Source organism: Amycolatopsis sp. NPDC043889 (assembly GCF_056435645.1).
On record NZ_JBWKEC010000003.1, the window covers coordinates 339354 to 394573 of the forward strand.

The window sequence follows — 55220 nt, forward strand, 5'->3', positions numbered from 1 at the left end:
TGAAGTTGCCGGTGCCGTAGGTGTTCTTCGCTTCACCCGGCGAGAGGCACGCCTGCCCGAAGGTCGCCGCCTGCTGGTCGCCCAGGATGCCCGAGATCGGAACTCCGGCCAGCGCCCCCTTCTCCCGGACCTTGCCGTAGGTCTCCGACGACGACCGGATCTCCGGCAGCATCGACAGCGGGATCGTCATCTCTTCGGCGATCTCGGCGTCCCAGGTCAGCGTGTCGAGGTCCATCAGCATGGTCCGCGACGCGTTGGTCGGATCGGTGACATGGACGCCGCCGTCGACCCCGCCGGTCATGTTCCACAGCACCCAGGTGTCCATGTTGCCGAAGATCAAGTCGCCGGCTTCGGCCTTCGCGCGGGCGCCGTCAACGTTGTCGAGGATCCACTTGATCTTCGGGCCGGAGAAGTAGGTCGCCAGCGGCAGGCCCACCTTCGCGCGGTAACGCTCCTGCCCGCCGCCGAGCGCGCCCAGGTCGCTGACGATCTTGTCGGTGCGGGTGTCCTGCCACACGATCGCGTTGTACACCGGCTTGCCGGTGGTGCGGTCCCAGACCAGCGTGGTCTCGCGCTGGTTGGTGATGCCGACCGCGACGATGTCGCTCGCGACCAGGTCCCCCTTGGCCAGCGCGCCCGCGGCGACGGCCCGCGTGTTCTCCCAGATCTCTTCGGCGTTGTGCTCGACCCAGCCCGCCTTCGGGAAGATCTGCTCGTGTTCCCGCTGGTCGACGGCGACCACCCGGCCGGAGTGGTCGAAGATCATGCAGCGGGTCGACGTGGTGCCCTGGTCGATCGCGGCTACGTACGAAGTCATCGAAAACTCCAGTCTCAGGTGAGGTTGTGGACGGCGAGGAAGAGCAGGGCGGCCAGGGCACCGCCGACCAGCGGGCCGGCGACCGGGACCCAGGAGTAGCCCCAGTTCGGGTTGGCCTTGTTCTTGATGGGCAGCAGGAACGCGTACGCGATGCGGGGGCCGAGGTCTCGGGCCGGGTTGATGGCGTAACCGGTCGGACCACCGAGGGACTGGCCGATGACCAGCACGACGAACGCTACACCCGCGTAGCCGAGCGCGGAGTTGCCGAAGTTCGGCGTGCCGCCCTCAGCCGTGGCGTTGGCGTAGACCGGGCTGAGCAGGATCCACGCGACCAGCACGAAGGTGCCGATGATCTCGGTGACGAGGTTCCACACCTTGTTCGGGATCTGCGGCGCGGTCGAGAAGATGCCGAGCGTCTCGTCGCGCTGCGGGTGGTCGTCGAACTGCAGCTTGTAGGCGGCCCAGCAGAGCACGGCGCCGAGGATCGCGCCGACCAGCTGCCCGGCGAAGTAGATCGGGACGTCCGCCCACTTCGTCTTGTCCGCGATGGCGAGGCCCAGTGTCACCGCGGGGTTCAGGTGCGCGCCGCTCGGCGCGGCGATGCTGGCACCGGCGAAGACCGCGAACGCCCACCCGAAGGTGATCATCACGACGCCACCGTTGTGGCCGTTGTTCTTCCGCAACACGTGGTTGGCGACCACGCCGTTACCCAACAGGATCAGGACCGCCGTTCCCAGCAGTTCCCAGACGAATATGGCTCCTGCACTCACCGCTTGACCTCCACTTTGGACATTCCGCGCAGGGTCGAACACGGTGTGCTACGGCGCCCTTGCCGACCCACGTCCGTGGCACGTTACCGTCGCGTATTTGTTCCTTCCAGGCGTCGCGGGAACCAATCCTTCCAAGATCGACGAGGGTTACGCCACACGTGTCACCCGCATAACGGACCGGTCGCGGCCGATCGTGCGATGCTGGAGCCACAGCGGCACCAAGGAGGAATGTCACGTGGCAAGCTCTCAGCGCGAAGCCGAAAACAGCCCCGCCAGGCTGGGACCGCTCAAGCGGGAAGAGTCTTGGCAGCGGCTGGGTGAGGACAAGTTCGACCTCGTCGTCATCGGCGGCGGAGTGGTCGGGGCGGGCACGGCGCTCGACGCCGCGACACGCGGCCTGCGGGTCGCCCTCGTCGAAGCGCGCGACCTCGCCTCGGGCACGTCGAGCCGCTCCAGCAAGCTCTTCCACGGCGGGCTCCGTTACCTCGAACAGCTGGAATTCGGTCTGGTGCGGGAAGCTCTGCGGGAACGCGAGCTGATGCTGACCACGATCGCCCCGCATCTGGTGAAGCCGGTCAGCTTCCTGTACCCACTGACCCACCGGGTCTGGGAGCGTCCGTACACCGCGGCCGGTCTGCTGATGTACGACACGATGGGCGGTGCGCGGTCGGTCCCCGGCCAGAAACACCTGAGCCGCGCGGGCGCGCTGCGGATGGTCCCGGCGCTGAAGCGGTCCGCGTTGATCGGCGGGATCCGTTACTACGACGCGCAAGCCGACGACGCGCGCCACACGATGACCGTCGCCCGCACCGCCGCGCACTACGGCGCCGTGGTGCGCACCTCCACCCAGGTGGTCGGTTTCCTCCGCGAGGCGGACCGCATTTCCGGGGTTCGCGTGCGCGACGTCGAGGACGGCCGCGAGACCGAGATCCACGCCTCCGCGGTGGTCAACTGCACCGGCGTGTGGACCGACGAGCTGCAGCGCCTTTCCGGTGGCCGCGGCCGGTTCCGGGTGCGGGCGAGCAAGGGTGTGCACATCGTCGTCCCGCGCGACCGGATCGTCTCGGAATCGGGCATGATCCTGCGCACCGAGAAATCCGTGCTGTTCGTCATCCCGTGGCGCAACCACTGGATCGTCGGGACCACCGACACCGACTGGAACCTCGACCTCGCGCATCCCGCCGCGACGAAGCACGACATCGACTACCTCCTGGAACACGTCAACACCGTGCTCGCGACACCGCTGACGCACGACGACATCGAAGGCGTTTACGCGGGGCTGCGGCCTTTGCTCGCAGGGGAAAGCGAAGAGACGTCGAAGCTTTCGCGTGAGCACGCGGTCGCGCGTGTCGCGCCGGGGCTGGTCGCGATCGCGGGCGGCAAGTACACGACGTACCGGGTGATGGCGGCCGACGCCGTCGACGCCGCGGCCGTCGATCTTCCCGGCAGGCCGCAGTCGTCCATCACGGACAAGGTGCCGCTGCTGGGCGCGGACGGGTACCACGCGCTGGTGAACCAGGCCGACCACCTGGCCGGCGAGCACGGGCTGCACCCGTACCGCGTGCGTCATCTGCTCGACCGGTACGGCTCGATGGTGCACGAGGTCCTCGCACTCGGCGAAGGACGTCCGGAACTGCTGAAGCCGCTGGAGCACGCTCCGGACTACCTCGGTGTCGAGGTCGTCTACGCGGCCAGCCACGAGGGCGCGCTTCACCTGGAAGACGTGCTCGCGCGCCGGACGCGGATCTCGATCGAGTACGCGCACCGCGGCGTCGACTGCGCCGCGCAGGTCGCCACGCTGGTGGGCGAAGTGCTCGGCTGGTCGAAGGACGAGGAGAAACGCGAAGTCGAGGTGTACAAGGCGCGGGTCGACGCGGAACGGAAGTCCCAGTCGCAGCCGAGCGACGAGGCCGCCGACGCGTTGCGCTCGGCCGCGCCGGAAGCGCGCTCGGGGATCATCGAACCGGTGAGTTGATCGTCCCTGCCGCGTGGTGTGCCACGCGCGCAGAGATCGTTGCCTGATCCGGTGAATCTGGCATAGCGTCGGCCGTCCCAGCCCGCGCGGCCGAAGGCCCCGCTATCGCGGTGGCAGGGCCCTTGTCCGCGAACGGGAAAAGTTTGATCAGCGCCCTGCCGACGTCGATCGCGGCCGAGGGCTCTTTGATCAGGCACAGAGACGGAAGGCGGCCTTGTGGTGTTTCTCGACTCGTCGACGTGGACGGACCGGATCTTCGCCGGCGGTGCCTGGGTGCCCGGCACCGGCGGCACCCGGAAGGTCACGGAGCCCGCGACCGGAGCGGTGCTGGGAAGCATTGGGATCGCCACGGCCGAAGACGCCGCGAAGGCGGCGGAAACGGCGGCCGAGGCGCAGCGGGCTTGGGCGGCGACACCGCACGTCCAGCGGGCCGCCGTCCTGCGCAAGGCCGCCCGGCTGTGGTCGGAGTACGCCGACGAGATCCGCTGGTGGAACGTCCGCGAGGTCGGCGCCGTGCCGGGAGTCGCGGGCTTTTCGCTGCACGTCGCAGAGCAGGAGTGCTACGAAGCGGCGGCTCTGCCCGGACGCCCGTACGGCGAACTCCTGCCGAGCGAAGAGCCGCGCCTCTCGATGGCGCGCCGCGTGCCGGCCGGTGTGGTCACGGTGATCTCGCCGTTCAACATGCCGATCATCCTCGGCATCCGCTCGGTCGCACCGGCGCTCGCGCTGGGGAACGCGGTCATCCTGAAGCCGGATCCGCGTACCGCCGTCACCGGTGGCGTGGTCCTCGCGCGGATCTTCGAGGAAGCCGGCCTGCCGCCGGGGGTGCTCCAGATGCTGCCGGGCGGCGCGGACGTCGGCGAGACGCTGGTGACGCATCCGGCCGTCCGGGTCATCTCGTTCACCGGGTCGACCGGCGCCGGGCGCAAGGTCGGCGAACTCGCCGGGAAGCACCTGAAGCGGGCACATCTGGAGCTGGGCGGGAACTCCGCGCTCATCGTGCTCGACGACGCGGACGTCGACGAGGCCGCCGGGGTCGCCGCGTTCGGCTCGTTCTTCCACCAGGGCCAGATCTGCATGACCACCGGACGGCACCTGGTGCACGAGCGGCTCTACGACGACTTCGTCGAGCGGCTGGCGGCGAAGGCGGCGGCGTTGCGGGTGGGCGACCCGGCGCGGGACGAGGTCGCGCTCGGGCCGATCATCGACGCCGGGCAGCGGGACAAGATCCACGAGCTGGTCACGGCCAGCGTCGCGGCGGGGGCGCGGGTCGCCGCCGGCGCCGAGTACGACCGGCTGTTCTACGCCGCGACGGTGCTCGCCGACGTGCCGTCGACGGCGCCCGCGGTCGCCGAGGAGATCTTCGGCCCGGTCGCGCCGGTCGTGCGGTTCTCCGACGCGGAGGAGGCCGTCCGTCTCGCGACGGCGAGCGAGTACGGGCTGTCGCTGGGGATCGTCACGCGCGATGTCCTCAAAGGACTGGAGCTGGCCGACCGCGTCCCGACCGGGATCGTGCACATCAACGACCAGACGGTCAGCGACGAGGCGAACAGCCCCTTCGGCGGCGTCGCCGCTTCGGGCACCGGAAGCCGCTTCGGCGGCGCGGCGGCGAACATCGAGGCGTTCACCGAGACGCGGTGGGTCACCGTCCGGAACCCGCCGCCCACCTACCCCTTCTGACCCGCCCGCATTCAGTCCTCGGGATGCGGTAGTTCGGATTGCCAACGACCGCATTTCGTCCTCTGAATGCGGTAGTTCGTGTCGCGTACTGCCGCATTCAGAGGACGAAATGCGGGGAGGCTCAGGCGGTGCGGCGCCAGCGGATGAGGCGTTCCCCGGTCGGGGCCGGCTCGAGTTCGGGCCCGACCAGGGTGAACCCGCATTTGCGGGCGACCGAAGCGGACACCTCGTTGGTCTCTTCGTAGCGGTAGCTGACCTCGCGCAGGCCGAGCCCGCCGAAGCCGAAGCGCAGGGCCGCGTTGAGCGCGGTGCTCGCGACCCCCTTGCCCCGCGACGCCGCGCGCACCCAGACCGACGCCTCCGCGTACCCGGCGTCGAGATCCAGGTCCCGCAGGCCGACCTCGCCCAGCAGATCCCCGGTCGTCGGCTCGGCCACCGCCCACGAACAGCGCTCGTCACCCGCCCACTGGGCGGCGCGCAGCGCGACGTACTCGGTCGCCTCGTCGAGGTCCCGCAAGCGATAGTTCAGGACGTACTTACGGTGCGTCGGATCGGCGAAGGCCGCGACCAGCGCCGGACGGTCGTCGAGGGCCTTGTCCGCCCGCAGCTGCCGCAGGTAGTACTCGCCCGCGTTGATCTCCACCGGTTCCACCCTTCGAGGGTAGCCAGACCGGGGTGGCCCGCATACGGACCACCCCGGCCGGAGATCACCGCACGTAGCGCCAGACCACCGGCGTGCCGCCCTCGTCCAGCGGCTTGTTCGACGTGATTCCCGCGATCGTCCCGTCGTCCGAGACGACCCGGCTCTGCGCCCGTCCGAAACCCGCCGGGGTCGGCAACGCCCCGGACCGCTCGGTGCCCTGCCAGGTCACCGAGCGGTTCATGATCGGCTCGGGGGCAGGCTCCAGCCCGGTCGTGAGCCCGTGCGAGTTGAGATCGACGCCGTACACGCCACCGGGCAGCGCCTCGGCGGTGGTCGGCATGCTCCACACGAACGCCTGCGAATCCTGGATCGCCGGGTCGTAGGCGCTACCGGCGATCCGGCCGTCCTCGATGGCCCTCACGGTCACGGAATCGTATCCGGCGGGAGCGGTGACCTCGGTGAGGTCGCCGTTCTTCCACACGAATCCGCCGTTGTAGAGACGGCTCAGCAGGACCGTGCCGTCGTCGTCGATGTCGGTCGCCAGCAGGCCGGCCGGGAGCAGTTCGGGACCGGACGAGGTGGCGGTGGCCCGCCACAGCACCGCGCGGGTGCCGTCCGGATCGTCCTTCTTGTGGGCGTTGCCGACCACGTCACCCTGGTCGTTGACGGCCACGCCGTAGACGTAGGAGAACCCCGCCGGGACCGGGAGGACCCGGAACCCGTTCGCGTCGAGGACGAACGGCCTGGTCTCCCCGGTGTCGTAGTCGGATGCGTCGCCCACCACCGTGCCGGACCCGTTCTGGTCCCAGGCCATCGCCCATTCGTATCCGGCCGGTACCCCGTGGACGGTCGGCGCGCCGTTCTTCCAGGTGACGATCTGCGAGGTCCCGCCGATGGGGAAGGCGCCCGCGTAGCCACCGTGCCCGTCCGCTCCGGTGACGAAGCCCCGCGAAAGTTCGCTGCCCGCGGGCAATGTCAGGAAGGTGGCCTCCCAGTGCCCTTCCGCCGCGTTCGCGGGCACGGCGCCCAACGCGGTCATCCCGATGGTGGTGGCGGCGAGAAGGACCCCCGCGCGCATTCTGGACTTGACGATCATGTTCGTCCCCATTTCCCCAGATCTGTACCGAGGGAACGCGCGAACCGGGCTTTCGGTTGCCTAGCGGCGACGGCTCATGATCAGCGCGACCGCCAGCGGCAGCAGGAAGACGAGGAACGTCCCGCGGGTGAAGAAGAACAGCGCGATCGCGACCGCCGCGGCTATCGGTACCGCGCTGGCCGTCAGCCATTTGGACGGCTGGACCTCGTTCTTCGCGGACGCCTGCGCGACACCGGGCATCGGGGGCAGGGGGAGCAGCGCGCTGGGGCGGGGCGAGGGCAGGTCGGTGAACAGCGGTTCGAGCTCGCTGGCCATCCTCGCCGCGCTGATCTTCGCCGACCGCGTCCCGAACTCGTCGAGGTCGAGTCTGCCGGTGCGGACATGCTCCTCCAGCGCTTCGAGCGCGTCTTGGCGTTCGGCGTCGCTCAGCCGCATGTCCGGTCTCTCGGCACTCACGTCCCGAGTCTACGGGCGGATCAGCCGTCCAGCTCCCGTCGGCGCTGCTTGCCGAGCTTCTTGTGGGAGTTCTCCCAGCCTTTGCCCCAGATGCTCTCGCCGACGGCGCTGATCCCGATCGGGACGAGGATGAACCACCAGGTGAGGTCGGTGGTGACGATGAGCACGATGGTGGCGATGAACAGGATCGGCAGGAGCGCGCTCATGACGCGCTGCACCGGGGAGATGCCCGCCCACGGCGACGCCGGTTTCTCCGGTTCGCTCACGGCGGTCCTGGGCGTGTCGTAGCGCGGATGCGGTTCCGGCAGGTCGGCGAAGACCTCGGCCAGGTCGCCGCGTGTCTTGGCGGCGGTGATCCGGGCGGACCGCTCGCCGAACTCGTCGATGTCGATCCTGCCGGCGCTCATGTGCTCGCCGAGCGCGGTCAGCGCGGACTCGCGATCCTGATCACTGATCCGCAGCCGCGGAGACGGAACCTCGCTCACCCCTCCGATGGTAGGCCGGGCGAGGCCTCGTCAACCACGACATCCGTCAGTCTTTTCGCACTGGCGCAAAGGTGTTGTAGCGGTCGTGCCGTGCCCTTCACCCTGGTCACGCGTCCGGGAATCGGGCGTGATCGAGAGAGGGGGGACCTCATGCGGAAGTTCATCACCAAGGTCGCGCTGGTGGCCGGGATCGCGGTCGCCGCGCTGCCGGTCGGCGTGGCGTCGGCAAGCGCCACGAACTCGCCGGGGGGCGATGCCGAGGTGCGCGGCGGCTGCTTGGGCAAGATCTGCGGCACGGTGCTCAACAAGTCCGGCCACGACATCTGGGCGATCCGCACGTTCGACTCGAACGGGCCGAAGCCCGGCACCGAGTGGCGGCGGCTCAAGCCCGGCCAGAAGACCCCGAAGAACCAGGACTGGGACGGCGTCTACGTCGAGTGCAAGGCCAAGGGCACGCTGTCCACCTGGACCTTCCCCGGATTCTGGTGGGACGAGGACTGGAAGGGCAAGGCGGGCTGGTGGTACAAGATCAGTACCGACCAGGACATCCACGTGGAGAAGCAGTACTGCTGATCCGCCGGTCCCGGTGAGTCCACAGTGGACTCACCGGGAACGCGGTCAGTCCTTCAGTTCGAACAGCTGGGTGCCCTGCGTCACCGCGGCGCCGACCTCGACCGCGAGGCCGGTGACCGTGCCCGCCTTGTGCGCGGTGACCGGGTTCTCCATCTTCATCGCTTCGAGCACGACGACCAGCTCGCCCGCTTCGACGTGCTGGCCCTCTTCGACGGCGACCTTGACGATGGTGCCCTGCATCGGCGCGGTGACCGCGTCGCCGCTCACCGCCGCCTTGGTGCCGCCCGCGCGCTTGCGCGGCTTGGCCTTCACGGCCGTCCCGCCGCCACCGGCGTCGAGCGAGAAACCGCCGGGGAGCGACACTTCGAGACGGCGGCCGCCGACCTCGACGACGACGTTCTGACGCGGCGGCTCTTCCTCGGCCTCGGCCGCTTCCGGCGCCACGAACGGCTCGATGGTGTTCTCGAACTCGGTCTCGATCCAGCGGGTGTGCACGCTGAACCCGTTCTCGTCGCCGACGAAGGCCGGGTCGTTCACGATCACGCGGTGGAACGGCAGGACCGTCGCCATCCCGTCGGCGACCATCTCGGCCAGCGCGCGGCGGCTGCGCTCGAGCGCGTTCTGCCGGTCCGAGCCGGTGACGATCAGCTTCGCGAGCATCGAGTCGAACTGGCCGCCGATCACGCTGCCGGACTCGACACCCGAGTCGACACGGACGCCGGGGCCGCTCGGTGCGACGAACTTCGTCACAGTGCCGGGCGCCGGCAGGAAACCGCGGCCGGCGTCCTCACCGTTGATGCGGAACTCGATCGAGTGGCCGCGCGGTTCCGGGTCCTCGGTGATGCGCAGCTTCTCGCCGCGCGCGATACGGAACATCTCGCGCACGAGGTCGAGGCCCGTGGTCTCCTCGGACACCGGGTGCTCGACCTGCAGCCGTGTGTTGACCTCGAGGAACGAAATCGTGCCGTCGACGGCGACGAGGTACTCGACGGTCCCGGCGCCGTAGTAGCCGGCTTCCTTGCAGATCGCCTTCGCGGATTCGTGGATGCGCTTGCGCTGTTCGTCGGTCAGGTACGGCGCGGGTGCCTCCTCGACCAGCTTCTGGTGGCGGCGCTGCAGCGAACAGTCGCGGGTGCCGACGACGATGGCGTTGCCGTGCTGGTCGGCGAGGACCTGCGCCTCGACGTGGCGCGGCTTGTCCAGGTAGCGCTCGACGAAGCATTCGCCGCGGCCGAAGGCGGAGATCGCCTCGCGCGTCGCGGATTCGAAGAGCTCCGGGATCTCCTCGCGGGTGCGGGCGACCTTCAGGCCGCGGCCGCCGCCGCCGAACGCGGCCTTGATCGCGACCGGCAGGCCGTGCTCGTCGGCGAAGGCGACGATCTCGTCGGCGTTCGCGACGGGGTCCTTCGTACCGGGCACGAGCGGAGCCCCGGCGCGCAGCGCGATATGGCGTGCGGTGACCTTGTCGCCGAGGTCGCGAATGGACTGCGGGCTCGGCCCGATCCAGGTGAGCCCGGCGTCGATCACGGCTTGGGCGAAGTCCGCGTTCTCGGAAAGGAACCCGTAGCCGGGGTGGACCGAGTCCGCGCCCGACCTCTTGGCGGCGTCGAGCAGCTTGTCGAAGACGAGGTAGCTCTCGGCCGCGGTGGTGCCGCCGAGGGCGAAGGCCTCGTCCGCGAGACGGACGTGGGGTGCGTCGCGGTCCGGGTCGGCGTAGACGGCCACGCTGGTCAGCCCGGCGTCCTTCGCCGCCCTGATCACCCGTACCGCGATCTCCCCGCGGTTCGCGATCAGGATCTTGGTCACCGGACCACCTGTGCCGGCCTGCTCGGTCACGCCGTACCTCCTGCGTTCGCACGTCGGGCCGCCCCGATGCGGCTCCGCAGCAGTTTACGGAAGTTCCCGCCCCGATTAGTGAGAGCAAGGCCACCCAGTGACCTTCGTTTATACCAGCGCGGGGCGGTGCCGCAGTTCTTCTGGAAGGTCGGAATCGAGCATGATCAGGTCGTACGGCTGGGCCTGGTGGACCCGGCCGAGGTGCTCGGATTTGACCAGTGCCCACGGCTGGTGCGGACCGCAGCACTCGACCAGTCGCTGCACGGAACTGAAGGCGATCAGCGCCATCCGGCCGTCCTTGGTCGGGCGGAGTTCGATCTCCGCGCTCGTGTAGTCCTTCGGCTTTTTCGCCGTGGGGAGGAACAGTGCGGTGGGCAGTCCGGGGTTCGTCACAGGAACAACATAGACGTGCACTCTGCGCTAGATCACTTACGCTCTCGGATATGCGGACTCAGGAAGCACGGGCGCCGCGATCCGTGCTGCTCACCGCGCTGCTGGCGGTGGTGGTGACGGCAGGCGTGATCGTGGCCGTGATCCTGCTCCGCCCCGCCGCTCCCGTGCCCACCGGTGACCCCGGCGTGCCTCCGGTGTCCGATGCCGCCCCGAGCGCGCCCGGCGTCAACTGCGGCGACGCCGCCTGCCGGGAGATCAGCGCGATGACCGTCGGCGGGCTGCCCGTCGTACTGCTGGCCGACGACGCGGGGAAGCAGGGTGTGGTCCGGGTCGGGTCGGACACCGTGTACCCGCTGATCGTCAACGACATGGGGGTCACCCTGAAGAGCGATTCTCTGCGCTGTGTCGACGGCACGACGCCGGTGTGCCTGGTGCGTGGCGAAGTGGGCGGTGGCTCGGCGGGCGAGTTGTTCGTCGCGCGCGGCGAGATCTGGCGGGACACCGGGAAGCCTTATTTCTCCGACGCCGGGACGGTCGCCCTGCACGATGTGACCGCCGACGGGATCGCGGACGTCATCGTCGTGCGGCACGAATGCCCCGGCGCGCAGTCCGGCTCGGCGCGGTGCCAGGCGGCGCCGGTGCTCGCGGAGGTCTACGACGTCGCTCGCGGCTCGGTGGGCTGCACGCGCCGGTACACCGCGCCGTCGGAGCTGAGGGGATGGCCGGATGTGCGGCTGACGAAGGCGGATCTGAGGGCCTGCCCCTGAGGGGGAGCAAGGGACCTTTGCTACCACTTCTCTTGACGTTGAGAGAAGTGGTAGCAAAGGTCCCTTGCTCACTTTTCGCAGGTGGCTGCCGGTCCTCGGAGCATGAAGTCCGTGAAGGCCTCCTTCACTACCGTGAGGGTAGGGAAGGAGGCCTTCACGGACTTAAAGAACCTCAAGCACCCGCGGCAGCAGGCTCCTTCGCGGTGGTAGTAGCCGCTTCGCCGTCGGGGGTGGGCGAAGGGTCCGTCGGCGAGTTGAGCACGTCGTCGTCCAGCAGGCCTTCGCCGCGCGCGACGACCACCGGCACGACGATCTGGCCCGCGACGTTGGTCGCGGTCCGCATCATGTCCATGATCGGGTTCACCGAGTAGATCAGCGCGATCCCGAGCGCCACCTGCTGCGCGTCGAGCCCGATGAACGCGGTGGTCAGGGTCAGCGCGGTCAGCCAACCGGTGGTGCCCGCGGTGGCCAGCGCGCCGAGCACGGCGACCACGACGATCCCGACGTACTGCCAGATGTTCAGCGAGACACCGGAGAGGTTCGCGATGAAGATGGCGCCGATCGCGGGGAACACCGCGGCGCAGCCGTCCATCTTCGTGGCGCTGCCCAGCGGAGTCGCGAAGGCGGCGTACGCGGGCTGGACGCCCAGGTTCACCGCGGACTGCCGGGTGAGGGGCAGCGTCGCCGCCGAAGACTGCGAAGCGAACGCGAACTGGATCGCCGTGCCTGCCTTGGAGAAGAACGTCAGCGGGCTGACCTTCGCCACGAACTGCAGCAGGATCGGGTAGACCACCAGCAGCACCAGCAAGCAGCCGACGTACACCGCGAGAGTGGTGGACAGCAGCGGCCGGAACAGGGCGTCACCGTAGTTCGAGACGGCGGCGCCGATCAGGCCGATGATGCCGATCGGGGCAAGCCGGACAACCCAGCCGAGGTAGCGCTGGATGATCTCGAAGACGCTGGTGGTGAAGTCGACGAACGGCTTGGCCTTGTCGCCGAGGCTGTAGGCGGCCGCGCCGATGATCACGGCGAGGAACAGCACCTGAAGTGTCGAGCCCTCGGTGAAGGCCGCGAAGAAGTTCTTCGGCAGGAAGCCTTCGATGAAGGCACTCCAGGAGCCCCAGTTGTCGACGCTCTTGGTGGCCTTGTCCGCGTTCTTCGCCGTCGCGGCGACGCCTTCGCCGAGGCCGCCGCTGCCGGGGTTGAACAGTTTCGCGACCGCGATGCCGATCAGCGACGCGATGAACGAGGTGATCGCGAACCACAGGACGGTCTTGCCGCCCAGCCGCGCGGCCTTCTTGCCGCCGCCGAGATTGCGCAGGCTGTTGATGCCGACCACGATCGCCGTGAAGACCAGCGGGATCACCGCGATCTGCAGCAGCGTCGTGAAGATCGTGCCGATCTGGTCGAGCAGGTCGGTCAGCCAGCTCGCCTCGGTCGTCCTGGCGAGCACGCCGAGCAGGGCGCCCACGACGAGCGAGCCGAGGACCGCCGCCGCGAAGACCTTTGGCCTTTTGTAGGTCCGAATGAAAGACACGGGGCGACTCCGGTGCGTGAAGGTTTCCTGATTTCCCGAACGTGAAGAACGTTCGGCGAAGCAGGACTCTTCCGGATCACCCGATCGTGTGGGAGTCGTCTCAGGATGCGGGACGCGTCCACAGCTCGATGACGCTCACGCCGACCTCGGCCAGCAAACGCCGGGTCAGCGGCAGGCTGATCCCGATGACGCTCGAGAAATCGCCGTCGATTCCCTCGATGAACCAGCCGCCGAGCCCGTCGAGCGTGAAGCCGCCGGCCACCTGAAGCGGCTCACCGGAAGCGATGTACGCCTCGATCTCTTCTTGTGAAGGTGTACCGAAGCGAACAGTGGTGCCTTCGGTTCCAGACGCTTCTTTCGTCTTCACGCCGTTTTCGACGCGAATGATCGCGTGGCCGGTCAGGAGTTCGCCGGTTTTGCCCGCCATTGACGCCCAGCGCTCGCGCGCGGCTTCCGGCGTGATCGGTTTCCCGACCATCTCACCGTTGATCGACAGCATCGAGTCGCAACCCACGATGACCATGTCGCCGTGCCCGCCGAGCGTCTCGAAAACCGTTTCGGCTTTCGCGGCGGCGAGCGCGCGGACCAGCTCCTCGGGAGCCGGATCGGTCAGGGACGCGGCGACGGCGTCCTCGTCGACGCCGGACACGACGACGCTCGGGTCGAAGCCGGCGGAACGCAGGACACCGAGGCGGGCGGGGGACTGGGAAGCGAGGACGAAACGCACTTGAGGAAGGTACTCGACGGCCCGCCGTTGCCTGATTGTGACCTGGGACACCCGAACGTGGAGCTAGTTTGTTGTGGCGCGCAACATATGGATTGTTCGAGCTACGGAGGAACCAATGTCGTCCCGCCTCCGCGTCAGAAGATCACTTCGCACGACGCAAACCACAGTGCTCGCAGTACTGCTCCTGGCTGGCTCGGCCCTGTCGCCGGTGGCGTCCGCCGCCCCGGGGCCGGTCTACAAGAATCCCCACGCATCGACGTCCGCGCGGGTGAACGACCTGCTCAAGCGGATGAGCCTCGACGACAAGATCGGCCAGATGACCCAGGCCGAACGCGGCGCGGTCACCCCCGAACAGGCCGCCGCGCTCAAACTGGGGTCCCTGCTCTCCGGCGGCGGCTCGGTACCCGCCAGCAACACACCGAACGGGTGGGCCGACATGGTCGACTCGTACCAGAAGGCGGCGATTTCGACGCCGCTCGGCATCCCCACGCTCTACGGTGTCGACGCCGTGCACGGCCACAACAATGTCTACGGCGCGACGATCTTCCCGCACAACATCGGCCTCGGTGCGGCCAACAATCCGCGCCTGGTCGAGAAGATCGGCCGCGCGACGGCGCTGGAAGTCGCCGGAACCGGCCCGCAGTGGGACTTTTCGCCGTGCCTGTGCGTCGCCCGTGATGATCGCTGGGGCCGGACCTACGAATCCTTCGGCGAATCCCCGCGCGACGCCATCGCGAACGCCTCGGCCATCACCGGTCTCCAAGGGCGCAGACTCGGCGAGAAACCGGGATCGGTGCTCGCGACGGCGAAGCACTACGTCGGCGACGGCGGTACGACGAACGGCGTCGACCAGGGCAATACCGAGATCGGCGAACGCGAACTGCGTCAGATCCACCTGCCGCCGTTTCGGGAGGCGATCGACCGCGGCGTGGGCTCGGTGATGATCTCGTTCTCCAGCTTCCAGGGAGTGCGCATGCACGCCCAGAAGTACCTGATCACCGACGTTCTCAAGCGGGAGCTGCGGTTCTCCGGCCTGGTGATCTCGGACTACAACGCGATCAACCAGATCGACGGCAAGGAAGGCTTCACCCCCGAAGAGGTGCGGCTCTCGGTCAACGCGGGCATCGACATGTTCATGGTCCCGTGGGACGCGCCGCAGTTCATCTCCTATCTCAAGGCCGAAGTCGAAGCGGGCCGCGTCTCCCGCGACCGGATCGACGACGCGAACCGGCGCATCCTGGCGCAGAAGTTCAAGCTCGGCCTGTTCGAGCGCCCGTACACCGACCGTTCGCTCCAGAAGACGTTCGGCAGCAAGGAACACCGTGAACTGGCCCGGCAGGCCGTCCGCGAATCCCAGGTGCTGCTGAAGAACGACGGTGTGCTGCCACTGGCGAAGAAGAACAACAAGATCTTCGTCGCGGGCAAGAACGCGAACGATATTGGAAACCAGGCGGGCGGCTGGACGCTCACCTGGCAAGGCCAGAGCGGCCCGGTGATCCCGGGCACGACCATCCTCGACGGGATCAAGTCGGGGGCGGGGAAGGGAACCACGGTGACCTATGACCGTGCGGGTAACGGAATCGACGGCAGCTACCAGGTCGCCGTCGCCGTGGTGGGCGAAACGCCGTACGCCGAAGGGCAGGGAGATCGTCCGAACGGCTTCGGGCTCGACGCGGAAGACCTCGCCACGATCGCCAAATTGAAGGCTTCCGGGGTCCCGGTCGTCGCGGTGACCGTGTCCGGGCGCCCGCTCGACATCGCTCCGCAACTGCCGCAGTTCGACGGGCTTCTCGCCGCCTGGCTCCCGGGCAGCGAAGGCGTCGGTGTCGCCGATGTCCTGTACGGCGACTACAACCCGACCGGGAAGCTGACGTTCAGCTGGCCGACCAGCGCGGCGCAGGAACCGGTGAACGTCGGTGACGGCAAGAAGGCGCTGTACCCGTACGGCTACGGCCTGCGGTACCGCCGGTAGCTTCCGCCCTCCCGCGGATGAGATGAACGGTCCTTTCCTTGCGAAATTCGCAAGGAAAGGACCGTTCATCGCACTGGCGGCGGGCCCACGAGCCGCATTCAGAGGACTAAATGCGGCAAGGGGTCAGGCGGCGCTGGCGGCGGGTTCGGGGGCAGGGGAGCGAGGCGCCCGCGGAGCCGGACGGCGCATGGTGAGCGCGGCGAGCACGCCCAGCACCAGTACCGCGGCCGGGAGCAGCAGTGTCACCCTTGCCGCATCGGTCAGTCCATTGTGGACGGCGTCGAGCGCGAGCCGCTGGGCCTGCTCGGCGACGCCGGACGGCAGGCCGGGGAACGCCGCCGTCCCGGAGGAACCGAACTCCCCGGTCGATTCCGCGGCCTTCGCGACACCTTCCGCGAACGGGGCCCGGTACTGCTCCGGCAAGGCGCTCGCGGCCACCGCGGCCTCGTCGGCGATCGAAACGCTGATCCGTGCCTGCAGCAGCACGCCGACGGCGGCGCTGCCGAGCACGCCGCCGACCTGGCGCGCGGTGTTGAAGATGCCCGACGCGGTCCCGATGAGCCGCGGCTCGACCGAACTCATCGCCAGGTTGCCCATCGGCGCGAAGATGAACCCGATCCCGAAGCCCGCCACCAGCAACGCCGGGGTGAGCGCCCAGGCGTTCGCGCCCGCCCGTGCGGTCAGCGCCGCCAGTGCCAGCCCCGCGCCCAGCGCGGCCAGCCCGATGATCAGCAGGACCTTGCCGTTCACCTTGTCCGAAGCGCGGCCGACGAACGGGCCGATCAAGCCGCCCAGCAGCGACATCGGCGCGAACAGCAGGCCGGACATCGTCGGCGACTCGCCGAGCACGGCCTGGAGGTAGATCACCAGCGGAAGGAACATGCCGGTCATCGCGAAGCCGACGGTGACCGCGGTCAGCGCTCCGGCCGAGAAGTTACGGTTCGCGAAAACGCCCAGCGGCAACAAGGGTTCCTTGCGGTTGAGCCGCTGCCACACCACGAAAGCGACCAGCAGGGCGACACCGGCGCCGATGATCTCGAACACGGTGATCGGCCCGAAGACGCGGCCCCAGTCGTACTGCTGTCCATTTTGGACACCGTAGACGACGCAGAACAGGCCGGCTCCCGACAGCAGGATGCCGGGGACGTCGAAGGAATGTGAGTGCTTCGGCTGCCAGTCCGGCACCTTGAGCAGTGCCAGCGCGAGCGCGACCACACCGACCGGCAGGTTGACGAAGAAGATCCATTCCCAGCCGAGATGGTCGACGAGCACACCGCCGAGCAGCGGACCGACGATGGCGGCGATCCCGGCGACGCCGCTCCAGAGCCCCATCGCGGGGCCGCGTTTCGACGGCGGGAACAGATGGCTGATGAACGCGAGGGTCTGCGGTGTCATCAAGGCGGCGCCGAGTCCCTGCACCGCGCGGGCCGCGATCAGCATTTCGACCGAACCGGACAGGCCGCACCACAGCGAGGCCAGCGTGAACACCACGAGCCCGGCCAGGTAGACGCGTTTCGGGCCGAAACGGTCGCCGAGCCTGCTGGCGAACAGCATCGGCACCGCGTAGGCGAGCAGGTAGACGCTGATCACCCAGACGATCGCGTTCAGGCCCGCGCCGAGTTCGCGCAGCATCGCGGGAACCGCGGTCGAAACGATCGTGGTGTCCAGCAGGATCATGAAGAAACCCAGGCACAGCGCGGAAAGCGCCGCCCAGGGGTCAGCTTGTCGCGCGTTCATCGCTGTCGTCCTCGGTGACCAGGTTCAGGTGCGGGGTGCAGTGCTCCTGGAACCGGATGCGGCCGGATTCCAGGTCTTCGACCAGCTTCTTGGTCCACTCGAGTTCGAAGGCCCGCCGCGCGGTGGCGTAGGACCAGTCGAGCCAGTAGATCTCGGGAAGCTTGTGCTCGTTGACGAGGTTTTCGAGAACGACCTGGTCGGAGGCGATGGCGGCCTGAAGCCGCAGCACACGGTGCTTGAGGTGGGTGAGCGACATTTCCGGGCCGAGCTCGTCGATGACGGCGAGCGCGCTGAGGTACTCGGGGTACTCCTCGGCGGGGTTGGCCAGCATGTCCTGCGCCCGGTCGACGAACTCGTCTCGACCGGCGTCCGTCATCGCGTACACGGTGCGCTCGGGGCGCTTCCCGTCGCGCTGTGTCTCGACGACCTCGACGAAGCCGTTCTGCACCAGGCGATCCACCGTGTGGTAGAGCGAGCCCGCCTTCACCTTGACGCGCGTGTTGACGAAGCGCTCCCGCATCAGCTGCGCCATCTCGTACGGATGCATGGCCCGTTCGTGAAGGAGTTCCAGCACCGCCATGGCGAGTGGGGTGAGCTTCGAGGCCATGGATGATCCCCTCGGAAGATTCCTTGCTGATTATTCCGAGTGGACTATATGGCAGGACCGGTCCGGGCTCAAGTACGGGGTTCGCGTGCTTGAAGGCGTGACTCGCGTGCTCGGAGGCGGAACTCGCGTGTCAGTTCAGGGGTCTCGGCCCGATTTCGCGTTCGAGGAAGCGGTGGTACTCGATGGCCGCGATGGAGTTCTCCAGCTGTTCGAACGTCGGGGCGGGGAGCGCGCCGTTGAAGACGATGGTGAGGCTCTTGCGCGGGATGTTGATGACGTACGGATCGACGTCGAGTTCTACGCAGTGGCTCCGCAGGACCGCGGTCCAGTGATCGAGGTCCTCGTCCTCGCCGAGGTGCTCCCATCGCGCGACGATCCAGTTGCCGTTGATCAGCTGTCCCGCCATCTCCCGCGGATCGTGGACCATGTACGGCTCGGCGACGTCGTTCATCGCCCGAGGTGCTCGAGGAGCGCGGCGAAGGACTCGGCCGGGAGCACCAGGATCGGCCGGGTCTCGTCCGGCATCGCCCACTGTTTGGTGTCCCGGATGCCGACCAGGCCGGGCGCGGCGCCGACCTCGACGCAGGCGTTCTCTTCCCAGTGCGTGTAGGTCGACTTGTGCCAGCCGGTCATGTTCTCGTGCCAGATGGTCATCGGAGGCCCTTTCCCCAGTGACTGTTTCGGCAAGTAGACGGGTTGCGCGGCAGCAAGGTTGGCGAGATCGGGTGATCTGCGCCAGTTGGTCGGTGAACGGCTTCGGTGATCGCGTTCGGCGCACGAAAGGGGACCTTCACCGACAGCTGCCTTACTCACGATGCACTCTCGGAGTGCATAGTGCAAAGGGTCTTAGGTCACCGAAGTGAATCGGCCGCGAGCTGTCGGTAGTCGGCGGCGATCCGCGTCAGATGCGAGCAGGCGATGTCGCCGTAGGTGGCGTAGTGCTCGACTTCGGTGAAGCTCTTCTCGTAGTCGGCCACTTCGCGTTCGTCCGTGACGAGCGCCGTGGCCGTCTGAGTCCCGAGGAGCACCGCGCGCGAGTCGTAGATGTCGAAACCGTGGAGGACCGGGACCGAAACCGGTGCGGTCCACGGGATCACGCCCAGCCGCACCCGGCCGCGCCGGGACACCTCGATGAGGTGGCCGAGCTGGGCCAGCATCGTCGCCGCACCGCCCATGTTCCAGCGCAGGGCGCCTTCGGTGAGCACGAAGTGGAACTCGCGGTTCGAGTCGAGGATCCGCTGGCGTTCCAGCCTGGCATCGACCGTCTGGTCGCGTTCGTCGGCAGGCAGCGAATCACCGAACAGGGCGGTGATGTAGTCGCGGGTCTGGAGCAGGCCGAACACGATGGTGGGCTGGAAACTCCGGATACGGGCGGACGCCGTCTCGATCTTGCCGATGCGCTGCTGCATCCGCCAGGCACCGCGCTGGAGGACGACGCGGGCGGACGACGCCTCTTCACGGAGGTCCCGGGTGATCGCGACGAGCGCCCGCCGGACCTTCGCGGGCGCGCGGTAGACGCGGCACAGTGCGACGACCTGTTCCTCGGTCGGCATGAACGCGCCGGTTTCGACCCGCGAGACCTTCGACTGACTGAGGCCGGTGAGCCTGGCCGCTTCGGTACCGGACAACCCGGCGGCTTTGCGCAGACGGCGCAATTCGGTGGAGAGGTGGTCCTGGTTCGTCACGCACGGCTTTCTGGGGCGATCGCGGTCGGCGGATCCGTCACGATAACCCGCGAAGCCGCCTTCAGCGAGGAAGCGCCGAAGCCCGCCAGGCTCCCTCGCCGGGCGCGAGCGGGGCTCGCACGAGCGAAGCCTTGTCCGCCCACCACGAATCCCGTTTCGGCGCCGGTTCCGGTGCCCGCGCACTGGCCGCCGCAGCGACGACGGCGGTCAGGGCGGCGAGTTCGGTGTCGTCCGGGTTGCCCCGGACGACACGCAGCAGCGGGGTTTCGGGCGCGGTCACAGCGGGATGTTCCCGTGCTTCTTGGGCGGCAGCGTCTCCCGCTTGCCCTGGAGCAGCGAGAGCGCCTTCGCGATGTGGCCGCGGGTGTGCGCGGGCACGATCACCGAGTCGACGTAGCCGCGCTCGGCCGCCGCGTACGGGTTCAGGAGCGTGTCCTCGTACTCCTGAATCAGCTCGGCGCGCAGCGCGTCGACGTCCTTGCCTTCGGCGGCGGCCGCGGCGAGGGTCTTGCGGTGCACGATGTTCGCCGCGCCCTGCGCGCCCATGACCGCGACCTGCGCCGTCGGCCAGGCCAGGTTGATGTCCGCGCCGAGGTGCTTCGAACCCATGACGTCGTACGCGCCGCCGTACGCCTTGCGGGTGATGACGGTGACGAGCGGGACGGTCGCTTCGGCGTAGGCGTAGATCAGCTTCGCTCCGCGCCGGATGATGCCGTTCCACTCTTGGTCGGTGCCGGGCAGGAAGCCGGGGACGTCGACGAAGGTCAGCACCGGGATGTTGAACGCGTCGCAGGTGCGCACGAACCGCGCGGCCTTCTCGGAAGCGTCGATGTCGAGGCAGCCGGCGAACTGGGTCGGCTGGTTCGCCACGATGCCGACGCTGCGCCCGTCCACCCGGCCGAAGCCGACCAGGATGTTGGGCGCGAACAGCTCGTGCACCTCGAGGAAGTCGCCGTCGTCGACGATGCGGGTGATGACCTCGTGCATGTCGTACGGCTGGTTCGGCGAGTCCGGGATCAGCGTGTCGAGCTCGCGGTCGGACTCGGTGACGTCGTCGAAGAACCCGCCGGGGGCCGCGTCGGTCTCGAAGACGGGAGCCTCGGAAAGGTTGTTCGCCGGGAGGAACGAGAGCAGTTCCTTGACGTAGGCGATCGCGTCCTCGTCGTCGGAGCCGAGGTAGTGCGCGTTGCCCGAACGGGTGTTGTGCGTGCGCCCGCCGCCGAGCTCCTCGAAGGAGACCTCTTCACCGGTCACGGTCTTGACGACGTCGGGGCCGGTGATGAACATGTGCGAGGTCTTGTCGACCATCACCACGAAGTCGGTCAGCGCCGGCGAGTAGACGTGCCCGCCCGCGTTGGCGCCCATGATCAGCGAGATCTGGGGGATGACGCCGGACGCCTTGACGTTGCGGTTGAAGATCTCGCCGTAGAGCCCGAGCGAGACGACGCCTTCCTGGATCCGCGCGCCGCCGCCCTCGTTGATGCCGATGATCGGGCGGCCGGTCTTGATCGCCAGGTCCATCACCTTGACGATCTTCTCGCCGTACACCTCACCGAGTGAGCCGCCGAAGACCGTGACGTCCTGGCTGAACACGCACACCGGACGACCGTCGACGGTGCCGTACCCGGTGACGACGCCGTCGCCGTAGGGCCGGTTCTTCTCCTGGCCGAAGTTGACCGAGCGGTGCTTCGCCAGTTCGTCGAGTTCGACGAACGAGCCCTCGTCCAGCAGCAGGTCGATCCGCTCGCGGGCGGTCTTCTTGCCCTTGGCGTGCTGTTTCTCCACCGCCCTCGCGGAACCCGCGTGCACCGCCTCGTCGTATCGGCGGTACAGGTCGGCCAGCTTGCCGGCCGTGGTGTGGATGTCCGGTTCGTCCTCGGGCGGCGTCCCGAGCGGCTCCGTCGCACTGCTCATGAAAGCGCAGCCTAGCTACTCGACGGTCACTTCGCGTGTGGCGTAGGCAACGTCCGTCAGCGGCGGCGGGTGGGTGGTCGCGGACGACCGGTCCGTGAAGGCCCCCTTCCCTACCCTCAAAGTAGGGAAGGAGGCCTTCACGACCTCGGCCGCCCTCGGTGACCCGGCTCGGTATCGGCGGACCGGGCCCGGTTGGAGTACATGAAGGCCGCCTTCCTGTACCTAGGTGCAAGGAAAGGGCCTTCATGTACTTCGGCAAGGTGTGAAGGTCGAGTTTCCTCGGCTGAGCCGAGGGAAGGGGCCCTTCACGCGCGGCAGCTGTGCCTGCTGTGGTCGCTGGTGTACCTGGGACGAGAGCGGCGACCCTGAAGGTCCGTGAAGGCCTCCTTCACTACCTTCAGGGTAGGCAAGGAGGCCTTCACGGACACATGATCAGCCCCAGCCAAATCCAGTAGGTATCCGAGACGCTCTTGGCCCTAGCCCGAATCGCCATTCACGACCACCCCGACCCATCCCTCACTGGAAGGAGGCGCGCACCAGACCGGACTCGTAGGCCGCGATCACCAGCTGCGCCCGGTCCCGCGCCGCGAGTTTGTGCAGGAGGTGGCCGATGTGCGTCTTCACCGTCGCCAGCCCGAGATGCAGAGTCCCGGCGATCTCGTCGTTCGACAGGCCGCGCGCGATCAGGCTCAGGACCTCGCGTTCGCGGGTGGTGATGTTGTCCAGCGAAGCCGCGACGCGCTGCCCGGGTTCGGGCAGCCGGGCGAACTCGGCGATGAGCCGCCGCGTGATCGACGGGGCCAGCAGTCCTTCGCCCGCCGCGACGACCCGGATCGCGGTCAGCAGCTCGGCGGGCGGGGTGTCCTTCAGCAGGAATCCGCTCGCGCCCGCGCGCAGGGCCGAATACACGTAGGCGTCGAGGTCGAAGGTCGTCAGCATCAGCACGTGGACGCCTTCGGTGGCGGCCGACGCGCAGATCCGCCGGGTGGCTTCGATCCCGTCCAGTTCGGGCATGCGGACGTCCATCAGGACGACGTCGGGGCGCTCCTTCTCGGCGAGTTCCGCGGCCTCCGCGCCGTCGCTCGCCTCGCCGACGACCTCGAGGTCCGGCGCGCTGTCGACGAGCACGCGGAAGCTGCCGCGCAGCAACGCCTGGTCGTCGGCGATCAGTACGCGGATCATCGTGTCCCCACTTCCTTGGCGGCGTACGGCAGCCGCGCGAACACCCGGAATCCCCCGGCGGGCAGCGGGCCCGCTTCGAAGTCACCACCGTAGACGGCGACGCGTTCGCGCATGCCGATCAAACCGTGCCCGCCGGGCGTCGACGGCGAACCTTCGCCGCGCCCGTCGTCGACGATTTCGACGCTGACCTCGCCGGGGCCTTCGGTGATCGTGACCCGGCAGGCCGACGGTCCCGCGTGCTTCACGACGTTGGTCACCGCTTCCTGCGTGATGCGGTAGACCGAAAGCGCGACACCTTCCGGGAGGTCGTCCACCGCCTCGCCGGTCAGCTCGACGCGCACCCCGGCCTGTCCGGCGCGTTCGGCCAGGGTGCGCAGGTCGGCGAGTTTCGGCGCGGGGCCGAGCGCGGCCTCGGGCGTCCCGTCACCGGAACGGAGGACGCCGAGCATCCGCCGGAGTTCGACGAGCGTCTCGCGGCTGGTGAGTTCGATGACTCGCAACGCTTCGCGTGCTTCTTCCGGCTGTTCTCGCGCGACGTGGTTGCCGACGGCCGCCTTGACCGCGATCAGGCTCATGCTGTGCGCGACGACGTCGTGCATCTCGCGCGCGATACGCAGCCGTTCGTCGGAAACCGCCTGATCGGCTTGGGTTTCCGCGAGCTGGGCCAGGTTCGCGCGCCGTTGCCGCGTCATCCAGCCGAGTGCCCACGAGCCCACCACCCCGCCGCCCGCGAAGGCCGTCGACGCGATCGTGTTCGGGCCCAGCCGCAGGAACTCGAAGATCATGACGACGACCAGGCCGAGGCCCATCGCGATCAGCGAGCGGGCGCGCGGGTGTTCCAGCGCCACGGTGTACAGGGCGCACGCGGTGGCCAGGAGCGCGGCCGGGCCCAGCCCGTTGCCGGCGAGCAGGGCCGGGACCAGGCTGCCGAGGCCGAGGCCGTACGCGACCAATGGCCGGTGGCGTCGCAGCGCGATCGCGATCCCGCTGGCGGCGACCGTCGCCCAGACGAGCCACATCGGGATGGCGATGAGGAACGTCCAGGTCTTCGCGGCCAGGTTCCCGCCGACGGCCACGACGAGCACCAGCGCGAGGAGCGCGTCGATCGTGTACGCCACCCGCTGGGGGAGCGCCGACGGCTGTTTCATACGGCGAACTTAACCGGACATGTGGTGCGTGCGCGTCCGTCCGGCGGAGGTCATCCCCAGGGTGGAGATCAGCTTCCCTGAGTCGCCGCGAAGAACTCTTTCAGCTTCTCGCGCCGGCTTCGTAGCGCCTCGGGCACGATGTCGTCCTGTCCGGCGGGGACGGTCTGGGTCACCTCGACCATGGTGCCGTCGAGTTCGGAATGGCTGAACTCCCAGCGGACGATCCCGCCCCGTGGCAGCGAAAACTCCAGCAGCCGCGGCGGCTCCTCGCGGATGACCGTGCCCTCGGCCGGTTCGGCGGTGAGACGGGCCCAGACCTCATCGAGCGGTTTCCAGACCAGGTCGCGACGGAAGCGGATCACCTTGCCGTCGCCGGTTTCCAGAACTTCGCCCTCGGCGAGCCCGAACTCCTCGGTGTAGGCCTCGATCGGGCCGATCCAGTCGGCCGACGGCTCATGGTCCACGCCGTCGAGCAGGGCGACGAGCGCCACGAGGCAGCTATCCCAGCCAGCGGCCGTGCGGGGCGCCGCGATCTTGGCGATGGCGGGTTCACCACGGCCGAACGTATGCGTGAAGAGCAGACGGCTGCCGTCGCCGTCCGGAGTGATCTCCCAGCGCAGCACGTCGTCGTTCCAGCTGAACACGAACACGCGGGGTTCGTCGGCTTCGAGGACTTCGCCCGCGGTCGGGGCCTCTTCGCCCTCGAAGCTGAATTCGATCTTTCCGCCCGGTCGCAGGTCGACTGTGACCGCCGCGGGAAACCATTTCGCGAGCTTCGACGGTTCGGTGATCGCCTGCCAGACACGCTCCGGCCGGTCTGCGAGACGACGTTCCATCCGTAGCGCCGGACGTTCCCCGACGGTCTCCAGCCGGGCGCGAGAGTTCACGGTGACCTCCTTATGTGCTTTGACGCTAATATAACCACGGACTAATATTCGGTCAAGTGTCGAGGTGGACGCCGATCCCGCTCAGCCCCGGCGCGAGTTCCTCACGCAGGACCAGATCCTCGTCGTAATCACCCCCGTTCTGGTGACGGAACGGGATCGGGTCCTGAATGGCCAGCGTCCGCAGCCGTTCGCGCAGCGCCGCGGCCGCGGCTTCGTATTGCCCTGGCGAGACGCGGTCGGCGCCGCAGATCGTCAGCGGGGGCAGGACCGACATGCCCGCGTACCAAAGTGTCCCGTGCTGCAACGGGAACAGCAGGTCACCGATGTCGCCGTTCACCCCGCGCGGGCCGATCGTGGCCTCCGGCGCCCCCGCGGTCAGCACGACCATGGCGCGCTTCCCGGCCAGCGCGCCTTCGCCGTAGCGCGCCGTCCGGCCGTCGGGGCGCTGGACGCCGTAGGCGAAACCCTTGACGAAGACGCGGTCGAACCAGCCCTTGAGGATGGCGGGCATTCCGTACCACCACAGCGGGAATTGGATGATCACGGTGTCCGCCCACGCCAGTTTTTCGTGTTCGGCGCGGATGTCCTCGCCGAGCTCGCCGGTCTCGAAGGCGTACTTCGACGTCGAGCCGACGACGAGCCGGTCCGGGGAAGCGGCCCGGCCGAAGTCGTCGGCGTCGACGACGGCCTTCCACTTCATCGCGTACAGATCGGATTCCCGGACGTCGGCGCCCTGCGCGCGGAGGGCGCTCAACCCCTCGTCGCGCAGCGAGCCACCGAGGGAACGGGGTTCGGGGTGAGCGAAGATCCACAGCACGTTCATGGTCCCACCGTCGCGTGTTCTCCCGGCCGGGGACGAGTGGCCTGATGGACAACATGTGCAAGAATCGAGCCATGGGCTTCTTCGTGCATCCCGGCCGTCATCGGGTCGCCGTGCTGGTCCGCCACGGAATGCTGGTGATGGAGCTGGGGATCGTCACCCGGCTGTTCGGCACGGCCAAGTCCGCCGACGGCGAGCCGCTCTACGAGGTCGTCACCTGCACGCCGGAACCGGGGCAGATCCGGACCGACGCCGACGTCACGATCTCGGTCGCGCTCGGGCCGGAGGTGCTGGCCGAGGCAGACACCGTCGTCATCCCGGCGTCGTCCACCGAATACGAACCGTCGGGGCACGACCTCACCGAGCCGCTCGCGCGGGCACTGGAGCTGATCCGGCCGGAGGCCAGGATCGCGTCGATCTGCACGGGTGCCTTCGTGCTCGCCGCCGCCGGGTTGCTCGACGGCCGGAGGGCGACCACGCACTGGCGTTCGGCGCTGGACTTCCAGGCGAAGTTCCCGAAGGTCGACCTGGATCCCAACGTGCTTTACACCGACGAGGGGAACGTGCTGACCGCGGCGGGCGTCGCGTCCGGGATCGACCTCTGCCTGCACATGATCCGCTGTGATCACGGTGCCGCGGTCGCGAACGAGGTCGCGCGCGGCACGGTCGTCTCACCGCATCGCGAGGGTGGGCAGGCGCAGTTCATCCGGCGGCCGGTGCCGGAGCCGCAGTCCTCCTCGACCGCGGCGGCGCGGGCCTGGGCGCTCGAGAACCTCGACCGGCCGCTGACCCTGCGCGAGCTGGCGGCGAAAGAGGCGATGAGCACGAGGACGTTCACGCGGCGGTTCCGCGACGAAGTCGGGATTTCGGCGTTGCAGTGGCTGACCCAGCAGCGGATCGAACGGGCCCGTCAGCTGCTCGAAGAGACCGATCTGCCGGTGGACAAGGTCGCCACCGAAGCGGGCTTCGGTACCGCCGCGTCGCTGCGCCAGCACCTTCAGGCGGCGTTGGGGGTCTCGCCTAGCGCGTATCGGAACACCTTCCGCGAAGCCGTCTGAAAGCAGCTGACCGCCTGGTAACTTACTCTGGGATAAGTTCCGGAGGTGGTCAGTGAAGACCCTGAAAATCGCCGAACGGGTGTTGTTCGCGAGCGCCGCGATCGGCACGGTGTACTCCGCGAGGACAGGCAATCGGAAGCTGCGACTCGCGACCAAACCCGCCGCGGTCCCGGTGCTCGCCGCCAGGGTCGCGCGTTCGCGGGGGCTCCCGCCGGGGGAGAAGGGCCTGCTCGTCGCCGCGTTGATCGCGGCGGGAGCGGGCGACCACTTCATGGGCAGGTCCGACGAGGACGGCCAGCTGATCAGGGGTGCGACCTCATTCGGTGTCATGCAGGTGCTGTACTCCGCGCTGTTGTGGCGCCGCGGTGCCCGGCCGCGCGCGGCGACCGCGCCGCCCCGGCTGGTGGCGTGGGCGGCGGCCGCGGTCGCGATGGCGTTGCCGAAGCCCTCGCCGGTCTCTTCGGTGCTTTCGGTCTACGGGGGCCTGCTGAGCACGACGTCGACCCTCGCGGCCGACCCGGTGCTGGCGCCGAAGGCCAAGGTCTCGGGCGGGATGGTGGTCCCATCGGGTGACCGCCGTACCTGGATCGCCGCCGGCGCGCTGTTGTTCTCCGCGTCGGATCTGGCGATCCTGATCCGCCGCAACTTCGTCACCAGTGAGCGGGTGCGGGCCAATCTCGAAACCTTCGTGCTGACTTCGTACCTCGCGTCGCAGTGGCTGCTCGTCGAAGGCATGACCGCGGAAAGTTAAGCATCTACTTGACTATCGTACGGCGTGGGCGGATAGTTAAGTATGTGCCTAACCAACGCATGGACCAGGTGTTCAAGGCGCTGTCCGACGGGACGCGCCGCGAGATGATCGAGCGCCTCACCCGGGGCCCCGCCTCGGTGGGGGAGCTCGCGCAGCCGTTGTCGATGTCGCTGCCCGCCGTGATGCAGCACCTCCAGGTGCTGGAGGCCGGCGGGCTCGTCCGGTCGGAGAAGGCGGGGCGCGTCCGTACCTGCCACCTCGAACCGGACGGACTGCGGATGGCCGAGGACTGGCTCGGCGGGCAGCGCACCGGCTGGGAACACCGGCTCGATCGCCTTGGCGGCTTTCTGGACTCCGACGAAGGGAAAAGGTCATGACCGTCAAACACGCCACGTTCACCCTCGAGCGCGTCTACCCTGCGGCGCCGGAACGCGTTTTCGCCGCTTGGTCGGATCCGGCCGCGAAGGCCGGTTGGATCACCGTGCCCGGCGGCGGGCACTCTCTCGACTTCCGGGTCGGCGGCCGCGAGGTCATCAGCGGTCCCCCCGGCGGCAAGGAGATGCTCTTCGAAGCCCGCTATGAGGACATCGCGGAAAACGAGCGGATCGTCTACACGGGGAAGCTCTCCGCGGACGACGTCCTGGCCACCGTTTCGGTCACGACGATCCTGCTCGAAGCAGAGGAAGGCGGCACCCGGCTGACGTTGATCGAGCAGGGCACCTTCCTCGACGGCCACGAGGAACCGAGCTGGCGGGAGCAAGGCACGGGCGACTGGCTCGACAAACTGGGCAAAACACTGTCGCGATAACTTCCGGCAGGATGGGGGACATGCTGACCGCTGAGCTGATCGTCGACAGCCATTTCCCGTCGGAACCCGCGCTTTCCCCCGATGGGAAATGGGTGGCCTACCAGGTCTCGACCATCACGAAAGGCGTCCCTGAGATGTGGCTCGCCGCTGTGGACGGCAGCGAAAAGCCGCGGAAGCTGGCCGAAGGGTCCTCGCCCCGGTGGTTCACGGATGCCCTCTATTTCCTCCGGGACGGCCGTGTCTGTTCGCGGGACGAGGAGCTGTTCGCTTGGGGGAGTGAGATCACCGGCTTCCTTCCGCTGCGCGACCGGATCGTGTTCATCGCCGAAGACGAGACGCCTGCCGCGGAAATCTGGGTCTGGAGTGAAAGTCTTCGCCCGGCGCGGCTGCGGAGCTTCGATCTTCGAACCGGCGAGATCACGACACTGATCGAAGACCACGTCGTCGACGTCGCCTGCCGCCAGGACGACAAGGCGCTCGCCGTCGTCACCTGGCCGACGCCGGAAGTCGACCCCGGCGGGCTCGAACCCCGGCTTTCCTTGCTGGACCTGGAAACCGGGGAGCGGCGTGATCTCGGCCGGGTCGCGTTCGAAGCCGCCAGCCCCGTTTGGTGGCGGGAGGAGGGCGGCTGGCACATCGCGTACCTCGGGACTCCGGAACTGGTGGGTGGCCGGGCCGTCTTCGACGTTCCCGTGGAAACCGGGGAACATCGGAACCTGACCGAGGAATCGACCTGTCCGATCAAGCTCGCGCAGGTCGATTCCGGTGCTCCTCTGGTGCTCGTCGCCGACGGGCTCGACACGGCTCTCCATCGGCTCGGTGCCGGCGAAGTGTCGTTCTGGCGCGGGCAAGCCGACGCGCTGGCCTCGAACGGCGAGATCGTGGTCACCGTGCTGAGCACCGCTCATCATCCGAAAGATATCCACTGTGGACCGGTGGGCGGAGCGTTGACGCGAATCAGTGACACGGCGCCGGAGTTCGCCGGGATTTCGTGGGGCTCCCAGGAACGGTTGTCCTACAAGGCGTCCGACGGCCTCGCGTTGGACGGCCTGCTCGTTCTGCCGCCGGGAAAGACTCGCGCCGACGGACCTTTTTCGCTGGTCACGCGGGTTCACGGCGGACCCTACGACCGGCACGCGGACCGCTTCATGCTCAACTGGTACCCGTCTGCGCAGTGGCTGGCCCTGGCAGGGCACGCCGTCTTCCTGCCGAATCCCCGTGGGGGACAAGGCCATGGGCATGAATTCGCCGCTTCCGTCGCGGGACGGGTAGGCATGGAGGAATGGAGCGATATCGAGACCGGGATCGATCTCCTCGTCGCCGAAGGAGTGGCCGATCCGGAGCGGCTCGGGATCGTGGGCGGGAGTCACGGCGGATATATGACGGCCTGGGCCGTCGGGCAGACCCGCCGGTTCAAGGCGGCGCTGATGGTCGCCGGGATCTGTGACTGGGGAATGCTCGCCGCGACCGGTGAACTCGGTCCGCTGGTGGAATCCGCGCATAGCGGAAGTATCGGCTGGGAAGGAACAGGTCCGCACCGGCACGATCAGCTCAGCCCGATCTCCTACGCGTCGAAGATCGAGACCCCCGTACTGATCGTGCACGGTGCGGACGACACCAACGTCCCCTTGTCCCAGGCGGAATTCTTCCACCGCGCGCTACGCCACTTCGGCGTCGAACACGACCTCGTCGTGTATCCCGGCGAAGGGCATTCGTTCCGCGGACGTGATCACCAGCTGGACCTGCTCCGCCGCACTCGCGAGTGGTTCGCGCGGTTGCTTTAGCTCTGCGGGGCTCCGAAGACGTACGTGCCGAAGGTCCATTCGTAGCCTTCGAGATCGTCGACGCGGCAGCGGTAGTTGCCCCATTCGGTATTCACCGGTTCCCAGACCGGTGTCGCGCCGGCCTCGATGGCCGAGGCGAAAACGGCGTCCACGGCCTCCTGCGTCGGAAGGCTCACGTAGAGGCCGTGGCCGACGGTTTCGCCCTTGCGCGCCGGGCGGTCGTAGTCCTCTTCCGCGCTGAACACGACGATCCCGACTCCGCCGAGCCGCAGTTCCGCGTGCAGGATCAGGCCTTTGTCGTCGGGGTACTCCGTGGTGGTCTCGAAGCCGAAGGCGCGTTCGAGCCAGCGAAGGGCCTTGGGGGCGTCGTTGTAAGCGAGGTAGGAGTGGAGGGAGGCGGTGCGTTCCTGGGTTTCGGTCATGGGCACAGCCTCGCAACCGATGCGGACAACCATGGTCCTCGATTCCCGGCGGTTTCTTCACCAGAGCAGCCGCAGACCGAGCACGGTGATGAGCGCGCTCGACGTCAGCGCGGTCACCAGCCGTCCCCGGCGTCCGGTCAACGCTTTGCCGAGCACGGCGCCGCCACCCGCGAGGAACAATTGCCAGCTGGCCGAAGCCGCGAACGCCGCGGCCACGAAGACCACGTGTTCCGCTCCGCTCGCCGCGGCCATGTCCTCGCTGCCGAGTACGAGCGCCGCGAAGTAGACCACCGTCGTCGGGTTCAGCAGGGTGATCCCGAGCAGGCTCACGTACGCCTTCACCGGCCCGATCGCGACCGGCTGCGTCATCTCGGCTTTCGCGGAGTCGCGGAAGGTCCGGATCCCGCTGAGTCCGATGTGGACGGCCAGCGCGAGCAGCACCACCACCGATGTCCAGCGCAGCGGCACGGCGATCGGCTCGATGACGGGGATGAGCCGCCCGCCGCCGAGAACCGCGACCAGCGCGTACAACCCGTCGGCCGTGGCCACACCGAGCGCGGCGTACGCGCCGATCCTGAGCCCCGATCTGGCCGTCAGCACAACGAGATAGGTCGCGACCGCGCCCACCGGGATGGCGATGCCATACCCGGCGAGCAGGCCCGCGACGAGCGCGGCGCTCACGGCCGGACTGGTGTCGGCCTCCGCCAGGACCCGGCCTGCTGCTGCACCCGCACCCGTCGGACGACGGAGGACGGGGTCAGGAAGGCGAGGGTCGAAGTCATGGGAGAAGGATGCGAACGGGCGGCCGCTCGCGCAACACAATTACCGCTCGGTTCGCGATGGGGCTCGTGAGTTGGGGGTAAGGCAAACGTAGCGGGTTGTGGACGCCTGCCGCGCAGCCTTTTCGCTGACTTCACGGCAAGTTCTCTACCGTCCGGGCCTTTGGTGTCCGCATAGGTCCCTTTTCGGGCAGTGCACGCCTGTTTGATGCCTGTACGCGGGGGGTCGAGTGGTAGAGAGCGTTACTGAGGGTAAGGCGAACGTGGTGGGTCGGCGGCCGCTCACCGCGAGGATCAGGTGCGGCCAATGACTGTCCACAAGGGACGACGAGTCGGATTCCGCTGCCCGATTTGAGTACTTTGCGCAGGGGTCGTGAGTGGCAAGTGTCGTTCTAACCCTCTTTATCACTCACGACTCCCCGCGAAACCGGACATACAGGCATGAAGCAGGCGTGCGCTGACCGAACGGTGACCTATGTGGACATCAAAGACCCGGCCGGTCGAGAAACTTGCCTTGAAGTCAGCGAAAGGCCTGCGCGGCAGGCGTCCACAACCCGCCACGTTTGCCTTGCCCCTCAATAGAATGACCCTTGCCACTCACGACCGCCGCGTGATACTACGCAAAGTACCCAAAACGGGCGTCGGAACCCGGTCAAGGAGTCCCTTGTGGACCGTTATGTGCGCGCCTGATACCCGTGGCGAGGTGGCACGCTGCCGACCCGCCACATTTGCCCTGCCGCACCACTCAAGAGAGGGCGGGCTGCAGAGCGGCGTCCAGGTCGGCCAGCAGCTTGGCCTTCGGCCGTGCCCCGACGGTCGTCCACACTGGACTCCCGCCCCGGAAGAGGATCAGCGTCGGCAGCGACATGACCTGATAATTCCTAGCCGTGAGCGGGTTTTCGTCGGAATTGAGCTTGCGGATGAGCAGCGAGCCCGCTCGCTCTTCGGCGATCTGCTCGAGCACCGGCGCGATCATGTGGCAGGGCGGGCACCATTGCGCCCAGAAGTCCACCAGGACGGGCGTGTCCTGATCCAGGACGAGCTCTGGGAAGGTTTCGTCGGTGACGACGGGCAGGGACATTCAGGCCTCCTCGTTTCGCGGCACGACGACGCACGGTCCCGGCGGCGTTTTCAGCGCGCCCGCCAGCTTGGTCAGCAGGCTTTCCCGCACGTCGTTGAGCCTGGCCAGACAGGCGTCCACCTCGGCGAGTTTGCGTTGGTAGACCTCGATCGAATCGGCGCACGAGTCGCCGGTCTCGTGCCCGGCGCGCAGGCATTCGACGAACGGCCTGGTGTCTTCGAGGCTGAGCCCGACCGCTTGCAGGGTCAGGATCTCGTTCACCAGACGGTAGTCGTCCTCGTCGTACTCCCGGTAGCCGTTCGACGCGCGCCGTGCGTCGAGAAGCCCTTGTGACTCATAGAAACGCAGCGCGCGGGTGGTGGTTCCGGTGCGCGCGGCGAGTTCGCCGATCCGCATGGAGCGAGCGTAAACCTTGCCCTTGGCGTCAAGGCAAACGTTCAGTCGTCGAGATCGACCCGGATGGTGAGGAGGTTCGTGCCGATCGCCCGCACGGCGGCACTGTTGACCGTGGGCAGGGTCTTCAGCCGGGCGCGGGGGTCGTCTTCGGGGAGCAGGCGCGCCGTGCCGGTGTGCCACCGGCCCTTGAGCCGCACCCGGACCCGCGGATCGGCCTGGATGTTGCGGACGTACTGCGACTTCTCGCCGAACTCCGAGACGATCCAGAACGAGCGGCCCACCCGGCGGCCACCGATCGGCGTCCGCCGGGGCTCCCCGGACCTGCGGCCGGTGGTCTCCAGGATCGGCTGTGCGGGCAGGCGGACGAGGATGGGGTTGCCGACGTGGCGTTGAAAGGTGGTGGCCACGCGATGCTTGATCTCGTGATAGCGGGACATGGCTCCAGGGTGCCCTACGCTCGGACCATGGTGAACGAGTCCGACGTGGACCTGGGGAACGGGACCACACTGCACACCTACGACACGGGCGTGGCCGGTCCGGTGGTCTTCTGGCACCACGGCACCCCGAACATCGGCGCCCCGCCGGTCCCGCTGTTCGCGGCGGCCGAGCGGCTCGGGCTGCGGTGGGTCTCCTACGACCGGCCCGGTTACGGCGGTTCCTCGCCGCGGCCCGGCCGGGACGTCGCGTCGGCGGCGTCGGACGTCGAGAAGATCGCCGACGCCCTGGAGATCGAGCGGTTCGCGGTCTTCGGGCATTCCGGAGGCGGACCGCACGCGTTCGCGTGCGCGGCCCTGTTGCCGGAACGGGTGACGGCGATGGTCTGTGTCGCGAGTCTGGCTCCGTACGACGCCGAGGGGCTGGACTGGTTCGCGGGGATGGGCGCGGCGGGAGCCGGCTCCTTGAGGGCAGCCGTGGCCGGCCGGGAGGAAAAGGAGCGGTACGAGGCGACCGCCGAATACGACGCCGAGATGTTCACCCCGGCGGATCACGCGGCCCTGGCGGGTGACTGGAACTGGGTGCTCGACGTGGTCGGTCCTGCGGTCGAGGGCGGACCCGGCGCGTTGATCGACGACGATCTCGCGTACGTCGCGCCGTGGGGCTTCCGGCCGTCCGACGTCCAGGCCCCCGTTCTGAACCTGCACGGTGGCGCGGATCGGATCGTGCCGGTCGCGCACGGCGAATGGCTGACCCGGCAGTGCGCCACGGCCGAGTCGCGCGTCTTTCCCGAGGACGGGCACGTCTCGGTCCTCCGTCACGGGGAGGCCGCGCTCGACTGGCTGGCCGAGCGCGCGTGAGCTGCGACGTCGTCCTGATCCGGCACGCCGAGTCCGTTCCGCCTTCGCCGGGAAAGCCCGACGACCCGGAGCGGTCACTGACCGCGGCGGGCGTGGCGGCCGCGGAACTGCTCGCGCACGAGCTCGCCGCGATGAAGCCGACGGCGGTCGTGTCGAGTCCGTACCGGCGAGCGGTCGCGACGGTCGAGCCCGCGGCAAGGAAGGCCGGGCTCGAAGTCACGACACGCTGGGAGCTACGCGAGTGGGACTCGGGCTTGGAGCCGACACCGGACTACGCCGGGCACTACGAGCGCAGCTGGGCGGATCCGGATTTCGCGCGGCCGGGCGCCGAGAGCCTGCGGCAGCTGACGGCACGCGCGATGGCCGCCGTCGCTCGGCTCGCGGAGGAGTATGACGGCGGTGTCGTGCTGGTGGGCAGTCACGGAACCTTCGTGTCCCGCCTGTTGGCCGGGGTGCGGCAGGGGATCGGCTGGCCGTTCTCCCGGGACATGCCGATGCCCGCCGTCCACCGGCTGCGCTGGCCCCACGAGCATCATCCGGCGCCGAAAGCGGCGCGAAGCGACCTCTCGTAGTCCTGCCGCGAGAACGTCAGATCACCGATGCTGCCGTAGTCCCAGTCCCGGTACGTATTACGCAGATCCGACCACGTCACCGTGTCCTCGCCGGTCGCGATCTTCGCCACCAGCGCCCAGCAGTCGTCGATACCGCAGGTGCACCCCAGCAAGAGGTGTTCGTCGTCTTCGACGCCGTGCGGGACGCGATCCGGCGCTCCGCCGAGTAGGTGCTCGGCGGAAAGGCTCGTCGAGGGAGCGTAATCCCCGGCGAGCAAGGGGGCGGGCTCCGACGGGAATTCCTCGATGCGCTCCTTCTGTTCCGCGAGCGCGCCGGGAAGTTCGGCTTCGCGCACCAGCTCCAGAAAAGAAACGCCGTCGATCAGGAATCGAAGCGACGTTTCCCGCTCGGCCGGTCTCGTGGAGATCCTGCGGAACTCGATCGAACGCATGGTCGCCACGGTAACCGTCGGTGCCGGGGCCAGGGGTGGTTGGCCGGTTCAGGCCGCGGGCCGTCCGGCGCCGGTGTAGTCGTCGCCCTTCGAGCGATACGTGTGGATCTGGATCGCCTGGCCCTCGGTGGGCGCGTTGATCATCAGCCCGTTCCCGAGGTACAGCCCGACGTGGTGGATGCGCGTCGCCGGGTTCCCGTAGAACACGAGGTCCCCGAGCTTCGGCTCGCCGGACACCTGCGGCAGCGCCCGGAACTGGGTGTCCGCGGTCCGCGGGAGCGAGATCCCGGCTTCGTCGTAGGACTTCTTGGTCAGGCCGGAGCAGTCGAAGCCCGCCGCGCCCGCCTCGGGGCCGTTGCCGCCCCACACGTACGGGAGGCCCAGCTGGCCGAGGGCGAACCGGGTCGCCTTCACGGCGGGGCTGCCGGAACGTGCCGGGTCGAGGGACAGGGTCGCGTACAGCTGGGCGTTGCCCAGGACGCGCTGGCGGAACAGTTCGGCGTCGTTGCCCTTGCCGCCCTGGTAGCCGGCGATGGCCTTCCACCAGCCGTTGCCGCCGCCGAGGTCGGCCCCGGAAGCGCACAGGGCGCGGCCGGCGGCGACCGAGGCGGAGTCGGGATCGGTGAGCGCGGGTTTCGCGATACCGGGGATCGACGCGCCGTGCTTATTCCATTGCTGCGCCGACAGGCCGAGGGGGTTGTCGCCGCCGCGTCCGTGGTTCGAGCTCGCCGCGCCGATCCCGGCGAGGGTGACCCAGGACAGGTGACACTTCGGCTGCTCGCCGCGCAGCGCCAGTTCGCCGTTCGCGTACCCCATGAGCGACTTCGCCGGGATGTCGAGCGCCCCGGCGAGCTTGTCGGCCCACTCTTCGAGCGGCCGGGCGCCCTTCGGCGTCTCCTGCGCCTTCACCGGCGCGCTGACTTCGAGCACCGACGGACCCGCGCCGCCGCCGACGGTGGCCGGGTCCTGCTTGGCGGCGGGAACGGAAATCGGCTGGCGCCCGTCGGCGGGTGCGGGATCGTTGCCGCCCGCGAGCAGCCAGCCCGCCGTCGCGAGCCCCGCGACCAGGGGGAGGGCGACCAGGCCGCGCATCGCCACGCCGTGCGCCCACGACTTCTTCCGGCTGGTTTCGGGCGCGCTCGGGGCCGGGTCGGGCTCAGTCACGCCGTCCAGGTTATTGGAGACCACCTCTGCGTAACGAGCGAACGCCTTGCACGTTAGGGGGACTCTCATATTCTGGACGAATGAGTGAGACGGGAGCGCTCGACGCCGGGCGCCTGAGTGCCACGCTGTCCGGCCGGTACACCGCGATCCAGGTCGTTTCGAGCACCGGGTCCACCAACGCTGACCTGCGGGAAGCCGCCGCGAAGGGTGCCGAAGACCGCACCGTGCTGATCGCCGAAGAGCAGACGGCCGGGGTCGGCCGCCGCGCGCGGCAGTGGGCCTCGCCGAAGGGATCGGGCCTCTACGTCAGTGTCCTGCTGCGTCCCGGCGGCGTTCCGTTCGCCAATTTGGGTTCACTTTCCGTGGTCGCGGGCCTCGCGGTCCGGGAGGTCGCCGCGGGCCTCGGCGTCGACGCCGTCCTCAAGTGGCCGAACGACGTCCTCGCCGGTCCTGAGCGCGCCAAATGCGCGGGCATCCTGGCGGAGGCCGTCGCCGGCGACGACACCACCGTGATCCTCGGCATCGGCCTGAACGTGCTGCCGCTCGGCGAGAACGTCCCGGCCGGGCCCGGCGGTCTGCCCCCGACCTCGCTGGCCGAGCAGGGCGCGACGGAGACCGATCGCGCCGAGATCGCCTCGCGGCTGCTCACCGGTTTCGACGAACTCGAACGCCGCTGGCGGCTCGCCGGCGGGTCACTGGCCGAGGCCGGTCTGCTCGGGGACTATCGACGGCACTGCGCCACGCTGGGCCAGGACGTCGAGGTCCAGCTGCCCGACGGCTCGGCGCTGACCGGACGCGCCGCCGACATCGATCCCGCCGGCCAGCTCCAGGTCGACGTTCCGGGTGGTGAGCGGTACACGGTGTTCGCCGGCGACGTCGTCCACGTGCGCCCGGCCAAGGCCTGATCCGTGCGTCTCGATTTCCGGCGTCTCCTCTTCCGCCGGGACCGTTCGCCGGTACGGTGAGCTCACCAGCGCCGAACACACTTTGGGAGCGTCCGTCGTGGCCTATCCGGACGATTTGCTCAGCGAAAACGAGCACGTCGTGGTGCACAGTCACCCGCATTTCAAGATGCTGATCTTCCCGTTCCTCGCGCTGATCATCACGCTCGGCGTGGGGATTTGGCTGGCCGTCGTCGCGAAGGACGCGACGGCCCCGTGGGACCTGATCTCCGAGATCGCGATCGCCGCGGTCGGGCTCGGTCTCGTCGTCTGGCTCTTCCTGGCGCCGTTCGTCCGCTGGCGCACGACGCATTTCATCGTGACCACGGACCGGCTGATCGCCCGCGAGGGTGTGCTGAAGCGGACCGGGATCGACATCCCGCTGTCGCGGATCAACAGCGTCCAGTTCGAGCATGGGCTGCTGGACCGCGTGTTCGGCTGCGGCACGCTGGTGATCGAGTCCGCCTCGGACGAACCGCTGAAGTTCGACGACATCCCCAAGGTCGAGCGGGTGCACACGGTCATCTACCGCGAAGTCAACGACAACCCGTACGACGACTTCGCGCCGGGTGCGCCGCAGCAGACCGAGCCGCTTCCGCCGCAGGGGCACCCGCCGCGCGGAAACCGGCGCCGCTGATGGGCACGCGAGAACTGGGGCTGCCCGACCGCGTCCCGTCGGCCGCCGCGTTGCCGGAGCGGGTGACGATCTGGGAGGTCGGTCCGCGTGACGGTCTCCAGAACGAGAAGTCGATCGTCCCGGTCGAGGTCAAACTCGAGTTCCTGGACAAGCTCGCGGGCGCCGGGCTGACCACGCTCGAGTCGACCAGTTTCGTGAGCCCGAAATGGGTGCCGCAGCTGGCCGACGCCGAGCAGCTCCTGGCCGGGCTCGAAAAGCGCGAAGGCGTCCGGTACCCAGTGCTCGTCCCGAACGAACGCGGACTGGACAGGGCGCTGGAAGCCGGGGTCTCGCATATCGCGATCTTCGCCAGCGCCACCGAAACCTTCGCCAAGAAGAACCTCAACTCGACGGTGGACGACCAGTTCGCGATGTTCGAACCGGTCGTCACCAGGGCGCGGGCCGAAGGTCTCGACGTCCGCGGGTACGTGTCGATGTGCTTCGGCGACCCGTGGGAAGGCGCCGTCCCGGCCGCGCAGGTCGCCGGGGTGGGTAAACGGCTCCTCGACCTCGGCTGCTCGCAGCTCTCGCTCGGCGACACCATCGGCGTCGCCACCGCGGGCCAGGTCGAGGCGCTGATCGGGCAGTTCGCCGACGTCGGCACCCTGGCCGTCCATTTCCACGACACCTACGGCCAGGCGCTCGCCAACACGCTGGCCGCCCTCCGCTGCGGCGTGTCCACTGTGGACTCCTCCGCCGGTGGGCTCGGCGGCTGCCCGTACGCCGAATCCGCCACCGGGAACCTCGCCACCGAAGACCTCGTGTGGATGCTCGACGGTCTCGGCGTCGAAACCGGTGTCGACCTCGACGCGCTGGTCGCGGCGAGCAAGTGGATGGCCGGGAAACTGGGCAGGCCGAGCCCGTCCCGGGTGGTCAACGCGCTCGCCGGATGAGGTTCGCGGAACTCACGGACGAGACCTTTCCACTGCCTTGCTGCGGGCGGCGGTCGACTTCGCGGCCGGGCGTGGGGCGCGCGTCGTCGAGGGTTACCCCGTCGAGGTACTGGGGAAGCGACCGGGCGCGGATCTGTACCACGGCACGGTGAGCACGTTCGCGAAGGCGGGTTTCGAACTCGTCGAACGCCGGTCGGCGCTAAGGTCGTAACGCGTCCTGTCCGCTGCCTCCCCCGTTCACCGGTGGGGTCCGATTCCTTGGTGGAGGTGCGGTGACCGATCCGAGCGAGGCCGGAACGGGCCCGATCCGGCTGCCTGCCGAGTACGACGCCCCGACCCCGCCGCACGGGGCGCGCGCTCCGTACGCGCCTTCGCCGTGGCCGCCCGCGGTGGCGCCGCTGCGAGTGCCGTTTCCGCCCCAGCCCGTCGTTCCGCCGCCCATGGGGGCCTTGCGGACCGAGCGGGAGAGCGTGATCGCGCTGTTTCTGGTGCACATGTTCCCCATCGGTCATCTGCCGGTCGCGATGGGGAAACCCGCGCGCCAGTTGCCGCTCCCCGAGGGCGGTTCCGGCCCGCAGGACCATCCCGAGGCGGACGTGCTCGACGACCTGGACGCGTTGTCCCACGTCAGCAGCGGTTTCCGGCGTTCGCCGACGGCTCCGGGCGTCGCGCCCCCGGCGGAGTTGACCAGGGGCCACGATCCGTGGGGCGGAATGTCCCAAGAGGACTGGAAAGCGCGTTTCGTGACCGGAACGGGCTACCTGTGGCCGGAGGACGCCGATCCGGCGAGGCCGGTGATGCTCGAGGCGGGCACCCATCTCGACCGCTTCGGGGATCAGCACGGCCGGGTGTTCGCCGAGGACGCGACCTTGTTTTCGATGCGCTCGCTGCCATCTGATCAGGTCACCTCGTACCGGCGTTACCGCGTCGTGCGGGCGCTGCCGGTCTGGCGCTCGGTGACCGCCGGCTGGTTCGGCCAGCCCGGCGGCGGGGTGCGCTTCCGCACGGTGCTGGGCGCCGATGAACTCGTCACGCTGGGCTTCCTGGCGGACGTCACGGGGGAGGTTCGGTGAACACGGGGACGATCCTGCGGTGGCTGGCCGCATTGGGTGTGCCACCCGAAGTGGTGTCGGTCGGCGCGGAGACGGACAACGCGTGGTGCCTCATGCGTGCCGAGGAGGAAGGCGCCGAGCCCGCCTGGGAGGTCTTCTGGCGTGAGCAGGGCAACCGGTACGACTGGGCCCGGTTCACCACCGAACAGGTCGCCTGCCACTACCTCTTCGGCCGTCTCGCGTGGTCGCAGGTCGCGCGCGGCGCCGTCGGCCTTCTGCCCGGCGCGCAGTGACACCCCGCGTTCAGCGCTTCAGGATCGCCAAGACTTCGTCGTGGAGCAGGCCGTTCGTCGAAAGCGCTGAGCCGTTGTCGTAGCGCCCTTCGCCGTTCAGATCGCTGAACCGGCCACCGGCTTCGGTGATCAGCACCTGGGCCGCGGCGACGTCCCACGGGTTCACGATGCATTCCGCGGTGACGTCGAGCGCGCCCTCGGCGACCAGACAGTGGTGCCAGAAATCGCCGAACGCGCGGCTCTCCCAGCACGCGTTGACGAGGTCGAGGTACTTCTCGCGGGAGTGGTACTCCACCCACGAGTTCAGGTCCGTTGTGGACAGATACGCGGCTTCGAGCGACGCGACCTTCGACACCGAGATGCGGCGTTCCCCGGCGGAGTCGCTCATCCAGGCGCCGTCGCCGGCGGCGGCCCACCAGCGGCGGCCGAGCAGCGGCGCGCTGATCATGCCCACCACGGGCGTGCCATCTTCGACCAGCGCGATCAGCGTCGCCCAGACCGGGACACCGCGCAGGAAGTTCTTGGTCCCGTCGATCGGGTCGAGCACCCAGGCGCGGCCGGTCGCCGCGGTGCCGCCGCGTTCCTCGCCGAGCACCGTGTCGTCCGGCCGGTCCGCGGCGAGGATCGCGCGGATGGCGTCTTCGACGGCGGTGTCCGCGTCGGTGACCGGCGTCCGGTCGGGTTTGCGTTCCACGGCCAGGTCGAGCGCGCGGAACCGGGCGGTGGTGATGGCGTCGGCGGCGTCGGCCAGCCGGGTGGCGAGTTCCAGATCATTCTCGTAGCCAGGCACGGTGACGATGGTTTCACGCCCGGCAGTCGTAGAGTTGGCCAGGTGAGCATGGTGCTACTCGCCGAGGACGACCCGGCCATCGCCGATCCGCTTTCCCGCGCACTCCAGCGGGAGGGCTATGACGTGCGGGTCGTCGGCGACGGGCCCGCAGCCCTCGACGCGACCGGGAGCGACCGGGTGGACCTGCTGGTCCTCGATCTCGGCCTGCCCGGGATGGACGGGCTCGAAGTGTGCCGCCGCCTGCGCGCCAGCGGCACCGAGGTGCCGGTGCTGATGCTCACCGCGCGCACGGACGAGGTCGATTTCGTGGTCGGGCTCGACGCCGGCGCCGACGACTACGTCGCCAAGCCGTTCCGGCTGGCCGAACTGCTGGCCCGCATCCGCGCGCTGCTCCGCCGCCGGGCCCCCGACGTGCTCGAAGCCGGGGGAGTGCGGATGGATCTCGGCGCCCGGATGGTCACCGTGGACCTGCACGAGGTGCAGCTGGCGAACAAGGAGTTCGAGCTGCTCCGGGTGCTGATGAGCCGCGCCGGTCAGGTGGTCAGCCGCGACGAGATCCTCGCCGAGGTGTGGAACGACCTCGAATCGAAGACCTCGAAGACCCTCGACATGCACATGTCGTGGCTCAGGCGGAAGCTCGCGATCGCGGCCGACGAAGCCGCGGGCAGGGCGGGCAAACCCGGCGGTAACGGCGACGGCGAACGGCGAATCGCCACCGTCCGCGGCGTCGGCTTCCGCTTCAACGCGGAATAGCATGCGCCGACGCATCCTCCTGGCGATCCTGCTCGCCGTCGCGGTCACCGCGGCGGTGCTGGGCATCCCGCTGGGGATCACCGCGTGGCAGCTGGTCGATAACCTCAACCGCGAGAACCTCGCTTCCTCGGCCCGTGGGATAGCGGCGACGCTGGACAGCGAGATCGCGGTCGGCCAGCCGATCAACCTCGACCTGGTCCGGGTCGCCGTGCCGCAGGGCGGATTGCTGACCGTCCGCGCGCAAGGGCAGATCGAGAAGCGCTACGGCTCCGATCCCGGCTCGGACGTGGTGTCCGAACGGGCCCCGATCGCGTTGCACGGCGAGGTCGAGCTGTCCGTGCCCGCCGGCCCGATGCGCACCCGCCAGACCCAGGTCACCCTACTGGTGGTGCTGCTGGTCGTGCTGTCGGTCGGCACCGGCACGGTGGTCGCGACGGTGACCGCGCGAAGGCTCGCGAAACCGCTGCGACACGTCGCGGATCGCGCGGTCAAACTCGGCGGCGGCGACTTCCGGCCGGATCCCAAGCGCTACGGCGTCGGCGAACTCGACATGGTCGCCGAGGCGCTCGACGCGTCCGGTTCGGCGCTCGCCCAGCTCGTCCAGCGGGAACGGCAGCTCGTCGGCGACGTCTCCCATCAGCTGCGGAGCCGGTTGACCGCGTTGCAGCTGCGGCTCGAACCGCTCACCATCCACTCCGACCGAGACGTCGTCGACGAGGCGAAGGCCGCGCAGGAACAGGCCGACCGGCTCGCCGAGGCCCTCGACGAACTGCTGGCCGCCGCGCGGGCGGCGCGCGAGGTCGGCGCGGAACCGGTGAACCTGCCGGAAGTGCTCCCCGAGGTTTCCGAAGAATGGCGACAGCTGCTTCGCGCCGAGGGCAGGCATCTGCGGATCCGCGTCACCGACGGACTGAGGGCGAGGGCGACGCCCGGCCGCTTGCGCGAGGTCGTCGGCGTCCTGCTCGACAACGCGCTGCGCCACGGCGCGGGAACGGTCACGCTCGCCGCCCGGCGCGGCGACGCGGAAGGCACTGTCGTCGTCGAGGTCGCCGACACCGGGTCAGGGGTGCCCGACGAGCTGGCGCCGCACATCTTCGAACGTGGCTTCTCCGGCGGCGGGTCGACCGGCGTCGGGCTCGCGCTCGCTCGCGCGCTCATCGAGGCAGACGGTGGACGGCTGGAGCTGTCGAGCAAGCAGCCCGCGGTGTTCAGCCTCTTCCTGAAGGTGCCCCGGCCGGGCGATGTGGCCGAGGTGCGCTGGCCGGCCGAGCGGGTCCCTCGCTAAGACCTCCCCAAGGTTCTCCCGATCGGGCAAGGCCACGGAAGTGCGCGGACCTACCGTCGGGGGGTGCGTGCGACGGCGTTCCGGTACCACCCGCCGGTGAGTCCGGTGGCCGCGGCGACCCTGGAGATCGGCAAGGTGGCGGTCACCGTGGGGTTGTCCTTCGAGGGTGCCCTGTACGCGTGCCGCCGTCCGCCCGGAGTGGTGGAGCGGATGGAGGCGGAAGCCTTGGACCTGCTGTCGAAGGGGCTGTTCGTCAGCGGGTTCGACACCCCGGTCGCGACCGTGACCGGGGCGGCGGGACACCGGTTCGTCCAGCAGAGCGCCGAGTTCCGGCCGCCGGACGCCCGGCTCTACCGGGGCATGTGCGGGGTCGGCGCCAGCCGGAACGGGCTGACCCTGACCGGCATCCTCGGCTACCGCCTCGAAGTCCGCGCGGGGTGGGCCGGGCGGGCAGGCGAATGCGGCCCGCCCGAGACGGCCTCCGAATGGTGCGAGCTCTTCGGCGGGCAGCTGTCGTCCATCGGCGGGGTGGTCCTGCGGCGGTCCTCGATGCTCAGTCTCGGTACTCCGCCGTGACCGTGACGACGAACGCCGCCCGGGCGGGCAGGCCGAGGCTGACCCACAGTCCGGTCGGATCGGTGCGCCCGAGAGTCATCCGCAACGGCTGCTCGTCGACCAGGAGGAACTCCGTCCCGAGCAGGATCCGCAGCGAACGGTCGAGCAGGGTGTGCTCGTCCCGGACCTTGTCCGCCCGCGCCGTGACCAAATAGGACAGTTCGCACCGGTTCGCCCGCACGGCGCCGGTTCCCGGGCCGGCGCCGTGCAGGGCGAAGAGGAACAGATCGACGCTCGACACCCGCGTTTCGGTCTGCCAGGTGGGTTTCGGCGGATCCAGCCGGACCACCGTCCCCTCCGGCAGATGAGGTGCGATGAGCAGGCACAACGCCTCGTCGACCTGACTGATCACGGGATCAGATCAATCCCTCACGCAGTGCGTAAGCCACCGCGTGCGAGCGGTTCCGGAGCTGGAACCGGTTGGTCACGTCGTGCAGGATGCTCTTCACCGTGCGCTGCGAATAACAGAGCTGGTCGGCGATCTCCTGCGTCGAGAATCCCGACGCGACCAGCTTGAGCACCTCGGTCTCCCGGCTGCTCATGCCACCGAAGTGCAGGCCGCGCGGCTGCAGCACCTGGCGTTGCAGCCGCGAGACCCGGTGCAGCAGCCTGCCGAGCAGGTCGGGCGGCAGCGCGCCTTCCCCGGCCGCGGCCGCCTTGATCAGCCGGACCAGGACGTCGGCGCCCGCCTCGGAACGCCGGGCGACCGCGCAGACGCCGTGTTCGATGGCGCTGAGGATCTCGTTGTCGTCGACTTCACCCGCGATGAGCACGATGCGGGTGAACCCTTGGTGGTGCAGTGCGGACAGCAATTGTGTCATGGCCTCGTCGAGGCGGTCGGTGACCAGGAGGGCCACCATCGTCGGGTCGGCGGCCTCCCCGTCCACCAGCCAGACATCGTCACGGGAGCGGAGCGTCATGCAGACGCCGTTGTGCAAAATCGGATCGGTGGCGCGGACGACCACCGGTGTCCTGTTCGGTTCGAACATGTGATTCCCATTCCCCTCGAACGGTGCGAGGGTCCCACCCCCCCGCGCTACTCACCCTGCCGGGTGGGGTGTCCCGGGCGCATGGGACTCCGGTCCCGGAATTGCCCGAAAAGCCGCCCTTATCGGGGTCGCTTTTTCAGCGACCCAACCCCGCTTCGCGGGCACGCACGATCGCTTCGGCGCGGTCCGCGACGTGGAGCTTGCTGAAGACGTTCGAAATATGGTTCCGCACCGTTTTCGGGCTGAGGCAGAGAGTGCTGGCGATGGCGGTGTTGCTGTGCCCGCCCGCGATGAGCGAGAGGACCTCTCGTTCGCGGACGGTGAGTTCCGGGAACACCGTGTCCGTTCTCGGCTGCGAGTGGTTGAAGAAGCCGAGAACGCGCGTCGCGATGTCGGGCCCGAAGATCGCTTCGCGCCTCGCGACGGCGTGAACGGCACGAATGATTTCGTCGGGCTCCGCGTCCTTCAGCAGATATCCGCGGGCTCCGGCCCGCATCGCCGAGAAAACGGATTCACTCTCGTCCGCCATCGTCAGCATGAGCACGCCGACGTCCGGCCGTTCGGCGACGATGTGCCGGGTCGCTTCGGCGCCGCTGATATCGGGCAAATGCAGGTCCATGACCACGACGTCGGGATCGAGGGCGCTCGCCGCGCTGATCGCATGCGCGCCGCTCGCGGCCTCTCCGACCACGTCGACCAGCGGTTCGTTGGCGAGCAGGGTGCAGACCCCGAACCGGAACAGCGGATGGTCGTCGACCACGAGCACGCGAAGGCGTTCGTTCATACGGTTCCCCCTGTCTCCCCGACGCGGCACGTTAGCGAGAGGGCCGCTCGGCGGACAACGCGTGGTCCGGACAGCGGACCGGCGAAAATTAAACGCCTGATGAGTATCGCGTATCGCCGGGCCCGTCCCAAGTCATTAACCCTTTCGGCGCGTTCTTGGGTTTCAAATCCGTGAAGGCCTCCTTCCCTACCCTGAAGGTAGGGAAGGAGGCCTTCACGGATTCTGGGTCCCCAAGGGGGCCTTCATGTACTCACAGGGAGCCAGGCGGTAGCAAAGGTCCCTTGCTTCCCTTTCCGCAGGTCAGGCGAAGGCGGCGGCGCGCTCCCGAGCCCAGTCCGCGAACGTCAGCGGCGCCCGCCCGAGCAGGTCGCGGACGGTGCCGAACACGATCTCCTCGTTCCCGGCCGACTGTCGCTTGAGCTCGAAGATCCCGTCGACCGCCGAAGCGGGCCAGCCGTACCCGAGCATCCTGGCTCGCGAAGCGGCTTCGGGCTCTTCGACGTACGTCAGCGGCCGCCCGAGCGCGTCGCCGAGGATCTCGACCTGCCGCCGCGTCGTGAGCGCTTCGCCGCCGGTGATCGGGTACGTCCTGCCCGCGTGCCCGTTGGTGGTCAGCACGGTCGCGGCGACTTCGGCGATGTCGCGGACGTGCACCAGCGCGGACGCCGGATCGCCTTCGGGGACGCGGACGACCCCGTCGCCGCGCACGGCGTGCAGCCAGGCGAACCGGTTGTCCATGAACGTGCCGGGACGCAGGATCGTCCAGTCCGGCCCGGCTTCGCGCACGGCCCGTTCGGCCTCGGCGTGCACGAGGGAGATGGGGTCGGTCTGTCCGAAGTGGACGCCGGTCGTGGAGAGTTTGACGATGTGCGAGACGCCGGTGGCGGCCTTGAGCACGGCCCGCTCCTGGGCGAGGGGGTCCGAGCCGTGCCCGGAGGTCAGGACGAACACGCGGTCGACGCCGTCGAGCAGCGAAGGATCGAAGGCGTCGAGATCACCGGCGGCGACCTCGGCACGCGGATCGATACGGGCGCGGGCGGGGTCGCGCGTCAGCGCACGCACGCGAGCGCCCCTGCCCAGCAGCGCGGGGACGAGTTCGCGGCCGATTTTGCCGGTGGAACCGAGAACGAGGATCATCGAAGGACTCCCTAGTGGTTGCGCCGCAGCGAAACGCGCGGCAGGAAGAGGGAAGCGGCGAGGCCGACGGCCAAAGCGGGGACCATCGCCCAGAACACGCCATTGAGTGCGGAGGAGTAGCCGGCGGGACTGTCATCGGCGAAGGCGTTCGTGAACACCGCGCCGAAAACGGTCACCCCGGCCGTGGTGCCGAGAGAACGCAGGAAACCGACGGTCGCCGAAACCGCGCCGAGATCGGTCCTGGCGACGTTCTGCTGGGCCGCCATGGAAAGCACCTGCATGTTGAGCCCGGCCGCCGCGCCGAACACGACGAGATAGGCGACGACGATCGGCAACGGCGTCGTTTCGTCCATCGTGGACATCGCGAGCGCGGCGGCGAGGCCGAGGGCCATGCTGAGGATCGGTGCCCAGCGGTAGGCGCCGGTCTTGGCGATGACCCGGCCCGCGGCCATCGACGACGCGGCGACCGCGAGGGTCATGGGCAGCAGCAGGAGTCCGGCTTCCGCGGGCCCGGCGTCGCCCGCGGTCTGCAGGAAGAGCGCCAGGTAGTTGACCGAACCCAGAAAAACGAACCCGGCGGCGGCACTGGCCAGCACGCTGAGGCCGAACATCCGGGAGCGGAAGAGCCGGAGCGGGATGACCGGTTCGGCCGCCCGGCGGTCGACGAGCAGGAAGGCGACGAGCAGCGCCGCGCCGATCGAGGCCGACAGCGGCGTCGCCAGGGTCAGGCCGACGATCGCGCCCGACAGGACGACGATGCCCGCGAAGTCGAACGGTGCGGTCGTCCGGCGTCGTTCGAGGCTCAGGTAGCTCGCGACGACGCCGAACGCGGCCAGCCCGATCGGCACGTTGAGGCCGAAGATCGACCGCCAGCCCGCGAGGTCGGTCAGTACGCCGCCGACGACAGGGCCCGCGAGCGAGGACCCGGCGAAGCAGATCGAGAACCAGGCGAAGTAGCGGGCGCCTTCGCGTCCCGGGAACAGCTCGCCGATGATCGCGGCGACGGCGACGAACAGGCCGCCGGAGCCGATGCCCTGCAGCACGCGGGCGGCGATCAGCAGCGGCATCGTCGGGGCGAGAGCGCAGGCGAGGGAGCCGAGGACGAACAGCGCGATCGCGACGAGCACGACGCGCTTGCGGCCGAAGAGGTCACCGAGTTTTCCGTAGACGGGCGCGCTGACGCTGCCCGTCAGCAGGTAGGCGGTGGTGACCCAGGCGAACGACGCGGCGCCGCCGAGCTCACCGACCATGCGCGGCAGCGCGGTCGCGACGACTTGGGCGTCGAGCATCGCCAGGAACGCGGCGGCGAAGAGCCCGACGAGGGCAAGGGTGTTTCGGGCGCGCGGCGGGGCGCCGAGAGCGGTGCTCAAGAAAGAGATCCATTCACTGGAAGAAACGAGGGAACGCGAGGGACGCGGAGCAGTGCTCGAAAGCAGCCCCGGATCCCCGCCAAGACGGGAAAAGGCTCAACCGTCATCCGAACCGGATGCGGTCCTCTTCGCGCTTGGCGATCACCTCGAATTCGTCCCGCGCGACCGTGCGAACCCGGCCGGCGTCACCAGTGAAGGAACGTTGACATGGATGACCCTAGACAATCACATGTCTTTTGACAAGTACTTAGCGGAGCGGAATGACGTCCTCGTCCGGCTCGTCGCTGTCCCGGCGGCGTTTGCCCAGCTCATCCGGGAAGACCCACTTCTTGAAGCCCCAGAAGCGGAAGAACATCGCCAGCAGCATGCCGATGATCGACCCGCTGGTGAAATCCGCCAGCTCCTGGACGAACCGCGTCACGTGCGGCACTTCGAGGTCGAAGATGTAGCGCGACGTGTACAGCGGGATCAGGTTGACCACCACGGCGATGCCGCTGATCACGAAGAAGAGCGCGGCTTCGTGATGCCGTTCGCGGCCGCCGCGGGTCCGGAAGGACCACTCGCGGTTGAGGATGTAGGACACGATCGTCGCGACGATGATCGCGATGGCCTTCGCCGTGGTCGGCTTCGACTCCAGCACGCTGAGTTTCAGCAGGTACCAGACGCCGTTGTCGACCAGGAACGTCGTGCCGCCCACGATCGCGAACTTCAACAGCTCACGGTGCTTGATCAGCACGGATCGGAGCGGCTCGGGCGTCCTGGAAAGGACGGATTCGACCACGGTCACCAGATCAGTCTAATTCGCGTCGGCCGCCGAACGGGTCGGCAGGGGATGGACAGCGCGATATAGGGCGCTTTGGGCGATTCGGCGGCGGGTCGTGAGTGGCGATTCGGGTTAGAACACGAATCGCCACTCACGACCACTCGCCCTGCCTCCGCTGGTGTTGCGATGACCTGCGAAAAGAGAGCAAGGGACCTTTGCTGCCGCGCGGCGGGCGGATCAGGCGGCGGGATCGTCGGGAATGGCGGAAATGTCCTGCCCGCCGCCCCGCAGCAGTCGCGGCCGCGCGCCGGCCTCCGGGAAGACCCATTTCTTGAACGACCACCAGCGGAACGCCGTGCCGAGCAGGGTGCCGATGATCACGCCGCTGACGAAGTCGGCGATCTCCTGGGCCAGCAGCCCGACGTAGGGCTGCTCCAGCTTGAACACATACCGCGAAACCAGCTGCGGAAGCGCGTTGAGACCGAGCGCGATCGCGCTGAGCAGGAAGAAGAGCGCGGCTTCGTGGGCTCGCTCACGCCCGCCGCGGGAGCGAAAGGACCATTCACGATTCGCGACGTACGAGAAAACGGTCGCCACCAGGACGCCGATGATCAGCGCGGTCACCGGTTTGTCGGTCAGCACGGTGAACTTGAGCCCGTAGGTGATCGTCATCGTGATGACGAAGCTCGCGCCGCCGACCAAGACGAACCGCAGCAGTTCGCGATGCTTCCCCCGCATGCGCGCGACGCTACTGGAAAATGCGGTCGACCACTCCGTTGGGCCGCGTGGTCGGCTTGGACTTCCCGGGCTTCGGCGGAGCGCTGGTGGTTGTCGTCGTGGTCGTCCCCGGCTGGGACGGCTCCTCATTCGAAGGCTCCGAAGGCGTCACGGACGGCGAAGGCTTCTTCGACGGAACAGGCCACCCTGGCCGTCCAGGCTTCGTCGTGTCGATGCTGGCCGGAGGCTTCGAAGTGACCGAAGGCAGCGAAGGCACCGTCGTCGGCGGAAGCAGTGCGTTGTCGTCACACCAGTGGTGCCAGCAGCCGAAATAGACCTCGACCGGCTTCGCCTTGGCAGTGCCGAGGGTGGCGTTCACCGTCACCGGGACATGGGCAGGCGGACGGCCCTTCAGCGTCACCATCAGGTTCGCCTGGCGTCCCGGAGCCAGCGAGCCACGCGAAGTGCACGACGCACCTTCGCCGGTCGGAGTGCATCGGATGCCGGAGAAGCTCGACGAGTAGAGAATGCGGTGGTCGATAGTGATCGTCACCGGCTTCGTCGACTTGCCGGTGTTCTTCACGCTGATGTTCAGCAGCGGGTTGCGGTGCCAGGGGAACGAGGACAACCCGACGCTTTTGGCTGTCAGCGTGAGGCCGTCCACGGGTGCGGGCGGCGCCGGCACCTTGACCTTCACCTCGACCTGAACCTTGATCTGCGCGCCCGCCGTCACCGATCCGGTGACCACGCTGCCGTCCACGGCCGTTTCGTCCGCGAGCAGCCGGAAGGTCAGCACCGCGGACTGCCCCGGTTCGAGACCGGTACCGGTCCGGCAGGTCACCGTACCGGTACCGCCGGGGCAGCTCACCGCGATCGTGGAGGGTGCCTGCTGACGGAAGCCGTTGGTGCCCATCGCGCCGCCGCCGGCGGCGGGAACGGCCCGCACACCCTTCGGCAGGTTCAGCGAGACCGCCACGGGCTCGGACTTCGTTCCGCCGTCGTTGCGCACGGTGATCGGCAGGTTGGCCGCCTCACCGGGCTTGAGCTGGACACCACCGGACGGGGTCGACGCGGTCATCACCGGAGGCGCCGGGATCACCGGCGAAGGCGCGGGCGGCTCGGCGGGCGTCGGAGTCGGCGCGGGAGCGGGCGCCGGAGGAGGCACCTGCTGAGCGGGCGGCACCGGCTGCTGGGCGGGCGGCACCGGCTGCTGCGCCGGCGGCGGGGCGGCAGGCGGTGCCGGGGGCGGGTCGGCCGGTTTGGGGGCGGGTGCCGCGGCGGGCGGCGGGACCGCCGCGGCTGCCGGGATCTCCTGCGTGCCGCCACCGGCGGCGAGCGCCACCGCGACGGCGGCGACGATGGCCGCGCTCGATCCGGCCACTCCGGCGAATTGACGCGGTCCGGCCGCGGCCGCGCCGGCGGCGGCGCCCGAACTCGAGCCCGCCGCTGCGGCCGTCGCGGCCGCGGTGACCGCGCCCGCCTTGCCCGCCCCGGTCGTCGCCAGGTAACCGAGGGCCGCGCCACCGAGCACGATCGGCGCGATGATCCCGCGCAGACCGGTGTTGACGTCGGCCAGTTCCGCGGCCAGCGCGCGGCATTTCTCGCATTCGTCCAGGTGGTTCTCCACCTGGGTCCGTTCGCGTTTGGACAACCCGTCCCGGGTCCACGCGCCGAGCTTGTCCGCGCTCGCGCGGCAGCGTTCGGCGGAGTTCTCGGCCAGGTGGACCTGCAGATACGCCTGCCGCAGTCCTTCACGGGCGCGGTAGGCGAGCGCGGAGACACCGTTCGCGGTCAGGCCCAGCAGCGGCGCGACCTCGGCGGGCGTCTGCCCCTCGATCTCGGTGTGCCACAGCACCGCCTGCCACCGCTCGGGTAGCCGGGCGAACGCCTTCGCGGCGAGCGTGCGCTCGAGCCCGGCGACGGCGGTGTCGGAGAAAGGGACAGTCAGCGCTTCGCCGATGGCGCCGCCGACGTCGGACATGTCCTCGTTCAGGTCGACGCGCTTGTCCTTGCGCGTCTTGTCGTAGGCGGTGTGCCGGAGCGCGGTCAGCAGGTACGCGCGGAACGCGGCGTCGGGGCCTTTGCCGCCGCGCAGCGTGTCCAGCACCTTCGCGAAGGCTTCCGAAACGAGGTCGTCGGCCTCGGAACTCGAGCGGGCGAGCTGGCGGGCGAGGTTGTGCGCCGCGCCGGCGTGGCGCTCGTAAAGGGTTCCGTAAGACGCGATCTTCCCGTCACGCACCTCGGCGATCAGCTCGGCGTCACTCTTACCGGAGAGATCGGCGGGAACGGTGGACACGGGGCTCCTTCATCTGCTGGTTCGGCGGGTCTACTGTCTTAAACGCCCGAACCCGCTCAGTGTGACGGACTGGGCGACGCACGTCACCTCGCGGCCCCGTCGATGACCCGGAGAGCGCAACACCTTCACCCGCCCCGGGTTGATTTCGAGCCGCGCGCGCAGCGCGTCCGTTGAGGGTGGTGGCGGGGGCATGGATGGAGAGTTCGGAAAGATCCTTGAAAAACGCCGTCACGCGCGGCGTGGACGGGCGTCCCCACCGTGAAGCGATCGCAAGATCGAAAAGATCGGAACGGAAAGGGGCGGTGGGCAGTGGACGTACCGGCCACCGGTGCGCCGTCCGGGGGATCCGACGGGCAAGCCGCCTGGAACCGGTTCGAACGAGATCGCACGCTCCGCGCACTGCGGGCCCGCTGGCGGACGGCCAGCCTGGCCGCGGGCTGGCGTTTCCCCAGCGACTGGGGCCTGCCCGAGGTCGACGCCGTCTGCGCGGCGGTGATCAAGAACGGCCGGGTCGCTCCCGCGGAAGTGGCGGAGACCGCACTCGCGGGGCTGGGCCGGGCACGGGCCGCAGCGGGCGCGGGACTGGCCGAGACGCTCGCGGACCTCGCGGCGTTGCACGCCGTGCTCGCCGACCCGGACGCGGTGGACGGTTTCCTCGCGCCGGACGTCGACTCCACACCGTCCCGGTTGCTCCGGGTGACGGCGCTCGCCTGGGCGGACGTCGCGACCGACCAGCTGGTGAACACCGAGGTCACCGAACCCCTCACCGGCCTGCCCACCGCCGCGTACCTGAGGACCCGGTTGAGTGAGCTGTACCGCCAGGCCCGCCGTGACGAGCGGCCGGTCGCGGAGGCGCACACGCTGCTCGTGGTCTCGATGGACTTCAGCTCGGTCGCGGGCTGGCCCCGGCTGACCGGGATGATCCTGGTCGCGGACGCGTTGAAGCAGGTTTTCGACGGCGGGGAGAGCGTCGCCTCGATCGGGCCGTCCGTCGCGGGCGCTCTCGTACCGAAGGACGTGCGGCTCGCTTCGTCCGGCGTCGCGCTGCGAAGGGCGCTCAACGAGCGGCTTTCCGTGGACGCCCAGTTGCGTGACACCGGCCGCCCGCAGATTTCGGCGGTCCGCCTCCCGGCGACCTACGACCTCGCGTGCGATCTCCTCGGCACCCTCGCGCGTTCCTGACGTGGGGTAGCGTAAGACGTTCTCCAGGTCACGGCCGACCCTGTCGACCAGGGACGACCCGGTTCATGATTTCCTGTTCGCGTGACCCGGACTGTTCCCGCCGACGCCAACGGCGACGTTTCGGCGAGCCGCCCGCAGCATCGACTGTCGCTGCGGAAGTCGCTCGCCCGCTTGTCCGTCCGGCCGAGATCGATCCTGATCCTGTCCGTGATCCCGCTGGTCGCGATCGGTTTCGGTATCTGGGGCTGGCAGCACGAATGGGTGCTGGGCGTGGACAGCGCGGTCTACCGCGCCGGTGCCGAGACGCTGTTGAACGGCGACCCGCTGTACGACGCGAACACCCTTCCGGTGGAACCGTGGTGGGCGCTGCTGCCGTTCACCTACCCGCCGACCGCCGCGCTGCTGTTCATCCCGCTCGCGATCGTCCCGACGCAGGTCGCCTGGGGGCTCCTGACCGCGGTCTCGCTGCTCGCGCTGGCGCTGTGCGTCCGGATCGCCATCGGCGCGCTGCCGAAGCCCTCGACCGACGGCCCCCGCTGGTGGGCCTCGCCCGCCCGGTCGACGATCGCGTTCTTCCTGGTCTTCCTCGGCCTCGAGCCGGTGTGGCGCACGATCTTCCTCGGCCAGATCAACATCATCCTGATGGCGCTGGTGATGCTCGACATCCTGGTCATCGGGGCAAGGGGCAGCCGCTGGGGCGGCGTGCTCGTCGGCGTCGCGGCCGCGGTCAAGCTCACCCCGATCGTGTTCCTGGGGCATCTGTTCATCACCGGCCGCCGGATGGACGCCGTCCGCGGGCTCGTCACCTTCGTCGTGATGCAGGGCCTGATGTTCCTGATCATCCCGCACGACGCGGCGCGGTACTGGACCTACACCCTGCCCGACACCGGCCGCATCGGCCCGGTGCACTGGGCCGGCAACCAGTCGCTGAACGCGCTGATGAACCGCTTCACCGAGCTCGCGCCCTGGGCGTCGAAAGCGGCGATGGGGATCGGCGCGCTGCTCGCGATCCCGGCGATCTGGCTGGTGCTGCGCTTCCATCGCAAGGGCCAGGCGCTCGCGGCGATGCTGGTGACGGCGTTCTGGATCCTGCTGATCTCGCCGATCTCCTGGACCCATCACTGGGTGTGGGTGGCGCCGCTGGTCGTCCTCCTGGTCTCGCGGCTGCCGAAGACCACGCCCGCCACCGCGTGGAAACGCTGGCTCGGCACCTTCGCGGTGTTCTTCGTCTTCATCAGCTGTGTCCTGCTGATCCTGCCGAACGGCCGTAACGTCGAGCTCCACTGGCAGGTGTGGCAGAACATCCTCGGCAGCGCGTACATCTTCATGCCGCTGGTGCTGGCGCTCGCACTCGCCGGACGCTGGTGGTACCTGCGCCGGAAGCAGGGCACGGGGCACACCGCTGTGGGGATTAACGACGAGCATGCTGAAGTCACGTCCGGCGGCTGAGGCCAGGCTTGTCGGGATCACGCTGGCGGGTGCGCTCGCACTGGCGATGCTCGCGCTGGGCGTGGTCGCGTGGCTCGGCGAATGGCACCTCGGCGCGGACAGCGCCGTCTACCGGGCCGGCGCTCTCACGCTGCTGAAGGGCGAACCGCTCTACACCCGGGAGGCGCTGACGACGCTGCCTCCGTGGGTGCTGCTGCCGTTCACCTACACCCCGGCCGCGGCGCCGCTGTTCCTGCCGCTCGCGATCGTCCCGGACGGGCTGACCTGGGGCGTCATCGGCGCGCTTTCCCTGGTCTGCCTGAGCGTCGTGATCTCCGTGGTCGCCCGCGCCTGCGGCGCCCTCATCACCCGGTGGTGGGTGTTGCCGCTGGCCACGGCCGGCGCGCTGGCACTGGAGCCGGTCTGGAAGACGATCTTCCTCGGCCAGATCAACCTCATCCTGATGGCACTGATCGTCGTCGACATCCTCGTGCTTTCGGCGCGCGGTTCGCGCTGGGCCGGGGTGCTGATCGGGATCTCGGCCGCGATCAAGCTGACGCCGTTGATCTTCGTGCCGCATCTGCTGTTCACCGGCCGCTGGAAGGACGCGCTGCGGGCGCTCGGCACGTTCGTCGCGCTCGAAGCCGTGATGTTCGCGGTGATCCCCGGTGACGCCGTCCGGTTCTGGACCGAATCGGCGACCGACCCCAGCCGGGTCGGCTCCGTGCACTGGATCTTCAACCAGTCGCTCAACGGCCTGGTGAACCGGGCTTCGGAACTCGCGCCGTGGTCGTTGACGGTGGCCATCGCGATCGCCGCCGTCTTGGCCGTACCCGCCGTCTGGCTGGTCGTGCGCCTGCACCGCCGCGGCGACCCGGTCGGCGCGCTGCTGGTGACCGCGTTCTACGGGCTGTTGCTTTCGCCGGTGTCCTGGTCACACCACTGGGTGTGGACGGTGCCGTTGCTCGTCCTGCTCGTGCTCCGCCGATCGTGGGTGCCGGCCGCGGG

Annotated in this window: 61 protein-coding genes (2 of these 61 cut by a window edge); 24 read left to right on the plus strand and 37 right to left on the minus strand. The window is 68.9% G+C overall.

Going from position 1 to position 55220, the window contains the following annotated elements; all coding sequences use genetic code 11:
* On the minus strand, positions 1–817 hold the 5' portion of the coding sequence (gene glpK / locus AC0685_RS09640) for a glycerol kinase GlpK (RefSeq protein WP_340684567.1). It extends 695 nt beyond the left edge of the window; only the first 817 of its 1512 coding nucleotides appear in the window; the start codon lies at positions 815–817; the stop codon falls past the left edge of the window.
* A gap of 14 nt (positions 818–831) precedes the next feature.
* Positions 832–1587 carry an MIP/aquaporin family protein gene (locus AC0685_RS09645; protein ID WP_478225131.1) on the minus strand — a complete coding sequence of 252 codons (756 nt, stop codon included), beginning with the start codon at positions 1585–1587 and terminating at the stop codon, positions 832–834.
* A 235-nt stretch (positions 1588–1822) separates the two neighbouring features.
* On the opposite strand from AC0685_RS09645, the gene AC0685_RS09650 reads away from it, so the two are divergent.
* Positions 1823–3562 (plus strand): glycerol-3-phosphate dehydrogenase/oxidase, encoded by a 1740-nt coding sequence (locus tag AC0685_RS09650; RefSeq protein ID WP_478225133.1) that lies wholly within the window; start codon positions 1823–1825, stop codon positions 3560–3562.
* 216 nt (positions 3563–3778) lie between these two features.
* Complete coding sequence (locus AC0685_RS09655) at positions 3779–5242, plus strand: aldehyde dehydrogenase family protein (RefSeq protein WP_478225134.1); 1464 nt, start codon at positions 3779–3781, stop codon at positions 5240–5242.
* 121 nt (positions 5243–5363) lie between these two features.
* Here the strand turns inward: AC0685_RS09655 and AC0685_RS09660 are convergent, their stop codons facing one another.
* From AC0685_RS09660 to AC0685_RS09675, 4 genes are read right to left on the minus strand one after another with little or no spacing between them, the layout of a single operon-like run.
* Entirely contained in the window at positions 5364–5894 is a 531-nt protein-coding gene (locus AC0685_RS09660) for a GNAT family N-acetyltransferase (RefSeq protein ID WP_123798275.1), read from the minus strand.
* Positions 5895–5949: 55 nt separating this feature from the next.
* Positions 5950–6981 (minus strand): hypothetical protein, encoded by a 1032-nt coding sequence (locus AC0685_RS09665; protein WP_478225135.1) that lies wholly within the window; start codon positions 6979–6981, stop codon positions 5950–5952.
* A gap of 60 nt (positions 6982–7041) precedes the next feature.
* Entirely contained in the window at positions 7042–7416 is a 375-nt protein-coding gene (locus AC0685_RS09670) for a DUF1707 SHOCT-like domain-containing protein (protein ID WP_034304743.1), read from the minus strand.
* Between the two features lie 41 nt (positions 7417–7457).
* Positions 7458–7922: a DUF1707 SHOCT-like domain-containing protein gene (locus AC0685_RS09675; RefSeq protein WP_478225136.1), complete on the minus strand. Its 465-nt coding sequence runs from the start codon at positions 7920–7922 to the stop codon at positions 7458–7460.
* A 150-nt stretch (positions 7923–8072) separates the two neighbouring features.
* Between AC0685_RS09675 and AC0685_RS09680 the strand changes: the two genes are divergently transcribed.
* Positions 8073–8495, plus strand: a complete 423-nt coding sequence (locus AC0685_RS09680) for a hypothetical protein (protein WP_478225137.1) — start codon at positions 8073–8075, stop codon at positions 8493–8495.
* A 45-nt stretch (positions 8496–8540) separates the two neighbouring features.
* Here the strand turns inward: AC0685_RS09680 and AC0685_RS09685 are convergent, their stop codons facing one another.
* Both AC0685_RS09685 and AC0685_RS09690 read right to left on the minus strand, forming a co-directional pair.
* Positions 8541–10331, minus strand: a complete 1791-nt coding sequence (locus AC0685_RS09685; protein ID WP_478225138.1) for an acetyl/propionyl/methylcrotonyl-CoA carboxylase subunit alpha — start codon at positions 10329–10331, stop codon at positions 8541–8543.
* Between the two features lie 108 nt (positions 10332–10439).
* Entirely contained in the window at positions 10440–10724 is a 285-nt protein-coding gene (locus AC0685_RS09690) for an SAV_915 family protein (RefSeq protein ID WP_478225139.1), read from the minus strand.
* Between the two features lie 83 nt (positions 10725–10807).
* Between AC0685_RS09690 and AC0685_RS09695 the strand changes: the two genes are divergently transcribed.
* Entirely contained in the window at positions 10808–11491 is a 684-nt protein-coding gene (locus AC0685_RS09695; protein WP_478225235.1) for a hypothetical protein, read from the plus strand.
* 172 nt (positions 11492–11663) lie between these two features.
* Here AC0685_RS09695 and AC0685_RS09700 read toward each other — a convergent pair whose 3' ends face one another.
* The gene (locus AC0685_RS09700) at positions 11664–13028 is read right to left on the minus strand and encodes a dicarboxylate/amino acid:cation symporter (RefSeq protein ID WP_478225140.1); all 1365 of its coding nucleotides are present in this window, start codon (positions 13026–13028) and stop codon (positions 11664–11666) included.
* A 100-nt stretch (positions 13029–13128) separates the two neighbouring features.
* Positions 13129–13755 carry a Maf family protein gene (locus AC0685_RS09705; RefSeq protein WP_125680147.1) on the minus strand — a complete coding sequence of 209 codons (627 nt, stop codon included), beginning with the start codon at positions 13753–13755 and terminating at the stop codon, positions 13129–13131.
* A 166-nt stretch (positions 13756–13921) separates the two neighbouring features.
* Between AC0685_RS09705 and AC0685_RS09710 the strand changes: the two genes are divergently transcribed.
* Positions 13922–15727 carry a glycoside hydrolase family 3 protein gene (locus AC0685_RS09710; RefSeq protein ID WP_478225141.1) on the plus strand — a complete coding sequence of 602 codons (1806 nt, stop codon included), beginning with the start codon at positions 13922–13924 and terminating at the stop codon, positions 15725–15727.
* A gap of 123 nt (positions 15728–15850) precedes the next feature.
* Here the strand turns inward: AC0685_RS09710 and AC0685_RS09715 are convergent, their stop codons facing one another.
* The 11 genes from AC0685_RS09715 to AC0685_RS09765 all read right to left on the minus strand — a co-directional run bounded on the left by AC0685_RS09715 (position 15851) and on the right by AC0685_RS09765 (position 25710).
* A complete protein-coding gene (locus AC0685_RS09715) occupies positions 15851–17464 on the minus strand; it encodes a DHA2 family efflux MFS transporter permease subunit (protein WP_478225142.1) in 1614 nt (537 codons plus the stop codon).
* Positions 17445–18071 carry a PadR family transcriptional regulator gene (locus AC0685_RS09720; RefSeq protein ID WP_478225143.1) on the minus strand — a complete coding sequence of 209 codons (627 nt, stop codon included), beginning with the start codon at positions 18069–18071 and terminating at the stop codon, positions 17445–17447. The genes AC0685_RS09715 and AC0685_RS09720 overlap by 20 nt, the downstream gene beginning before the upstream one ends.
* 130 nt (positions 18072–18201) lie before the next feature.
* Positions 18202–18522: a hypothetical protein gene (locus AC0685_RS09725; RefSeq protein WP_478225144.1), complete on the minus strand. Its 321-nt coding sequence runs from the start codon at positions 18520–18522 to the stop codon at positions 18202–18204.
* Complete coding sequence (locus tag AC0685_RS09730) at positions 18519–18725, minus strand: DUF397 domain-containing protein (protein WP_478225145.1); 207 nt, start codon at positions 18723–18725, stop codon at positions 18519–18521. Before AC0685_RS09730 ends, AC0685_RS09725 begins: the two co-directional genes overlap by 4 nt.
* Before the next feature lie 197 nt (positions 18726–18922).
* Complete coding sequence (locus tag AC0685_RS09735; protein WP_478225146.1) at positions 18923–19756, minus strand: helix-turn-helix domain-containing protein; 834 nt, start codon at positions 19754–19756, stop codon at positions 18923–18925.
* Positions 19757–19817: 61 nt separating this feature from the next.
* The gene (locus AC0685_RS09740) at positions 19818–20036 is read right to left on the minus strand and encodes an acyl-CoA carboxylase subunit epsilon (RefSeq protein ID WP_340684550.1); all 219 of its coding nucleotides are present in this window, start codon (positions 20034–20036) and stop codon (positions 19818–19820) included.
* Positions 20033–21670: an acyl-CoA carboxylase subunit beta gene (locus tag AC0685_RS09745; protein WP_478225147.1), complete on the minus strand. Its 1638-nt coding sequence runs from the start codon at positions 21668–21670 to the stop codon at positions 20033–20035. Before AC0685_RS09745 ends, AC0685_RS09740 begins: the two co-directional genes overlap by 4 nt.
* A 516-nt stretch (positions 21671–22186) precedes the next feature.
* On the minus strand, positions 22187–22852 hold the full coding sequence (locus tag AC0685_RS09750; protein ID WP_478225148.1) for a response regulator: 666 nt from the start codon (positions 22850–22852) through the stop codon (positions 22187–22189).
* The gene (locus AC0685_RS09755; protein WP_478225149.1) at positions 22849–24000 is read right to left on the minus strand and encodes a sensor histidine kinase; all 1152 of its coding nucleotides are present in this window, start codon (positions 23998–24000) and stop codon (positions 22849–22851) included. Before AC0685_RS09755 ends, AC0685_RS09750 begins: the two co-directional genes overlap by 4 nt.
* A gap of 68 nt (positions 24001–24068) precedes the next feature.
* On the minus strand, positions 24069–24887 hold the full coding sequence (locus AC0685_RS09760; RefSeq protein ID WP_478225150.1) for an SRPBCC family protein: 819 nt from the start codon (positions 24885–24887) through the stop codon (positions 24069–24071).
* A gap of 52 nt (positions 24888–24939) precedes the next feature.
* Positions 24940–25710, minus strand: coding sequence for an NAD(P)H-dependent oxidoreductase (locus tag AC0685_RS09765; protein WP_478225151.1), 771 nt, complete (start codon positions 25708–25710; stop codon positions 24940–24942).
* 44 nt (positions 25711–25754) lie between these two features.
* On the opposite strand from AC0685_RS09765, the gene AC0685_RS09770 reads away from it, so the two are divergent.
* From AC0685_RS09770 to AC0685_RS09790, 5 genes are read left to right on the plus strand one after another with little or no spacing between them, the layout of a single operon-like run.
* A complete protein-coding gene (locus tag AC0685_RS09770; protein WP_478225153.1) occupies positions 25755–26765 on the plus strand; it encodes a GlxA family transcriptional regulator in 1011 nt (336 codons plus the stop codon).
* A 52-nt stretch (positions 26766–26817) separates the two neighbouring features.
* The gene (locus AC0685_RS09775) at positions 26818–27516 is read left to right on the plus strand and encodes a lysoplasmalogenase family protein (protein ID WP_478225154.1); all 699 of its coding nucleotides are present in this window, start codon (positions 26818–26820) and stop codon (positions 27514–27516) included.
* A gap of 59 nt (positions 27517–27575) precedes the next feature.
* Complete coding sequence (locus AC0685_RS09780; protein ID WP_478225236.1) at positions 27576–27893, plus strand: ArsR/SmtB family transcription factor; 318 nt, start codon at positions 27576–27578, stop codon at positions 27891–27893.
* On the plus strand, positions 27890–28324 hold the full coding sequence (locus AC0685_RS09785) for an SRPBCC family protein (protein WP_478225155.1): 435 nt from the start codon (positions 27890–27892) through the stop codon (positions 28322–28324). The genes AC0685_RS09780 and AC0685_RS09785 overlap by 4 nt, the downstream gene beginning before the upstream one ends.
* Before the next feature lie 20 nt (positions 28325–28344).
* Complete coding sequence (locus AC0685_RS09790; protein ID WP_478225156.1) at positions 28345–30108, plus strand: alpha/beta hydrolase family protein; 1764 nt, start codon at positions 28345–28347, stop codon at positions 30106–30108.
* Here AC0685_RS09790 and AC0685_RS09795 read toward each other — a convergent pair.
* The 5 genes from AC0685_RS09795 to AC0685_RS09815 all read right to left on the minus strand — a co-directional run bounded on the left by AC0685_RS09795 (position 30105) and on the right by AC0685_RS09815 (position 33223).
* The gene (locus tag AC0685_RS09795) at positions 30105–30530 is read right to left on the minus strand and encodes a VOC family protein (RefSeq protein ID WP_478225157.1); all 426 of its coding nucleotides are present in this window, start codon (positions 30528–30530) and stop codon (positions 30105–30107) included. The two genes, AC0685_RS09790 and AC0685_RS09795, sit on opposite strands and share 4 nt — an antisense overlap.
* Positions 30531–30587: 57 nt before the next feature.
* Positions 30588–31211, minus strand: a complete 624-nt coding sequence (locus AC0685_RS09800) for a LysE family transporter (RefSeq protein WP_478225158.1) — start codon at positions 31209–31211, stop codon at positions 30588–30590.
* Positions 31212–32054: 843 nt separating this feature from the next.
* Positions 32055–32390: a thioredoxin gene (gene trxA / locus AC0685_RS09805; protein WP_478225159.1), complete on the minus strand. Its 336-nt coding sequence runs from the start codon at positions 32388–32390 to the stop codon at positions 32055–32057.
* Positions 32391–32786: a MerR family transcriptional regulator gene (locus AC0685_RS09810; protein WP_192746662.1), complete on the minus strand. Its 396-nt coding sequence runs from the start codon at positions 32784–32786 to the stop codon at positions 32391–32393. It abuts the gene before it with no gap.
* Positions 32787–32827: 41 nt separating this feature from the next.
* Entirely contained in the window at positions 32828–33223 is a 396-nt protein-coding gene (locus tag AC0685_RS09815; RefSeq protein WP_478225160.1) for a nitroreductase/quinone reductase family protein, read from the minus strand.
* Between the two features lie 27 nt (positions 33224–33250).
* Between AC0685_RS09815 and AC0685_RS09820 the strand changes: the two genes are divergently transcribed.
* Complete coding sequence (locus tag AC0685_RS09820; protein ID WP_478225161.1) at positions 33251–34081, plus strand: alpha/beta fold hydrolase; 831 nt, start codon at positions 33251–33253, stop codon at positions 34079–34081.
* Positions 34078–34653: a histidine phosphatase family protein gene (locus tag AC0685_RS09825; protein ID WP_478225162.1), complete on the plus strand. Its 576-nt coding sequence runs from the start codon at positions 34078–34080 to the stop codon at positions 34651–34653. Before AC0685_RS09820 ends, AC0685_RS09825 begins: the two co-directional genes overlap by 4 nt.
* On the opposite strand, the gene AC0685_RS09830 is transcribed toward AC0685_RS09825, so the two are convergent.
* Entirely contained in the window at positions 34614–35084 is a 471-nt protein-coding gene (locus tag AC0685_RS09830; protein ID WP_478225163.1) for a hypothetical protein, read from the minus strand. The two genes, AC0685_RS09825 and AC0685_RS09830, sit on opposite strands and share 40 nt — an antisense overlap.
* Before the next feature lie 48 nt (positions 35085–35132).
* Positions 35133–36248 carry a C40 family peptidase gene (locus AC0685_RS09835; RefSeq protein WP_478225164.1) on the minus strand — a complete coding sequence of 372 codons (1116 nt, stop codon included), beginning with the start codon at positions 36246–36248 and terminating at the stop codon, positions 35133–35135.
* Positions 36249–36328: 80 nt separating this feature from the next.
* Between AC0685_RS09835 and AC0685_RS09840 the strand changes: the two genes are divergently transcribed.
* The 6 genes from AC0685_RS09840 to AC0685_RS09865 all read left to right on the plus strand — a co-directional run bounded on the left by AC0685_RS09840 (position 36329) and on the right by AC0685_RS09865 (position 40103).
* Positions 36329–37153 (plus strand): biotin--[acetyl-CoA-carboxylase] ligase, encoded by an 825-nt coding sequence (locus tag AC0685_RS09840; protein ID WP_478225165.1) that lies wholly within the window; start codon positions 36329–36331, stop codon positions 37151–37153.
* Between the two features lie 97 nt (positions 37154–37250).
* Positions 37251–37826 (plus strand): PH domain-containing protein, encoded by a 576-nt coding sequence (locus tag AC0685_RS09845; RefSeq protein WP_478225166.1) that lies wholly within the window; start codon positions 37251–37253, stop codon positions 37824–37826.
* Entirely contained in the window at positions 37826–38758 is a 933-nt protein-coding gene (locus AC0685_RS09850) for a hydroxymethylglutaryl-CoA lyase (RefSeq protein ID WP_478225167.1), read from the plus strand. Before AC0685_RS09845 ends, AC0685_RS09850 begins: the two co-directional genes overlap by 1 nt.
* Before the next feature lie 37 nt (positions 38759–38795).
* Complete coding sequence (locus AC0685_RS09855; RefSeq protein ID WP_478225168.1) at positions 38796–38969, plus strand: hypothetical protein; 174 nt, start codon at positions 38796–38798, stop codon at positions 38967–38969.
* Positions 38970–39030: 61 nt separating this feature from the next.
* The gene (locus AC0685_RS09860; RefSeq protein ID WP_478225169.1) at positions 39031–39831 is read left to right on the plus strand and encodes a TNT domain-containing protein; all 801 of its coding nucleotides are present in this window, start codon (positions 39031–39033) and stop codon (positions 39829–39831) included.
* The gene (locus AC0685_RS09865; protein WP_478225170.1) at positions 39828–40103 is read left to right on the plus strand and encodes a hypothetical protein; all 276 of its coding nucleotides are present in this window, start codon (positions 39828–39830) and stop codon (positions 40101–40103) included. Before AC0685_RS09860 ends, AC0685_RS09865 begins: the two co-directional genes overlap by 4 nt.
* A gap of 10 nt (positions 40104–40113) precedes the next feature.
* Here the strand turns inward: AC0685_RS09865 and hisN are convergent, their stop codons facing one another.
* Positions 40114–40902, minus strand: coding sequence for a histidinol-phosphatase (gene hisN / locus AC0685_RS09870; RefSeq protein ID WP_478225237.1), 789 nt, complete (start codon positions 40900–40902; stop codon positions 40114–40116).
* A gap of 39 nt (positions 40903–40941) precedes the next feature.
* Here hisN and AC0685_RS09875 point away from each other — a divergent pair, with 39 nt between their 5' ends.
* From AC0685_RS09875 to AC0685_RS09885, 3 genes are all read left to right on the plus strand, one after another.
* A complete protein-coding gene (locus tag AC0685_RS09875) occupies positions 40942–41646 on the plus strand; it encodes a response regulator transcription factor (RefSeq protein ID WP_478225238.1) in 705 nt (234 codons plus the stop codon).
* Between the two features lies 1 nt (position 41647).
* A complete protein-coding gene (locus tag AC0685_RS09880; protein ID WP_478225171.1) occupies positions 41648–42931 on the plus strand; it encodes an ATP-binding protein in 1284 nt (427 codons plus the stop codon).
* 63 nt (positions 42932–42994) lie between these two features.
* Entirely contained in the window at positions 42995–43507 is a 513-nt protein-coding gene (locus tag AC0685_RS09885; protein ID WP_478225172.1) for a hypothetical protein, read from the plus strand.
* Here AC0685_RS09885 and AC0685_RS09890 read toward each other — a convergent pair.
* From AC0685_RS09890 to AC0685_RS09925, 8 genes are all read right to left on the minus strand, one after another.
* Positions 43485–43898 (minus strand): Pvc16 family protein, encoded by a 414-nt coding sequence (locus AC0685_RS09890; protein WP_478225173.1) that lies wholly within the window; start codon positions 43896–43898, stop codon positions 43485–43487. The two genes, AC0685_RS09885 and AC0685_RS09890, sit on opposite strands and share 23 nt — an antisense overlap.
* A gap of 4 nt (positions 43899–43902) precedes the next feature.
* Positions 43903–44535, minus strand: a complete 633-nt coding sequence (locus AC0685_RS09895; protein ID WP_340684524.1) for a helix-turn-helix transcriptional regulator — start codon at positions 44533–44535, stop codon at positions 43903–43905.
* Between the two features lie 136 nt (positions 44536–44671).
* Positions 44672–45319, minus strand: a complete 648-nt coding sequence (locus tag AC0685_RS09900) for a response regulator (protein WP_478225174.1) — start codon at positions 45317–45319, stop codon at positions 44672–44674.
* A gap of 300 nt (positions 45320–45619) precedes the next feature.
* A complete protein-coding gene (locus AC0685_RS09905; protein WP_478225175.1) occupies positions 45620–46456 on the minus strand; it encodes an NAD(P)H-binding protein in 837 nt (278 codons plus the stop codon).
* Between the two features lie 11 nt (positions 46457–46467).
* Entirely contained in the window at positions 46468–47826 is a 1359-nt protein-coding gene (locus AC0685_RS09910; RefSeq protein ID WP_478225176.1) for an MFS transporter, read from the minus strand.
* A 247-nt stretch (positions 47827–48073) separates the two neighbouring features.
* Positions 48074–48613, minus strand: a complete 540-nt coding sequence (locus AC0685_RS09915; RefSeq protein ID WP_034304834.1) for a GtrA family protein — start codon at positions 48611–48613, stop codon at positions 48074–48076.
* A 213-nt stretch (positions 48614–48826) separates the two neighbouring features.
* The gene (locus AC0685_RS09920) at positions 48827–49327 is read right to left on the minus strand and encodes a GtrA family protein (protein ID WP_478225177.1); all 501 of its coding nucleotides are present in this window, start codon (positions 49325–49327) and stop codon (positions 48827–48829) included.
* A gap of 10 nt (positions 49328–49337) precedes the next feature.
* On the minus strand, positions 49338–51602 hold the full coding sequence (locus tag AC0685_RS09925; RefSeq protein WP_478225179.1) for a sigma-70 family RNA polymerase sigma factor: 2265 nt from the start codon (positions 51600–51602) through the stop codon (positions 49338–49340).
* Positions 51603–51911: 309 nt separating this feature from the next.
* Between AC0685_RS09925 and AC0685_RS09930 the strand changes: the two genes are divergently transcribed.
* The 3 genes from AC0685_RS09930 to AC0685_RS09940 all read left to right on the plus strand — a co-directional run.
* Positions 51912–52784, plus strand: coding sequence for a nucleotidyl cyclase domain-containing protein (locus AC0685_RS09930; protein ID WP_007031897.1), 873 nt, complete (start codon positions 51912–51914; stop codon positions 52782–52784).
* A gap of 81 nt (positions 52785–52865) precedes the next feature.
* Positions 52866–54233 (plus strand): glycosyltransferase 87 family protein, encoded by a 1368-nt coding sequence (locus AC0685_RS09935; protein ID WP_340684518.1) that lies wholly within the window; start codon positions 52866–52868, stop codon positions 54231–54233.
* A protein-coding gene (locus AC0685_RS09940) for a glycosyltransferase 87 family protein (RefSeq protein WP_478225180.1) crosses the window boundary here: on the plus strand, positions 54208–55220 show its 5' portion. 193 nt of this gene lie beyond the right edge of the window; the window shows 1013 of its 1206 coding nt (coding positions 1–1013); its start codon is at positions 54208–54210; the stop codon falls past the right edge of the window. The genes AC0685_RS09935 and AC0685_RS09940 overlap by 26 nt, the downstream gene beginning before the upstream one ends.

What these genes read in the sequence shown, in the direction of transcription:
- AC0685_RS09780 (WP_478225236.1), top strand. Translation starts at nt 27,576, where the DNA reads ATGGACCAGGTGTTCAAGGCGCTGTCCGACGGGACGCGCCGCGAGATG.
- AC0685_RS09745 (WP_478225147.1), bottom strand. Translation starts at nt 21,670, where the DNA reads ATGAGCAGTGCGACGGAGCCGCTCGGGACGCCGCCCGAGGACGAACCG.
- AC0685_RS09790 (WP_478225156.1), top strand. Translation starts at nt 28,345, where the DNA reads ATGCTGACCGCTGAGCTGATCGTCGACAGCCATTTCCCGTCGGAACCC.
- AC0685_RS09755 (WP_478225149.1), bottom strand. Translation starts at nt 24,000, where the DNA reads ATGAAACAGCCGTCGGCGCTCCCCCAGCGGGTGGCGTACACGATCGAC.
- AC0685_RS09665 (WP_478225135.1), bottom strand. Translation starts at nt 6,981, where the DNA reads ATGATCGTCAAGTCCAGAATGCGCGCGGGGGTCCTTCTCGCCGCCACC.
- AC0685_RS09880 (WP_478225171.1), top strand. Translation starts at nt 41,648, where the DNA reads ATGCGCCGACGCATCCTCCTGGCGATCCTGCTCGCCGTCGCGGTCACC.
- AC0685_RS09725 (WP_478225144.1), bottom strand. Translation starts at nt 18,522, where the DNA reads ATGAACGACGTCGCCGAGCCGTACATGGTCCACGATCCGCGGGAGATG.
- AC0685_RS09895 (WP_340684524.1), bottom strand. Translation starts at nt 44,535, where the DNA reads ATGTTCGAACCGAACAGGACACCGGTGGTCGTCCGCGCCACCGATCCG.
- AC0685_RS09765 (WP_478225151.1), bottom strand. Translation starts at nt 25,710, where the DNA reads ATGAACGTGCTGTGGATCTTCGCTCACCCCGAACCCCGTTCCCTCGGT.
- AC0685_RS09730 (WP_478225145.1), bottom strand. Translation starts at nt 18,725, where the DNA reads ATGACCATCTGGCACGAGAACATGACCGGCTGGCACAAGTCGACCTAC.
- AC0685_RS09785 (WP_478225155.1), top strand. Translation starts at nt 27,890, where the DNA reads ATGACCGTCAAACACGCCACGTTCACCCTCGAGCGCGTCTACCCTGCG.
- AC0685_RS09875 (WP_478225238.1), top strand. Translation starts at nt 40,942, where the DNA reads ATGGTGCTACTCGCCGAGGACGACCCGGCCATCGCCGATCCGCTTTCC.
- AC0685_RS09750 (WP_478225148.1), bottom strand. Translation starts at nt 22,852, where the DNA reads ATGATCCGCGTACTGATCGCCGACGACCAGGCGTTGCTGCGCGGCAGC.
- AC0685_RS09795 (WP_478225157.1), bottom strand. Translation starts at nt 30,530, where the DNA reads ATGACCGAAACCCAGGAACGCACCGCCTCCCTCCACTCCTACCTCGCT.
- AC0685_RS09770 (WP_478225153.1), top strand. Translation starts at nt 25,755, where the DNA reads ATGGACAACATGTGCAAGAATCGAGCCATGGGCTTCTTCGTGCATCCC.
- AC0685_RS09680 (WP_478225137.1), top strand. Translation starts at nt 8,073, where the DNA reads ATGCGGAAGTTCATCACCAAGGTCGCGCTGGTGGCCGGGATCGCGGTC.
- AC0685_RS09820 (WP_478225161.1), top strand. Translation starts at nt 33,251, where the DNA reads ATGGTGAACGAGTCCGACGTGGACCTGGGGAACGGGACCACACTGCAC.
- AC0685_RS09670 (WP_034304743.1), bottom strand. Translation starts at nt 7,416, where the DNA reads ATGCGGCTGAGCGACGCCGAACGCCAAGACGCGCTCGAAGCGCTGGAG.
- AC0685_RS09905 (WP_478225175.1), bottom strand. Translation starts at nt 46,456, where the DNA reads ATGATCCTCGTTCTCGGTTCCACCGGCAAAATCGGCCGCGAACTCGTC.
- AC0685_RS09815 (WP_478225160.1), bottom strand. Translation starts at nt 33,223, where the DNA reads ATGTCCCGCTATCACGAGATCAAGCATCGCGTGGCCACCACCTTTCAA.
- AC0685_RS09920 (WP_478225177.1), bottom strand. Translation starts at nt 49,327, where the DNA reads ATGCGGGGGAAGCATCGCGAACTGCTGCGGTTCGTCTTGGTCGGCGGC.
- AC0685_RS09715 (WP_478225142.1), bottom strand. Translation starts at nt 17,464, where the DNA reads ATGAACGCGCGACAAGCTGACCCCTGGGCGGCGCTTTCCGCGCTGTGC.
- trxA (WP_478225159.1), bottom strand. Translation starts at nt 32,390, where the DNA reads ATGTCCCTGCCCGTCGTCACCGACGAAACCTTCCCAGAGCTCGTCCTG.
- AC0685_RS09810 (WP_192746662.1), bottom strand. Translation starts at nt 32,786, where the DNA reads ATGCGGATCGGCGAACTCGCCGCGCGCACCGGAACCACCACCCGCGCG.
- AC0685_RS09830 (WP_478225163.1), bottom strand. Translation starts at nt 35,084, where the DNA reads ATGCGTTCGATCGAGTTCCGCAGGATCTCCACGAGACCGGCCGAGCGG.
- AC0685_RS09840 (WP_478225165.1), top strand. Translation starts at nt 36,329, where the DNA reads ATGAGTGAGACGGGAGCGCTCGACGCCGGGCGCCTGAGTGCCACGCTG.
- AC0685_RS09850 (WP_478225167.1), top strand. Translation starts at nt 37,826, where the DNA reads ATGGGCACGCGAGAACTGGGGCTGCCCGACCGCGTCCCGTCGGCCGCC.
- AC0685_RS09720 (WP_478225143.1), bottom strand. Translation starts at nt 18,071, where the DNA reads ATGGCCTCGAAGCTCACCCCACTCGCCATGGCGGTGCTGGAACTCCTT.
- AC0685_RS09900 (WP_478225174.1), bottom strand. Translation starts at nt 45,319, where the DNA reads ATGAACGAACGCCTTCGCGTGCTCGTGGTCGACGACCATCCGCTGTTC.